50 protein-coding genes and 1 pseudogene (2 of these 51 only partly in view) are annotated in these 56,321 nt (G+C 59.6%); 22 read left to right on the forward strand and 29 right to left on the reverse strand.

Annotated features, from left to right (window positions below; translation table 11 throughout):
- On the forward strand, positions 1-551 hold the 3' portion of the coding sequence (locus A3AY_RS0129085; protein ID WP_018329192.1) for a ScyD/ScyE family protein. 454 nt of this gene lie to the left of the window's left edge; the window shows 551 of its 1,005 coding nt (coding positions 455-1,005); the start codon falls outside the window, past its left edge; it ends in the stop codon at positions 549-551.
- Positions 552-593: 42 nt separating this feature from the next.
- On the opposite strand, the gene A3AY_RS0129090 is transcribed toward A3AY_RS0129085, so the two are convergent.
- Positions 594-1,493 (reverse strand): FkbM family methyltransferase, encoded by a 900-nt coding sequence (locus A3AY_RS0129090; RefSeq protein WP_018329193.1) that lies wholly within the window; start codon positions 1,491-1,493, stop codon positions 594-596.
- 376 nt (positions 1,494-1,869) lie between these two features.
- On the opposite strand from A3AY_RS0129090, the gene A3AY_RS36465 reads away from it, so the two are divergent.
- The 3 genes from A3AY_RS36465 (at position 1,870) to scpB (ending at position 5,016) form a co-directional block, all read left to right on the forward strand.
- On the forward strand, positions 1,870-3,231 hold the full coding sequence (locus A3AY_RS36465) for an O-antigen ligase family protein (protein ID WP_018329194.1): 1,362 nt from the start codon (positions 1,870-1,872) through the stop codon (positions 3,229-3,231).
- Positions 3,232-3,406: 175 nt separating this feature from the next.
- On the forward strand, positions 3,407-4,318 hold the full coding sequence (locus A3AY_RS0129100; RefSeq protein WP_245275967.1) for a DUF1403 family protein: 912 nt from the start codon (positions 3,407-3,409) through the stop codon (positions 4,316-4,318).
- Positions 4,319-4,320: 2 nt separating this feature from the next.
- The gene (scpB, locus tag A3AY_RS0129105; protein ID WP_051108432.1) at positions 4,321-5,016 is read left to right on the forward strand and encodes an SMC-Scp complex subunit ScpB; all 696 of its coding nucleotides are present in this window, start codon (positions 4,321-4,323) and stop codon (positions 5,014-5,016) included.
- Positions 5,017-5,057: 41 nt separating this feature from the next.
- Here the strand turns inward: scpB and A3AY_RS0129110 are convergent, their stop codons facing one another.
- The 7 genes from A3AY_RS0129110 to A3AY_RS0129140 form a co-directional block, all read right to left on the reverse strand.
- The gene (locus tag A3AY_RS0129110; RefSeq protein WP_018329197.1) at positions 5,058-5,390 is read right to left on the reverse strand and encodes a hypothetical protein; all 333 of its coding nucleotides are present in this window, start codon (positions 5,388-5,390) and stop codon (positions 5,058-5,060) included.
- A gap of 84 nt (positions 5,391-5,474) precedes the next feature.
- Positions 5,475-6,575, reverse strand: a complete 1,101-nt coding sequence (locus A3AY_RS0129115; protein ID WP_018329198.1) for an ABC transporter substrate-binding protein — start codon at positions 6,573-6,575, stop codon at positions 5,475-5,477.
- 40 nt (positions 6,576-6,615) lie between these two features.
- On the reverse strand, positions 6,616-7,671 hold the full coding sequence (locus tag A3AY_RS0129120) for an ABC transporter permease (protein ID WP_018329199.1): 1,056 nt from the start codon (positions 7,669-7,671) through the stop codon (positions 6,616-6,618).
- Positions 7,672-7,692: 21 nt separating this feature from the next.
- On the reverse strand, positions 7,693-9,189 hold the full coding sequence (locus A3AY_RS0129125; RefSeq protein ID WP_018329200.1) for a sugar ABC transporter ATP-binding protein: 1,497 nt from the start codon (positions 9,187-9,189) through the stop codon (positions 7,693-7,695).
- A gap of 90 nt (positions 9,190-9,279) precedes the next feature.
- Positions 9,280-10,170 carry an NAD(P)-dependent oxidoreductase gene (locus tag A3AY_RS0129130; protein WP_018329201.1) on the reverse strand — a complete coding sequence of 297 codons (891 nt, stop codon included), beginning with the start codon at positions 10,168-10,170 and terminating at the stop codon, positions 9,280-9,282.
- Positions 10,167-10,703 (reverse strand): gluconokinase, encoded by a 537-nt coding sequence (locus A3AY_RS0129135; protein WP_026203953.1) that lies wholly within the window; start codon positions 10,701-10,703, stop codon positions 10,167-10,169. The genes A3AY_RS0129130 and A3AY_RS0129135 overlap by 4 nt, the downstream gene beginning before the upstream one ends.
- Complete coding sequence (locus A3AY_RS0129140) at positions 10,678-11,445, reverse strand: SDR family oxidoreductase (protein WP_018329203.1); 768 nt, start codon at positions 11,443-11,445, stop codon at positions 10,678-10,680. The genes A3AY_RS0129135 and A3AY_RS0129140 overlap by 26 nt, the downstream gene beginning before the upstream one ends.
- A gap of 126 nt (positions 11,446-11,571) precedes the next feature.
- Here A3AY_RS0129140 and A3AY_RS0129145 point away from each other — a divergent pair, with 126 nt between their 5' ends.
- Both A3AY_RS0129145 and A3AY_RS0129150 read left to right on the forward strand, forming a co-directional pair.
- On the forward strand, positions 11,572-12,513 hold the full coding sequence (locus A3AY_RS0129145; protein WP_018329204.1) for a 2-hydroxyacid dehydrogenase: 942 nt from the start codon (positions 11,572-11,574) through the stop codon (positions 12,511-12,513).
- Between the two features lie 17 nt (positions 12,514-12,530).
- The gene (locus A3AY_RS0129150; RefSeq protein WP_018329205.1) at positions 12,531-13,562 is read left to right on the forward strand and encodes an L-idonate 5-dehydrogenase; all 1,032 of its coding nucleotides are present in this window, start codon (positions 12,531-12,533) and stop codon (positions 13,560-13,562) included.
- A 21-nt stretch (positions 13,563-13,583) separates the two neighbouring features.
- Here A3AY_RS0129150 and A3AY_RS0129155 read toward each other — a convergent pair whose 3' ends face one another.
- A complete protein-coding gene (locus A3AY_RS0129155; RefSeq protein WP_040669375.1) occupies positions 13,584-14,618 on the reverse strand; it encodes a LacI family DNA-binding transcriptional regulator in 1,035 nt (344 codons plus the stop codon).
- A 126-nt stretch (positions 14,619-14,744) separates the two neighbouring features.
- On the opposite strand from A3AY_RS0129155, the gene A3AY_RS0129160 reads away from it, so the two are divergent.
- The 3 genes from A3AY_RS0129160 to A3AY_RS0129170 are packed head-to-tail and all read left to right on the forward strand — an operon-like array spanning position 14,745 to position 16,730.
- Positions 14,745-15,671, forward strand: coding sequence for an SMP-30/gluconolactonase/LRE family protein (locus tag A3AY_RS0129160; RefSeq protein WP_018329207.1), 927 nt, complete (start codon positions 14,745-14,747; stop codon positions 15,669-15,671).
- Between the two features lie 8 nt (positions 15,672-15,679).
- Positions 15,680-16,174 (forward strand): hypothetical protein, encoded by a 495-nt coding sequence (locus tag A3AY_RS40905; RefSeq protein ID WP_234913125.1) that lies wholly within the window; start codon positions 15,680-15,682, stop codon positions 16,172-16,174.
- On the forward strand, positions 16,164-16,730 hold the full coding sequence (locus A3AY_RS0129170) for a type II toxin-antitoxin system VapC family toxin (RefSeq protein WP_018329209.1): 567 nt from the start codon (positions 16,164-16,166) through the stop codon (positions 16,728-16,730). The genes A3AY_RS40905 and A3AY_RS0129170 overlap by 11 nt, the downstream gene beginning before the upstream one ends.
- A gap of 133 nt (positions 16,731-16,863) precedes the next feature.
- Here A3AY_RS0129170 and kduI read toward each other — a convergent pair whose 3' ends face one another.
- Positions 16,864-17,694, reverse strand: coding sequence for a 5-dehydro-4-deoxy-D-glucuronate isomerase (kduI, locus tag A3AY_RS36470; RefSeq protein ID WP_338053535.1), 831 nt, complete (start codon positions 17,692-17,694; stop codon positions 16,864-16,866).
- Positions 17,695-17,814: 120 nt separating this feature from the next.
- On the reverse strand, positions 17,815-19,098 hold the full coding sequence (locus A3AY_RS0129180) for an ABC transporter substrate-binding protein (protein ID WP_018329210.1): 1,284 nt from the start codon (positions 19,096-19,098) through the stop codon (positions 17,815-17,817).
- A gap of 152 nt (positions 19,099-19,250) precedes the next feature.
- Here A3AY_RS0129180 and A3AY_RS36475 point away from each other — a divergent pair, with 152 nt between their 5' ends.
- From A3AY_RS36475 to A3AY_RS0129210, 6 genes are all read left to right on the forward strand, one after another.
- Positions 19,251-21,839, forward strand: a complete 2,589-nt coding sequence (locus tag A3AY_RS36475) for a hypothetical protein (protein WP_018329211.1) — start codon at positions 19,251-19,253, stop codon at positions 21,837-21,839.
- Entirely contained in the window at positions 21,836-22,900 is a 1,065-nt protein-coding gene (gene bglB / locus A3AY_RS0129190) for a beta-galactosidase BglB (RefSeq protein ID WP_018329212.1), read from the forward strand. Before A3AY_RS36475 ends, bglB begins: the two co-directional genes overlap by 4 nt.
- A 63-nt stretch (positions 22,901-22,963) precedes the next feature.
- Positions 22,964-24,070, forward strand: coding sequence for an ABC transporter ATP-binding protein (locus A3AY_RS0129195; protein ID WP_018329213.1), 1,107 nt, complete (start codon positions 22,964-22,966; stop codon positions 24,068-24,070).
- Positions 24,071-24,141: 71 nt separating this feature from the next.
- Positions 24,142-25,086: a carbohydrate ABC transporter permease gene (locus A3AY_RS0129200; RefSeq protein WP_051108439.1), complete on the forward strand. Its 945-nt coding sequence runs from the start codon at positions 24,142-24,144 to the stop codon at positions 25,084-25,086.
- 1 nt (position 25,087) lies between these two features.
- Positions 25,088-26,131, forward strand: coding sequence for a carbohydrate ABC transporter permease (locus A3AY_RS0129205; protein WP_018329215.1), 1,044 nt, complete (start codon positions 25,088-25,090; stop codon positions 26,129-26,131).
- Positions 26,132-26,135: 4 nt separating this feature from the next.
- Entirely contained in the window at positions 26,136-27,170 is a 1,035-nt protein-coding gene (locus A3AY_RS0129210) for a LacI family DNA-binding transcriptional regulator (protein ID WP_018329216.1), read from the forward strand.
- 89 nt (positions 27,171-27,259) lie between these two features.
- Here A3AY_RS0129210 and A3AY_RS36480 read toward each other — a convergent pair.
- The 6 genes and pseudogenes from A3AY_RS36480 to A3AY_RS0129240 all read right to left on the reverse strand — a co-directional run bounded on the left by A3AY_RS36480 (position 27,260) and on the right by A3AY_RS0129240 (position 32,038).
- Positions 27,260-27,899: pseudogene (locus tag A3AY_RS36480) on the reverse strand (ThuA domain-containing protein).
- The gene (locus A3AY_RS36485; protein ID WP_051108433.1) at positions 27,896-28,522 is read right to left on the reverse strand and encodes a hypothetical protein; all 627 of its coding nucleotides are present in this window, start codon (positions 28,520-28,522) and stop codon (positions 27,896-27,898) included. The pseudogene A3AY_RS36480 and the gene A3AY_RS36485 overlap by 4 nt, the downstream one beginning before the upstream one ends.
- Positions 28,523-28,694: 172 nt before the next feature.
- Positions 28,695-29,603, reverse strand: a complete 909-nt coding sequence (locus A3AY_RS0129225) for an adenylate/guanylate cyclase domain-containing protein (protein ID WP_018329217.1) — start codon at positions 29,601-29,603, stop codon at positions 28,695-28,697.
- 181 nt (positions 29,604-29,784) lie between these two features.
- Positions 29,785-30,117, reverse strand: a complete 333-nt coding sequence (locus A3AY_RS36490; protein ID WP_018329218.1) for a hypothetical protein — start codon at positions 30,115-30,117, stop codon at positions 29,785-29,787.
- 710 nt (positions 30,118-30,827) lie between these two features.
- The gene (locus A3AY_RS0129235; RefSeq protein ID WP_018329219.1) at positions 30,828-31,187 is read right to left on the reverse strand and encodes an SPW repeat protein; all 360 of its coding nucleotides are present in this window, start codon (positions 31,185-31,187) and stop codon (positions 30,828-30,830) included.
- A 422-nt stretch (positions 31,188-31,609) separates the two neighbouring features.
- Positions 31,610-32,038, reverse strand: a complete 429-nt coding sequence (locus A3AY_RS0129240; RefSeq protein ID WP_018329220.1) for a Fur family transcriptional regulator — start codon at positions 32,036-32,038, stop codon at positions 31,610-31,612.
- Positions 32,039-32,161: 123 nt separating this feature from the next.
- Here A3AY_RS0129240 and A3AY_RS0129245 point away from each other — a divergent pair, with 123 nt between their 5' ends.
- From A3AY_RS0129245 to A3AY_RS0129260, 4 genes are read left to right on the forward strand one after another with little or no spacing between them, the layout of a single operon-like run.
- The gene (locus tag A3AY_RS0129245) at positions 32,162-33,067 is read left to right on the forward strand and encodes a metal ABC transporter substrate-binding protein (RefSeq protein ID WP_018329221.1); all 906 of its coding nucleotides are present in this window, start codon (positions 32,162-32,164) and stop codon (positions 33,065-33,067) included.
- Positions 33,064-33,999 carry a manganese/iron ABC transporter ATP-binding protein gene (locus A3AY_RS0129250; protein WP_018329222.1) on the forward strand — a complete coding sequence of 312 codons (936 nt, stop codon included), beginning with the start codon at positions 33,064-33,066 and terminating at the stop codon, positions 33,997-33,999. Before A3AY_RS0129245 ends, A3AY_RS0129250 begins: the two co-directional genes overlap by 4 nt.
- On the forward strand, positions 33,996-34,856 hold the full coding sequence (locus A3AY_RS0129255) for a metal ABC transporter permease (RefSeq protein WP_026203957.1): 861 nt from the start codon (positions 33,996-33,998) through the stop codon (positions 34,854-34,856). The genes A3AY_RS0129250 and A3AY_RS0129255 overlap by 4 nt, the downstream gene beginning before the upstream one ends.
- Positions 34,853-35,704 carry a metal ABC transporter permease gene (locus tag A3AY_RS0129260; RefSeq protein ID WP_018329224.1) on the forward strand — a complete coding sequence of 284 codons (852 nt, stop codon included), beginning with the start codon at positions 34,853-34,855 and terminating at the stop codon, positions 35,702-35,704. Before A3AY_RS0129255 ends, A3AY_RS0129260 begins: the two co-directional genes overlap by 4 nt.
- 321 nt (positions 35,705-36,025) lie before the next feature.
- Here the strand turns inward: A3AY_RS0129260 and A3AY_RS0129265 are convergent, their stop codons facing one another.
- The 4 genes from A3AY_RS0129265 to A3AY_RS0129280 all read right to left on the reverse strand — a co-directional run bounded on the left by A3AY_RS0129265 (position 36,026) and on the right by A3AY_RS0129280 (position 40,223).
- Positions 36,026-37,054, reverse strand: coding sequence for an ABC transporter ATP-binding protein (locus A3AY_RS0129265; protein WP_018329225.1), 1,029 nt, complete (start codon positions 37,052-37,054; stop codon positions 36,026-36,028).
- A 9-nt stretch (positions 37,055-37,063) separates the two neighbouring features.
- Positions 37,064-37,894 (reverse strand): carbohydrate ABC transporter permease, encoded by an 831-nt coding sequence (locus A3AY_RS0129270; RefSeq protein WP_018329226.1) that lies wholly within the window; start codon positions 37,892-37,894, stop codon positions 37,064-37,066.
- Entirely contained in the window at positions 37,894-38,877 is a 984-nt protein-coding gene (locus A3AY_RS0129275) for a carbohydrate ABC transporter permease (RefSeq protein WP_018329227.1), read from the reverse strand. The genes A3AY_RS0129270 and A3AY_RS0129275 overlap by 1 nt, the downstream gene beginning before the upstream one ends.
- Positions 38,878-38,966: 89 nt before the next feature.
- Positions 38,967-40,223, reverse strand: a complete 1,257-nt coding sequence (locus A3AY_RS0129280; RefSeq protein WP_026203958.1) for an ABC transporter substrate-binding protein — start codon at positions 40,221-40,223, stop codon at positions 38,967-38,969.
- 360 nt (positions 40,224-40,583) lie between these two features.
- On the opposite strand from A3AY_RS0129280, the gene A3AY_RS0129285 reads away from it, so the two are divergent.
- Positions 40,584-41,612, forward strand: a complete 1,029-nt coding sequence (locus tag A3AY_RS0129285) for a LacI family DNA-binding transcriptional regulator (protein ID WP_018329229.1) — start codon at positions 40,584-40,586, stop codon at positions 41,610-41,612.
- Between the two features lie 206 nt (positions 41,613-41,818).
- Here A3AY_RS0129285 and A3AY_RS0129290 read toward each other — a convergent pair whose 3' ends face one another.
- The 7 genes from A3AY_RS0129290 to A3AY_RS0129320 form a co-directional block, all read right to left on the reverse strand.
- Positions 41,819-43,135, reverse strand: a complete 1,317-nt coding sequence (locus A3AY_RS0129290; RefSeq protein WP_167332413.1) for an extracellular solute-binding protein — start codon at positions 43,133-43,135, stop codon at positions 41,819-41,821.
- Between the two features lie 101 nt (positions 43,136-43,236).
- The gene (locus tag A3AY_RS0129295) at positions 43,237-44,085 is read right to left on the reverse strand and encodes a carbohydrate ABC transporter permease (RefSeq protein ID WP_018329231.1); all 849 of its coding nucleotides are present in this window, start codon (positions 44,083-44,085) and stop codon (positions 43,237-43,239) included.
- Positions 44,082-45,017, reverse strand: coding sequence for a carbohydrate ABC transporter permease (locus A3AY_RS0129300; RefSeq protein WP_018329232.1), 936 nt, complete (start codon positions 45,015-45,017; stop codon positions 44,082-44,084). The genes A3AY_RS0129295 and A3AY_RS0129300 overlap by 4 nt, the downstream gene beginning before the upstream one ends.
- Before the next feature lies 1 nt (position 45,018).
- The gene (locus tag A3AY_RS0129305) at positions 45,019-46,110 is read right to left on the reverse strand and encodes an ABC transporter ATP-binding protein (RefSeq protein WP_018329233.1); all 1,092 of its coding nucleotides are present in this window, start codon (positions 46,108-46,110) and stop codon (positions 45,019-45,021) included.
- Positions 46,111-46,159: 49 nt separating this feature from the next.
- Positions 46,160-47,671 carry an arabinosylfuranosidase ArfA gene (gene arfA / locus A3AY_RS0129310; protein ID WP_018329234.1) on the reverse strand — a complete coding sequence of 504 codons (1,512 nt, stop codon included), beginning with the start codon at positions 47,669-47,671 and terminating at the stop codon, positions 46,160-46,162.
- Positions 47,672-47,856: 185 nt separating this feature from the next.
- A complete protein-coding gene (locus A3AY_RS0129315) occupies positions 47,857-48,783 on the reverse strand; it encodes an ArsR/SmtB family transcription factor (protein ID WP_018329235.1) in 927 nt (308 codons plus the stop codon).
- Positions 48,784-49,021: 238 nt separating this feature from the next.
- The gene (locus A3AY_RS0129320; RefSeq protein WP_112851375.1) at positions 49,022-50,824 is read right to left on the reverse strand and encodes an ABC transporter ATP-binding protein/permease; all 1,803 of its coding nucleotides are present in this window, start codon (positions 50,822-50,824) and stop codon (positions 49,022-49,024) included.
- A gap of 2,831 nt (positions 50,825-53,655) precedes the next feature.
- Between A3AY_RS0129320 and A3AY_RS0129330 the strand changes: the two genes are divergently transcribed.
- Entirely contained in the window at positions 53,656-54,384 is a 729-nt protein-coding gene (locus A3AY_RS0129330) for a Crp/Fnr family transcriptional regulator (protein WP_026203961.1), read from the forward strand.
- On the opposite strand, the gene A3AY_RS0129335 is transcribed toward A3AY_RS0129330, so the two are convergent.
- Positions 54,362-54,814, reverse strand: a complete 453-nt coding sequence (locus A3AY_RS0129335) for a hemerythrin domain-containing protein (protein WP_018329239.1) — start codon at positions 54,812-54,814, stop codon at positions 54,362-54,364. The genes A3AY_RS0129330 and A3AY_RS0129335 overlap by 23 nt on opposite strands.
- Positions 54,815-55,025: 211 nt before the next feature.
- On the opposite strand from A3AY_RS0129335, the gene ccoN reads away from it, so the two are divergent.
- Positions 55,026-56,321, forward strand: partial view of a cytochrome-c oxidase, cbb3-type subunit I gene (ccoN, locus tag A3AY_RS0129345; protein WP_018329241.1) — the 5' portion only. The gene runs 315 nt beyond the window's last position; only the first 1,296 of its 1,611 coding nucleotides appear in the window; its start codon is at positions 55,026-55,028; its stop codon lies beyond the right edge, outside the window.

Below are 56,321 nucleotides of genomic sequence, written 5' to 3' on the forward strand. Positions count from 1 at the left end.
TGATCGACTCGGCGCGAAACAGCGTGGAACGCCTGCAGGCGGATGGCCAGAAAGACACCATCCTCACATTCCGCCGCATGGTCGAGGCGGGGGCGCTGCGGCGCCTGTCGCCGACCGAATTCACCGAGGGCGAGAGCTATGTAGTCGACGCGGTGCCGACCGGTATCGGGCTTCGCGAGGGCCGCCTCTTTATAGCGTTGTTCGGTGGCTTTCCGTTCGTTGCCGGGACGGGAAAGATCGTTTCGATCCCCAAGGCGGGTGGGGTGCAAATGCCCAGGCTGGACGTCGAAGGCCTGAATGCACCGGTGAGCATCGCCGTCGAAGTTAACGGCGACATGCTTGTCCTCGAACACGGGACCTTCGATCAGAAGGACGGCTTCCGCAAGGGCAGCGGCCGGTTGCTCCAACTGGAGAAAATAACTGGCCGTCGAACAGTTATTCTCGACGGACTGACGCGACCGGTGTCCGTTCTCGTCTGGGACGAGCGGCGTCTCGTTGTTTCCGAACTGGGCGGGAATCTCCATTTTTTAACACGGGAGCCGGCTCCCTGACGCAGTCTCACCACGCGGCCAGCGAGGTGTCGTAGCATCAAGCTAAATCTTGCGAACCGGGATCGTCAGGCCTGGTCTCCTGTCCATCGCCGATCGGTGAACGGCAATGATGTTGCGAGCCGGCCAGGGGCGATGCTCCAGCACCGAATCCGCATCGAAAGCAGTGACCTCATAGAGGACAATCTCATTCGGATGATAATAGAAGAATCGGTAACCATATGTGGCAAGCTTGGCGTACCACGGCAGCGATCCCAACCCAAGCAGGAGGATCAATATGTCGGCTCCGCCTCCGGCCAGAAAAGCCGCGGCTCCCTCAATGACCTGCGGTTCGAATCCCGCGACATTGATCTTGAGGACGGAGACATGTTCCAATCCCCGCTCCTGAAAATCGGCGCTCAATGTGCGAACCGAGACGCGCTCTGTGCCGGTTTCACGAATGCCGCTCATCCAGGTGCTTGGGGTGGTTTCGAAATAGGCTTCCGATTCGGCGTTTGAGAAGGCGATCCTGTGGACCTCCACCCTGTCGCTGACATTGTTGCGGACGATATTCCTCGACAAGGCAGCCACATTTGCGGAACTCGGCTCGAAAGCGTGGACCTTGGCCGCGGGGAGCGTGGTGGCAAATAGGGTGAACTGGCCAATTGCTGCGCCGACATCGGCGACGATCCAATCCGGACGATGAACCTTGCGAAGAAACGCGAATTCCGGATCGATGAAATCCCCAAACGCCAGAAGCGCGCGCGGGACCTGGCTCGGAAAGGCGAATTCGAGAACTGGGCCGGAGCGCAACTCTATCTCGCTTCTGCGGGGTCGGCGAAGATATAGATAGCCTATCCGCACTGCGCCTCTCGCAGCGGCTCCCATGCCAACGACGCGTCGTCCCCACAGTATCTTGTCGCTGAAATTGCGCGCCTTGGCGAGAAGTGCCGGGACCGTGTTCATCCTGCAGGGCCATCCATCGAATGCAGTTGTTGGAAGGGTCGAAGGATAGCAACTGTCCCGACGCTGCAAACCCCGGGAGAAAGGCGTAGCGGTGCCCTGCCTCCAGGCAGTAAACCATACATCGTTCGGCTTAGTCCTTGCCCCTAACGCTGCCACAATCGCTCCAATGCGCTAAGGCCTGAGCAATTCGACCATATGGACGGCGCAGACACGGGCTGCTGAAGTGACCCTTGCCATTCGGGGAGCGTGGCGCGATGCGATGTTCAAGCAGGTTGGAGTGCGAGAGGTCATGAAAGCTGCGGCTAGATCGCATGTCACGTCACCACGCTCTACTGTTCGGCCTCTGGTGTCTCGTCGTCTAAAGGCGAGATCCCGTGTGACGGCTGAGCCGGCGACAACGCGAAAAGCGCTTCCCTGGCTTGTCGTTGCGTTTCTGATTGGCGTGTTCATTCCCTGGCTATGGACGATAGGACCCCTACTGCTCCTTCCTTACCGGGTGGCACTGCTTGCCGGGTTCCTGCCTTGCATGTTCCTGTGGCTTGCCGGAAGGGCGGGTAGAATCCGGGCGCCGGATATCCTGATCATTCTCTACAGCATCTGGTGTCCGATAAGCCTCTTTGTCGTGCACGACGCACAGGTCGCTTTGCAGTCAGGCGGCATAATCGTCGTGGAGACTGCGGGTGCCTATTTTTTAGGACGATGTTTCATCCGCGGGCCCGATCAGTTTTACGCCATGACGCGGCTGTTGTTCGTGCTCGTCGCGATCATGCTGCCTTTCGCGTTGGTGGAAACGATCACAAACGCCAATGTCTCGTTGGACGTCTTCTCAAGGTTTTTCCCGACGCATCCCGAAGCGATCAAGGACCCCCGATGGGGATTGCGGCGCGTCCAAGGTGTTTTCGAGCATCCGATCCTTTTCGGCGTGTCCTGCGGCGCAATCCTCGCGCTCGTCCATCTGGTGCTTGGTGGAGAAATATCGGCGGCGAAGCGGTGGTTCGCCACCCTGACCGTATTGCTCACGGCCAGCCTGTCCCTGTCTTCGGGGCCACTGACGGCGATTGTCGCCCAGGTGTCTCTCCTGTTCTGGAACTGGCTGCTCGCCAAGGATGCCAGGCGCTGGCAATATTTGTGGGTCATCTTGCTGTCCATGTACGCGTTCATAGAGCTGGCATCCAACCAGACCGTCTTTGAGTTTCTCCTGACCTATTTTTCCTTTGAGCCGGCTTCCGCCTATTATCGAGTCCTCATATGGGAATTTGGATCCCAATCCGCGTTGAACCATCCGATCTTCGGTGTGGGGTACGGTCGATGGGACCGGCCTGAGTGGATGCCGCCAAGCATCGATATGTATTGGCTGTATCACGCGATACTTTTTGGCATTCCGGCGGGGATCTTTATGATGGGCGGCTTCCTGACCATGGTTGCGTCCGTCGCGTTCACAAAGGAAACCGACGAGCGACGCCTGCGGTATCGGACGGCTTACCTGATCGTGATGACGGGGTATTTTCTCGTCGGCTGGACGGTTCACTTCTGGAACGCAACCTATGTTCTCTTTCTCTTCCTTCTCGGCAGCGGCAGTTGGCTGCTAGGGGATGTCGTGAACGCGAACCTGGGATCTGCGCGAACACGAGAAATCAACCGGTCGTCGCGCAGCCGCGGCAGCGCCAGAGACGAAGATTGCAATGGCGCTGATCCTGGCTTGACGGACGGCGCCGAGAGAAATCCGAAAAAGCGGTGACGTCCCTTTACCGCCGCGGCTGCATGAGTCTGGCAACGCGGATATAGCGACTACCGCTGGTCGCCTCACGCTGGAGGCTGTGCGGTTTTCGAACAATTCCGTGGCCTAAAGCGATCTCTTGAACTAGCCTTCGGGAATGTCGAAGTCCGATTCGCAAATTGTACGGCTGGATCGAATGCCTGTTGTGCCCGCATGGGCAGTTGCACGCGTTCCCGTAAGCAGCGACACAGAAGCCGCCTTCCTGGCGGGAGCGGCCTTGAATACGCTCGACAATCTGGTGCGGCTCCAACCGGATTGGGCTGGGGTCTGGCGTCAGCGCCTGGCACTGAAATGTGCCGTATCCGCGGTGCGGCTTACGGGCCGATCCGAGGATGAGGCGGCCTTGCGGGACGTCTGGGTTTTGCGTGGGGCCGGCGATGATCTGGGCCCTGCCGGCTCCATCTTTGCGGCCTATAAGCGGCTAGCGGCCCGGTCGGTGCCAATCGACATGAAGGTGCTGCGCGAACTCACCGATCTCTTCACGATCCGCTGGAGTGACGAGCTTGCCGCCATCCCGGCCATGACCGATGACCTCAATCAAGCCGGGCGGATGGCTCCCTTTGCCGCCGCCGCGATCGTGGCGGAGGTTTTGTCCGTTCGTCCCGATGCCGAGGCGCTCGCCTGGTGGCTGGCCGACTGGGTGCTGGCGCAAAGACTAAACTGGGATCGCCCGATCCCGCTCTTGATGGCGCACCGCGCTTCACCCGCGTTTCGTCTCGAGGCGGGGAGGGGGCGTGTGCGCCCGGCAGAGCCGGGATTTGAGCGGGCGGTGTGTCTTGCTCTGGCGCAGGCGTCGGCCGAGGCATGCCGGCTGGCGTCCGAGCTCGCCAGGCGTGCGGATCGGCTGGTGGCCGTTGCGCCGAAGCTGCGGGCCAAGGGTGCAGGCGAGGCAATCCGTATCCTGCTCGACGAGGATGCGGTTTCCGGTGCGTTGCGGACCGCAAGGCTGTCGCGCTGGGCCAGCCGTCGACTGTTTGAGCGCCTAATCGAATTCGATGCTGTGCGCGAATTGTCCGGGCGATCGACGTTCAGGATCTACGGTTTATAATCATGGCAAGGCAAGCAGATGCAGCCAGGGCCGGAAGGGCGGAACGATCGCGCAGAGGTTCAGACAATGTGCTCCTCGACACCGAGCTTGCCGACCTGCCGCCGGAGTTGCGCTGGCGCGAATGGATGCAGCGGGTCGAGGCGGTCATCTTCGCTTCGGCGATTCCGGTGCCGCGCGAAACGCTGGCGCGGGTCGTTGGCCGCAATTGCAGTGTCGATTTGCTGATCGATGACCTGCGCGAGGAACTGCGCGACCGGCCGTATGAGCTTGTATCCGTCGCCGGCGGCTGGCAGCATCGTACCAAACCCGCTCATGCCGGCGTAATCCGCGCATCCGGCGCGCCAACGCGGGCAACCGCCGATCTGAATACCAACGAGGCCGCCGTTTTGATGGCGATCGGCTATTTCCAGCCGGTGACGCGCGCAGAACTTTCGAAGATCTTCGGGAAAGAAATCAGCCGCGACCTGATCGGCAGCCTGCGTTCGCTCGAGCTGATCGCTTCGGGTCCACGCAGCCCCCAGCCCGGGGCCCCTTACACTTACGTGACGACGCCCGCATTCCTGTCAGCCTTCGGCTTCGACACCCTGCGTGATCTGCCCGACATTGAGATGCTGGAGGACGCGGGGCTGCTCGGCCGCGATAGAATGATGTCCGCGGATCTCGCAACGCCAATGCCTGAGGAAGGCGACGAGGAATAGACCGACGACCTCTGCCGGGAGGATTTGCGATAAGCGTCCTCCTACGAGGTGGGATATTCGTTCGCCGTGAAAACATGATGATGGACGCGCCCCTTGAACATCTCAAGCAATCCGCCGGTGACAGCGCGACTTTCGAAGCGCACATCCGACTGTAGTGCCCTGTTGCACGTCTCGATGTCGGGATAGCGGATGGCGAGCGCCATGGCGAAGGTTGGTGCCCCCTCGTCGCGGTCGGCGCCGTCCAGCACGCGCACTTCCTCGGCGCCCGGAAACCGGGTCCAGAGCGGGACAAGCTTTTCTTTCACGTAAGTGCGAAATTCGGCTTCCTTGCCTGGATGGATTTCCCCCTCGAAGAGGGCATAGCGAATGATCATGGGATTGCTTCCGGTTGGCGGGATGTCTGACGGTCGAAGAAAAAAATGGGCACCATTCGCGGTGCCCAGTTGCTGGGAGGGCTGTTACATCTTGCCCCAGAGTTTCCGGTATTCGTCGCGATAGCCATTGTCCGGGTCGAAGGTGTTCTTCGGCCCGCCGTCGAACTCGACATTGTCAGCGGTGACGACATGGAGCGGTGAGAGGTAGCCTGACCATTGCTCGCCTGCAAAGGCACGGTTCAGCTCGTCGACGAGCTGCCAGCCCTGCAGGTTCAGCGGTTCGGCGACCGTCACCTTCTGGAACTGGCCGGCGCGGATGCGCTGATAGGCCGATTCCGAACCATCCCCGGCTGCCACATTGATCGGGGCGTCCGTGCCGCCCTTGCCGGCTGCGGCAAGCGACGGCCCCATGAAATCGAAATAGAGATCGTTGATGGCGAGTGAATGCGTCCACTGGTCGCCGTATTTCTGCAACAGCGAGGTCGTCAGCTGCGGCATGCGCTGCGAGGTTTCGGCAATCGGGGTATCGACATATTCGAGCACCTTCCCGCCGAGCGCCTCGATTTCGGCCTTCATCTTGTCGGCCTTGGCGATCGCGATGGCATAGGTGCTGTCGGTGAAGATGATCACGCCGGGCTTGCCATTCGCGTCGACATAGGCATAGTCGGCCGCAGCCTTGGAGACTTCCATGGCATCGGTGCTGACGTTGGCGAAGAGACCGGTCTTTTCGTCCGGACCGATGACCGGACCCGCATGCCAGGCAACCAGCGGAATGCCCGCGGCCTTGGCCTGTTCCAGCGCCGGACCCTGCTCGACCGCATCGAACCCGTTGATGATGATGCCGGCTGGCTTCAGGGCCATCGCCTGGCCGAAGGCTGCCGTGCGGCCGCCGATCGAGCCCGCGCCGTCGAGCACCTTGACCTCCCAGCCGATCGCCTTGGCAGCTTCCTCGACGCCGGTGGTGACGCCGAGAATGCCGCCGTTCTTCAGGTCGCCGGCGAGAACGACGATCGTCTTGCCCTCCTGCGCCTTCGGGCTTGTCTTCGGGCCGTCCCAGGCCGTGACGCGGGTCGCGTATTTGTCGACGATCGCCTTGGCATCAGCCACCGCGTCGGCCAGAGCGGGCCACGCGGCCATCAGCGCGAGTGCCGTAATCGAGCCGTGAAGTAGTGTTCTGCGTTTCATGGTTCTTCCTCCCTTTGAAGATGGTGTTCCGTCAGGTGTTTTATGTTCTCGTTGGCAACGGGCCCGGTGCCGCAGCTTTACCGGCTGCACCGCGTTTGCGCTGGGCATAGCCGGCGATGCCGATGGCGACGAGCAGTGTGACGCCGTTGAAGAGGGGCTCGACGAAGAACGAGCCGCCTGTCTGCTGGATCCCCGAAATGCCGACGGCCAGAATGATGACCCCGGTCATCGTGCCCCAGACATTGACGCGGCCGGGTTTGATCGTGGTGGAGCCGAGAAAGGCACCGACGAGTGCCGGCAGCAGATATTCAAGCCCGACGCTCGCCTGGCCGATGCGCAGCTTGGAGGCAAGCAGCACACCGGCGAGCGCGGCGAGCGTTCCGGACGAGACGAAGGCGCCAATGACGAACCGGCGCACCGGGATGCCGTTCAACGCCGCCGCCTTGGGGTTCGCGCCGATGGCATAGACGTAGCGGCCGATTGGCAGATATTCGAGAATGATCCAGAGAGCGCCGGCGAGCAGCAGCACATAAAAGCCGGTGATCGGCAGGCCGAGGACCATCGTGCCATTGAGCGCGTAGAAGCCTTCCGGCAGGACCCCGACCACCTGCCGGCCACCCGTGTGCCAGAGCGCCAGCGCATAAAGGATTGTGCCGGTTCCGAGCGTCGCGATGAAACTGTCGATCCGCGCGACCTCAACCAGAAGACCGTTGAGGAAACCCGTGATGGCGCCGAGCGCAAGCACGATGGCCACAGCCACCGGCCAGGGCACTCCGAACATGGTCTGCAGGCTGATCGCCAGGATATGCCAGAGCACGATACCATAGCCAACCGTAAGGTCGATGCGGCCGGATGCCATCGGGATCATCGCCGCCAGCGACAGGAGTGCAATGATCGCCTTGTCGGAGACGATGGAGCGCAGGTTGAGAAGCGTCGGGAAGGTTGCCGGCAGGAGGATCGAAAACAGGACGATCAGCAGCACTGTCAGGATAACCAGACCATAGACGGGGATATAGCGAGCAATCTTCTGGCTCGCGGTCAGTCCGGCCAGTTCGCTGCGCGTCGGCTCAAGGGCCGTGGATTCGATCGATTGCATGGTTCTTGGCTCCCGTGGCTCTCAGGCGGCTTCCGATGCCGACGCGGCGGCTATGACGGCGGATGTGGTAAGGGCGTCGCCCTGCAGTTCCGCGACGATGCGGCCGCGTGAAAACACCAGTGCGCGATGGCAGATATGGGCAATTTCCTCGAAGTCGGTCGAAACCACGACGACGGCAAGGCCGGCCTCGAGCGCCCGGGCGATCAGCTTGTAGATCTCGGCCTTCGCGCCGATATCGACACCCGCTGTCGGGTCTTCCGCGACGAGCAACTTGCGGCCCGTTCGCAGCCAGCGGCCGACGACGACCTTTTGCTGGTTGCCGCCTGACAGCGCTTCGATCGGTAGGCTCTGGTCGTTCGGGCGAAGGCCAACCGTCTCGCCGATCTTGCGTGCCTGCTCGGCTTCGTTCCCCGGGGACAGGAACGAGAACAGACCGCGGCCGGATGCGCCCGGATTGAGGAAAGTGTTTTCCCGAAGCGACAGCGACATTGCCACCGATTCCTCCGTGCGGTCGCGCGCGATGAGCCCAATGCCGGATCTCATCGCCGCAACCGGGTTTGCCAGGTCCGGTTCCTCGCCGTTCAGGTGTATGGTGCCGCCGAAGGCTTCGCAGCCGAACAAGGCCCTGCCGATCAGTTCCTGGCCCGCGCCACGCAGGCCGACGAGCCCGAGCAGCTCATTCTGGCGGATGTCGAAGGAAATCGGCCCGGTTCCCGTGCAAACGAGATTGCGGGCAGCGAGCACCGTCTTGCCCGGCTTGCTGGGCGCCTTGACGAAGAGCTGGTTGGCCGGGCGACCGACGATCATCTCGATCAACTCGTCCGGCTTTGTTTCCGCAACCGGGCGCTGGCCGACCAGGCGACCGTCGCGCAAGACGGCGACGCGATCGGCGATACGGAAGATCTCGTCCAGGCGATGCGACACATAGATCATCGCGACACCGCGTTCCTTCAACGGGCGAATGGCATCGAAGAGCCGTTCCACCTCGTCGGCCGGCAGGCTGGCGGTCGGCTCGTCGAGCACCAGCACGTCGGCCTCGACAGCCAGGGCGCGGGCAATCGCGACCAGCGATTTTTCGGTACGGGTCAGGTCCTGCACCCGCGTACTCGGATCGAAATCGCAGCCGACGAGCTTCAGCGCCTCGCGCGCCCGCTTTTCCGTCCGGCGCCAGTCGATCAGTCGCGAGCGCAGGGAAAAGCCCTGTGCGAGGCCGACATTTTCGCCGACCGTCATCCATTCGACGAGACCGAGGTCCTGATGGATGAAGGCCACAGGCTGGCGCTCGTTCGGCTTGGGCGGGCGATGGCTGTAGGGCTCGCCGCGAAACAGGATCTGGCCGCCGTCTGGCTTGTAGATACCGGCCAGCGTCTTGATAAGGGTCGACTTGCCGGCGCCATTTTCTCCGAGAAGAGCAAGAATTTCACCCGGAATCAGGCTGATGGAGACATTTTCGAGCGCGCGGGTACCACCAAATATCTTGGTGATCCCCTGAAACTCGATGAGTTTGCGGCTGTCCATCCCTGCTCCTCCCAAAGCGTCGACTGAGACATATGTTATCGATAACATGCCCGGATAGTCAAGGACCGAAGTGGCCTTACACCGATTTTATCAGGCGAAGGCGCCGTCGAGCAGGCGCATCATTTCGGCGGAATCGCGCGCTCCAAGGCCGGCAGCGCAGAGCAGGCGATGGATTTCGACGACCTGGCCGGTCATCGGCAAAGGTGTCTTTGTCTTCAAGGCAAAGGCCTGCAGGGAATCCAGGTCCTTGAGCATATTGTCGATCCGGCCGGTGGGCGTGTAGTCGCGGGCGGCGAACTTGCCCATGAATTCCTGAAGGATGCTGCTGTCGGCGCGGCCGCCGGCGAGAGCCGCCGGAATGGAAGCGGCATCGACGCCGCCTGCCTCGGCTAGTTTCGTCGCTTCCGCCACCGCCTGGAAGATCACCGCGCAGAACAGCTGGTTGATGAGTTTTGTCGTCTGGCCGGCGCCGCTGCCACCCATCAGCGTGTAATTGCGGGCGAGATGCTGCATCACCATCCGGGCGCGCTCGAAATCGGCTTCCTCGCCGCCTGCCATGATCGTCAGCCGGCCACCAAGAGCGCCGGGTGCGCCGCCGGACAGGGGGCAATCGACCCATTTCATGCCGGTCTCGCTTGCCAGTCTTCCTGCCATTTCTGCCGTGTCGGCAGGGTCGATCGAAGACATGTCGATCAAGATCTTGGTTGCGTCCGCACCCGCGCTGATCCCTTCGGGACCGAACACCACGGCCCGCACGATATTGGCATGGTTGAGGCTGAGGATGACGAAATCGCTTCGCCGGGTGGCGTCAGCCACCGAGGCCGCCGCCGATGCTCCCTTGTCCGTCAGCGCCTTCACTTTCTCTTTGTCGAGATCAAAGACGGTAACGGACTGCCCGGTCTCGATCAGCCGCGCTGCGATCGCCGATCCCATGATCCCGGCGCCGATGACGGCGACCCTGCAGGCTTGCGTATCGGTCATGGTTCAACTCCGTTCAGGGCGGCAAGGCCCGCAAGCGCCTGTGTTGCAATGATGTCCGGCAAGGGAGCGATATCGACGGTCACGACACGATCCTCGCCTTCCGGGCTTTCCAGCGTCGCCAACTGGCTGTCAAGCAGCGAGGCCTTGAAAAAATGCCCCGGACGGTCGGTCATTCGCGCCAAAAGGATGTCCCTCGAGCCCTTGAGGTAGACGAACACGAGGGCGCTGCCCGCTGCCCGCCGGAGCCGATCGCGATAAATCCGCTTCAGCGCCGAGCAGGAAATGACGATACCCGTCTCCCGCGCGCCTTCGAGCCGACTGCCGATGATCTCGAGCCAGGGCCAGCGGTCTTCGTCGTCAAGCGGAATGCCGGCCGACATCTTGGCGATGTTTTCCGCCGGATGCAGGCTGTCGCCTTCAACGTAGGGCAGGCCGAGATGAGCCGCCAGCCGCTCGCCGATCGACGACTTGCCGCAGCCGCTGACGCCCATCACGATGATCGGGCCCCTAAAGGCAGGTGGTGATGCCGCCATCGACATAGAGCGTGTGTCCGTTCACGAAAGAGGAGGCCTTGCCGGCAAGAAAAACCGCCGATCCCACCAGTTCTTCGACATTGCCCCAGCGGCCGGCCGGGGTGCGTTTTTCCAGCCAGCCGGAAAATTCCGCGCTATCGACCAGTGCCTGGTTGAGCGGCGTCTTGAAATAGCCGGGAGCGATGGCGTTGATCTGCAGCCCGTGTTTCGCCCAGTCGGCGCACATGCCGCGCGTCAGGTTGCGCACCGCGCCCTTGGTCGCGGTATAGGGCGCGATGCCCGGACGCGCCATCTCGCTCTGCACCGAGGCGATGTTGATGATCTTGCCGTGACCGCGTGCGATCATGTGTCTGGCGACGGCCTGCCCGACATAGAAGACGCTGGATATATTGGTGGAGAGCAGCAGCTCCCACTTGTCGGCCGGAAAATCTTCGAGCGGCGTGCGGAACTGCATGCCGGCGTTGTTGACGAGAATGTCGATCGGGCCGATATCTGCCTCGATGGCCCCAACGCCTGTTGCAACGGACGCCTTGTCGGTCACGTCGAAGACGGCGGCATGGGCCGTATGGCCGCCCTGGCGCAGCGTTTCAACCGCGCTTTCGACCTTTTCAGCCGAGCGGCCGTTGATGATCACCGCGGCGCCATGGGCCGCCAGGCCTTCTGCAAGGGCGTAGCCGATGCCCTGGCTGGAGCCGGTGACGAGCGCCCGAAGTCCGCTCAGATCGAACAGTGGAAATCCCATGAATGAGCTGCCTCCCGGCATTCCGTATTGTTTCAACGACGCTGACTATTTACAGCGGCCGGTTTCTATTGACACATATGTTATCGATAACATATCAAGTCAAGCAGGAAAATTCAGGAGATAGCCATGTCGAAACCAGAGGTGCTGATGATCGGACCCTATCCGTCCTGGGATATGGAAGATCTCGAATCCTGCTACACCATCCATCGGCTTTGGGAGGCCGAGGATCGAGACGGGTTCCTGGCCCGGCATGGCGATGGCATCCGTGCCGTGGCGACCCGTGGCGAACTGGGCGCTTCGGCGGCGCTTCTGAAAAAACTGCCGAAGCTTGAAATCGTCAGCTGCTATGGCGTCGGCACGGACGCGATCGATCTTCGTTTTGCCCGCGAAAACGGTATCCGCGTCACCAATACGCCCGACGTTCTGACCGAGGACGTCGCCGACCTGGGCATGGCCCTGATGCTTGCTGTTGCGCGGCAGCTCGCCGAAGGCGATGCCCATGTTCGCGACGGACGCTGGGCCAAGGGCAACATGCACCTGACGACCCGGGTCTGTGGAAAGCGCATCGGCGTTGTCGGCATGGGAAGGATCGGGGCCGCCTTTGCCCGTCGCGCCGCCGCATTCGATTGCACCGTCTCCTATTTTGCGCGATCGCCGAAGCCGGACCTTCCCTATGCGTTCGTCGGGGACCTCGTCGAGCTTGCCCGGCAGTCGGATTTCCTGGTCGTCACCCTTGCCGGCGGCGAGGGCACACGCGGTATCGTCACTGGGGAGGTCATCGAGGCACTCGGCGCTGATGGCATTTTCGTCAACATTTCGCGTGGTACCACGGTGGACGAGGCCGCCTTGCTCGACGCGCTCGAGCAGGGTCGCATTCGCGGTGCAGGCCTTGATGTGTTCCTGAATGAACCCGCCATCGATCCGCGCTTTGCAGGCCTCAGGAATGCTGTTTTGCAACCGCATCACGGCAGCGGCACGGTGGAAACGCGCCAGGCCATGGGCAAGCTGGTCCGCGACAATCTGGCGGCGCATTTTTCCGGTCAGCCGCTGCTGACGCCGGTCGTGTGAAAAGCGGAGGAATAGCCATGAGATCCATCGTCATCCACGCAGCCAAGGACTTGCGCATCGAGGATACCGATCCGGGGGCGGCTGGTCCGGGCCAGGTCGAGATTGCCATCGAGGCCGGCGGCATTTGCGGTTCCGACCTGCACTATTACAATCACGGCGGCTTCGGTGCGATCCGGCTGCGCGAGCCGATGATCCTCGGCCACGAGGTCGCAGGCACGATCAAGGCTCTCGGCAGTGGCGTGACGGGTTTCACCATCGGCGAGCGGGTGGCCGTTTCGCCGAGCCGGCCATGCAATGCGTGCGATTACTGCCTGAAGGGACAGCAGAACCATTGCCTCAACATGCGCTTTTACGGCAGCGCCATGCCGATGCCGCATATTCAAGGCGCCTTTCGCCAGCGTCTGGTTGCCGAGAGCTGGCAGTGCCACAAAGTGGCCGACGACGTCTCGATCAACGAAGCTGCCTTTGCCGAGCCGTTCGCCGTAACGCTGCACGCCGTCAACCGGGCGGGCTCGCTGCTTGGCAAGCGCGTGCTGGTCACCGGCTGCGGCCCGATCGGTGCATTGTGCATTCTTGCCGCCCGCGCCCATGGCGCCGCGCAGATCGTCGCGACCGACGTGATGGACGCCGTGCTTGCGAAAGCAGCGGATATCGGCGCTGACCGCACGATCAATGTCGCGACCGACGGCGACAAGCTGGCGGCCTATTCGGCCAACAAGGGCTATTTCGACGTGATGTTCGAGGCGTCCGGCAACGAGCGCGCCGTCCGCTCCGGCCTCGAAGTGCTGAAACCGCGCGGGATCCTGATGCAACTCGGGCTCGGCGGCGACGTTTCCATTCCGCAAAACCTTGTGGTGGCCAAGGAAATCGACATGCGCGGCACCTTCCGGTTCCACGAGGAGTTTGCGCTTGCCGTCGATCTCATCAATCGTCGCCGCGTCGATGTAAAACCGCTTCTGACCGGTATCTTCGATCTCGACGATGCGGTTGCGGCATTCGAAACGGCCGGCGACCGCAGCCGCTCGATGAAGGTGCAGATCGCGTTCTAGCGGTCTGTTACCGACGCCTGCTTACGTGCTCTCGCGCTCGACAACGCGAAAGCCGGTGACGGTGATCGGTTCCGGTGGCTCTGCCGACACCGCCTGAATCGTCTGTGTCAGCTTCAGCGCCGCTTGTCGACCGATGCCGTAGCAATCGACGTTGACGGTCGTCATGCGGGGATGACAGCAGGCGGCGATTTCATAGTCGCCGAAACCGGCAATGGCGATGTCATCCGGGACTTTCAGGCCCCGGCGCTGACACTCCATCAGTGCGCCAAAGGCCGAAAGGTCCGAAACGCAAAGGGCCACTTGCGTATCCGGCCAGCGCTCCAGCATGTTGACGACCGCCTGCGCGCCCTGTTCCATGGAGATGGGCGGCACGCCGAAGGAGATCAACCGGTCGGAGGGAAGGCCTAGCCTTTCCAGGGCGCGAACGAACCCCGCCCGGCGCTGGCTGCCGCGCGTATCGCGCGCCGTCGTGCCGCCGATATAACCGAAGCGCTGATAGCCCTTGCCTGCCAGCGTTTTGACCAGGAGCTCCATCGCTTCGCCATTGGAAAAGCCCACGACCTTGTCGATCGGCTGAGCCGGCCTGTCCCAGGTCTCGATGACAGGGATGCCCGCCTGTTCCAGCATTCGCCGGCCCCTCGGGGTATGGGAGCCGCCGGTCAGAATGATGCCCTCGGGCCGCCGCTTCAGCATGGCTTCGATCAGCTCTTCCTCCCGGTCGACCGAATAGTTGGTATAACCCAGGAGTAGTTGCAGGCCGGTTCCTTCCAGCGCATCGGTGATGCCGCGCGCCGTGTCGGAAAAGTTCGAATTGTTGATCGAGGGGATGATCGCAGCGACAAAGCCGGTGCGTCGCGACGAAAGGCTGCCGGCCGATTGGTCGAGGACATAGCCGAGCTCGTTGATGGCCTGCGCGATTCGCTCGCGCGTTGCCTTGGAAACGTGGCTGCCTTTTTTCAGTGCCCGCGATACGGTCATTGCCGAAACGCCAGCCCGTCGCGCCACATCGCTCATGGTCGGCGGTTCCGCCATCTTGCCGTCGGGAATTTTCGTCATTGCTGCTTCCGCATGGACGATTGCGTCAAAAACCTGTTTATGCAGATACATGTTATCGCTATCATCCAAAAGAAACAACGGGCCAGAGGCAATTGCCAGACGGCGAAATATTGAAAGGGCGAAGACATGTTCGGGGAGATCGACGGAACGGGGTTTGAAGTTCTTGATCGGCGCTTTGCCGCGTGTTTCGTCGGCCATGCCCGCGTGGAACGGTTGTGGACAGGCGGGCGCTGGCTGGAGGGGCCGGCTTGGTTCGCGCCTGGCCGCTTTCTCGTCTGGTCGGACATTCCGAACAACCGCATGATGCGGTTTGACGAGACCAGCGGTTCCGTTTCCGTCTTCCGGCAGCCTTCGAACAATTCCAACGGCAACACCGTGGACAACCAGGGCCGCCTGGTAACCTGCGAGCACCTGACGCGGCGGGTGACGCGCACCGACTTCGACGGCACGGTGCAGGTAATTGCCGACCGCTTCCAAGGCAAGCGCTTCAACTCGCCCAATGATGTCGTCGTCAAATCCGACGGTTCGATCTGGTTTACCGATCCTTCCTACGGGATCATGCACGACTACGAAGGAGAATACGGAGAGGAAGAGATCGGCGGTTGCCACGTCTATCGCGTCGATCCACAGTCCGGCGACGTTGTGAAGGTCGCCGGCGATTTCGAAAAGCCCAACGGGCTTGCCTTCTCGCCGGACGAGCGGCTGCTCTACGTCGCCGACACGGGCGCCAGCCACCTGGAAAACGGGCCGCGCCATATCCGCCGGTTTTCGGTCTCGGAGGAAGGGACGCTGTCGGGTGGCGAGGTTTTCGCGACATGCACCAGCGGCCTCTTCGACGGCTTCCGGATCGATCGGACAGGGCGCATCTGGGCCAGCGCCCAAGACGGCGTTCACTGCTACGATCCGGACGGAACGTTGATCGGCAAGATCCGCATTCCCGAAATCGTCTCGAACCTGACCTTCGGTGGCGCCAGGCGCAACCACCTGTTCATCACGGCGACGAGCTCGCTCTACGCCGTCTATCTCACGGCGAATGGTTTCAAACTCGGCTGAGCTTTTGGATGAGTTCGCGGCCGGTAATGGCGCCTCGCTTTCTCATTCACCGTCTTGTAGTTGTGGCGCTCCTGAAGGCTCTCCTTGAAATTCTCCTTGCCGTGCTATGTTGGACAAATGGTGATATTGTTGGACATACAGGTGTGGCGGTGGTCAAAAAGCAGGGCGCTAGCAAAAAGGCTGCGGCAAAGGAGCCCAGTGGCCCGAGGGCGAAAGTCGATCGAAATGCAAGGACTGGCCAGTTCGTCCCTGTCAGCAGAGCACGCTTCGAGGCGGTGATGAAAGCTGCGGAGCACTCAGGTTTACTGGGCGAGAAAAGCAAGCGCATCGGCGGTCGTATCAGTCCCGAACTCATCGAACAGGCAAAGAAACATACGGGTATTGAGACGGACACGGATCTCATCGAATTCGCGTTGGCAAATGTAGCTCTCGATGACAGTTTCGGGGCAACCTTCCGGAAAACGCGGGGAACTGTCGATCCCGACTTGAAGCTTGGCTTCTAAGGTGCCGGTCTTTGATTTCGAGGCACGGTTTGACCCTCAAAAGACCCTCGCGCAGCGAGATGACGAAGAGCTTCCTTTCGTGGGCGACATTGCAGAGGCCGGCCAGGAACTCCTGCTTGACACGTGCGTCTATATCGATGGTTTGCAGGGGCGTGCCCGTGACATCGTCGCCGACCTGCTGGATATCAGACAGAGCAACCATTCGTCTGTGGCCGTTCAGGAGTTGATGCATACGGTTGGTGTTCTGGATCCCCAGCATCCCGGTACGAAGGTCGCGGTACGGCAGATCGGGATGACGATCCATGCCATGCAGCCGCATCGGACTTTTGCTCCCGATAGCGATGTGTTGGGGAGGGCGGCGCTCCTTTCGGGTATGCTTTGCCGTCTTCAAGGCTATCAGCGCGATGCCCGTCTTCGTGCGCTTCAGGATTGTGTGCTTTTTCTGCAGGCGATGAAGTTGGGTTTCACGGTGCTCACGGCCAACGTCAGTGATTTTGATTACCTGCTGCAACTCATTCCAAGCGGCCGGGCCTTATTTTACAGGTCAGACAATTAAAGCCGCCGCATTCCATTCTTCGTTCAGTGTAGTCTTTGAACCGCCCACGCTCCAGCCCCGGGCAAGTGCAATTGCCGTGGCCTGGCCAATTCCCGTACGGGGCCCGGTGACGAGCGCCACCTGTCCTGTCCGATCAAACATTGATCACGTCAGGTCCTGCGGCCGCACCATGTCCATGTCCTCGAAAACCTGGTTTTCGCCGGACATCGCCCAGGGTTCCGCAGCCTGAATGGATCGACCAGGGCGGCGAAATGACCGCTTCCTCATTACGCACGACGATGTGACGGGTTTCCTGCGGCTTTCCCATCATGTGGAAGACCACGGCTTCCGGCGCCATGTCGAAATAGACGTAGACCTCCATCCGCCGGTCATGCAGATGGGGCGGCATCGTGTTCCAGTTGCTGCCCGGCGCAAGCTTGGTCAGGCCCATCAAGAGCTGGCAGCTGGGCATGACCTTGGGGTGGAGATAGCGGTAGATCGTGCGCTCGTTGTTGGTTTCGCGCGCACCGAGCGTCACCGGCGAGGCCTCCTCGATCGTCACGTGCTTGTTGGGATAGTGCGTGTGTGCGGGCGCACAATTGCCGTAGAACTTGGCGGGATGCGCCGCATCGTCACTCGAAAAGACGATGTTGCGGGCGCCGGCGCCGATATAGAGACCTTCCTGCCGTGCGAGCCTGTAGGTCTCGCCGTCCACGTCGACCTTGCCCGGGCCCCCGATATTGATGATCCCCATTTCGCGGCGCTGAAGCAGGAAGTCGGTGCCGGTCACGTCAGAAACGTCGTTCGGCGCCTCCACCGTTCCTGAGACCGGACAGACGCCAAACACGATCACACGGTCGTAGTGCGTATAGGTCATGTTCATGGCGTCGGGGGCAAAAAGACCCGAGATGTGGAAATGGGCGCGCAGGCCTTCCGTATCGAGCGCCTTGGCATGCTCGGGATGAATCGTGTCGCGAATGTCCATGGGTCTGTTCTTGATGTTGTCATTCAGGCAGAGCGCCACGCATCCGCCCGGGTGCGTGGCGCTCTGCTGCGTGAAATCGGCGCCGCGGCCTGACAACGGCGCCGATCGCAGGCGCTCCCACTATTTGGCAGCAGCGGCAAATTTGGCGATTTCGACATTCGCCCCTTTGGCATCGGCGGCCAATTGAGCGTAGGTGTCCTCAAGCGACAGTTCGCCGACGATCAACTGGCTCATGCGCTGAACAATGGAACCGTAAACCGCGCTGGCGCCCTGTGTCTTTTCGATGGTGCGCGCTTCTTCCGGAACATTGCCGACATTGCGGGCGAAAGCTTCCATCGAGGATTTGGCGTTGGCGCTGTCGGTCTTGTATTGCGGATTGTCGATCTGGGCGCCTGTGAGGATCAGGAACTGCTCGGCGATATCGCGCTGGACTTTTTCCGAGCCGAGGAACTCGATCAGCTTCGCCGCGGCTTCGGGCGCCTTTGTGTGCTGGAAGGCGACGATGAACGTCGCACCCGGCATCGGCACGCAACCGGCATCACCGCAGGGCGGGTCGATCGCCGTCCAGTCAAAGGAATCGCCGATCTTCGTGACGAACGGGTTGATCATCCAGTTTCCGGCGAGATAGGTCACGACGTTCCCGCTGGCGAACTCGTCGCCCATGTTCTTGTAACGCGTTCCGCCGGCAGCTCCCCACATTTCCTTGGGAAACGCCCCGGACTGGGTCCATTTGTAGAGATCGGCGATATAGCGCTTGGCGCCTTCATCGGGGAATATGAGCTGCCCGTCCTTCAGGAAGTGGGCGCCATAGGAAAAAGCCGGCCCGGCGAAGCGGTGGCCGGAGCGGTCCATCGTGAAGGGAATCTCGACGCCGGTGGCCTTGGCGACCTTTACGGATGCATCGACGATTTCCGTGAGCGTCGCGCCCTTTTTCGGCAGCGGCACGCCGGCCTGCTCGAACAGGGTCACATTGACGAAGGGCTGGTTGAGCGTCTGCGAAGCAACGTAGCCGCCGATCTTGTCAGGTGCGCTGCCCGGCGTGCGGATGAGATCCAGCGACTTTCCGTGAAGCTTCGCAAAACCATCCGGATCCTTCATGTAGGGCCGCAGGTCGGCCGTGTAGCGAAGGAGATCATTGGCGGTGATCTTGGCCACGTCCGGCCCCTTGCCGACAGACAACTGAAGCGGCAGCTGTTCCATCATCTGCGCATAGCCGGCGGTGACGAAATCGACGGTGATGTCCTTGTTCTCCGCCTCGAATTGATCGACCAGCTTCTCCATCATGGCGACATAATTCGGATCGTCGTCGGTGAAGGCGAAGGTGATCGTCTCGGCGAATGCCGGCAGCGCGGCCGTACCAAGGGCGAGCGCGAGAGCGGTAATTTTCAGGGTTTTCAAGGTCATGCGTTCCTCCCGTTATCGATACTTTCCAACCGCAATGAAATAATTTTCATAGAAACGATAACTAATTTTCATTGCCTAGGCCGGATTTAATGGCTATTTCTGCATATAAGTCAACAAAAATGAAATGTGCGGTGAGGAGATTTCGAGGAGTAATGAAAAACATTTCATTATCTTTTGGTGGGGCGAAGCAGGGTGGCCTCAGATCCGGCGCCACGCTTTGGCCCCTCTTGCCGGGGCAAGCGATAAACCGCTGGCATGTCAGCGAGGCCGAGGTTGAATACTTTCCGGGAACGGCCCGCCCGATGCCGGATGCAATCGACTACCGCTTCATCAATGGATGGGTTGCAACCGGCGACCTGCCGTGTCGCGAGGCGCTGCGGGCGCGGCTGCTGACGCGCGACATCAGGCTGCCGCCGAAGGTTGATTTTTCGAATCTCTATCTCGGTGGCGAGGACCCCCGCGTCGACTTTTCCACCTTCTGCTTTCGCCCGCTTCTTATCCGCCGCTGGATGCGCTGCATCATCACGGCGGACAGGGCGCAGACGGTGCGCCTCGCTGCTGAAACCTGCGGCGGGATGCATGTCTGGCTCGATGAAACGAAGGTTCTGGCGCACGAACCCTATGATCGCAACATCGGCCATTCCGCCGCGTTTTCCGCCGATCTTCCGAACGGCGAAAGCGTTCTGACCGTATTCCTGGAAGATCTGCACGAGCGCGACACGAGTTGTTTCTTCAAGCTGACGCTGCTTGAAGGTAACGGTGTTGCCGCCGGTATTCTGGCTGAGATCGACAGTCACTCGATGCGCGAGGTGGAGGCGACGCTGAACGGCCTGCGCACCGACCGTCTGTTCTATGACAAGGGCACGGTACAGGTGATTGCCGACTATCTGCCCGATCGCCCGGTGGAGATCGAGCTTGGACCCGACTGGCATCCGTCCGAAACGGTGACGATGAATGTGCTGCCGGACGGAGCGGGCAAGTCGGCGCAACCGATTCGATTTACGATCTCGAAGGATAGTCCGGCGGCAGAGCTGTTCGATATTGCTGGCCTCAGGGCCGGATGCATCTCGTTGACCTTTGTCGTTCGGGTCGGCGGCGTGCGGATCGAGCGCGGCCTCGGCACCTCCATCCTGCCGCCGCCGCTCTCGCTCAACCAGAGCCATATTGCCGACCGCAAGCGGGTGGCCCTGGATGTCATGTCCGCCGGTGGCAAGAACGAGCCGTCGCGCGCCCTCGTGCTGATGGCGCTCGGCAAAGAACCCGAACAGGCCTTGCGGCTGATCGAGAGCGCGTTGCCGTCGGTCATCGAGCGCCATGATTGCGCCGATTTCTGGCTGCTGCCGCTCTTGTGGATTTACCGCAAGCACGCGGGGACGCAACTGCCGGACGACCTTTGGGAGAGGCTGCGCGGTGTCATCCTCAATTTCCGCTATTGGCTGGATGAACCCGGCAACGACGTGATGTGGTATTGGAGCGAGAACCATGTCCTCTGCTTCCATATCGCCCAATATCTGGCTGGCGACCTGTTCCTGGAAGAGATCTTTCCGAACAGCGGCAAAACCGGCCTGGAGCATCGGACGCAGGCTGAGAAGCGGCTGCACCGCTGGTTCGATGCAATCGACGAGCATGGCCTGGCGGAATGGAACTCTGCCGCCTATTACCCGATCGACTTCCTCGGCCTGTTCACGCTGTTCGAAAACACCGATGATGCGCGTCTGAAGGACCGAACGCGTGCTCTGTTGGACCAGATCTTCGTCATGACGGCGCTGCATACGCTGGAAAGCGTACCATCGGGGTCGCAGGGCCGGATCTACGAGAAGGAGCTGTTTGCCGGGGCGGCAACCGAGCTTGCCTCCGTGGCGGCGATCGCTTTCGGCGGCAATTGGTACGCCGGCCATGATCGCGCGGCCGCTCTTCTCGCCCTGTCGGACTATGAGCCGCCGCTGCTTGCCACCAGCTTTGCGTTTCCGCCCAAGGGCAAGCGGCTGGCTGCCCGCTATACCCAAGGGCTGAATATGAACGCCAAGCTCTCACTCTGGAAATGCGCGGATGCTCAACTGTCCAGTGTTGCGGAGTACAAGACCGGAGAGCTCGGCCACCAGCAACACATGGCCGATATCCAGCTTTCCGGCCACATGCTGGCGCGTTTCTGGGTCAATCACCCGGGCGACCTCAAGGTCTGGGGCGGCAGCCGCCCGTCCTATTGGGCCGGCAACGGTATCAATCCGCGCGTGGCCCAGTACGACAACGTGGCGTTGGTGCTTTTTGACCTGACGCGCCATCCCCACCCCATTCGTTTTACGCATGTGTTCGTGCCGGTTGAGCTTTGCGACGAAGTCGTCGTCGAGACGAACTGGATTTTTGCACGCGTCGCGGACGGCTATGTCGGCATCTACGGATCCACGGCGCTTGTGGCTCTCCAGCAAGGGCTGTTTGCCGGCATGGAATGGCGCATGCATGCGGAGAAGGCGGCCTGGCTGATGGTGGCCGGCAGCGCGGACGTGCACGGCGACTTCTCGGCATTCCGGGACAGCTGCCTTGCCCATGCGCCGCGCTTCGACGCGGTAGCGATGAGCCTGACGCTCGATCATCCCGACGGCACGCTGATGCTCCCGTTCGAGGGAGAATTGCGGCGTGCCGGAGCACCCATGCCTTTCGAACCGCTTTCTATCGTGCCGCAGGTCGGCGTCGATAGCGGTTCGCTTCATCCCTGGACTGTCATGAAGGAGCTTTCCGTATGATCCCGGCGGCGGACATCACATCAGCCATTTCGCAGATTTCCCGTGGCTTTCGCCGGTTGAAGGGTATCGGCGACGCTGCCAATGCCGACACAGGCGAAATTGTCTTCGACGAGTGGGACTGGGAGGTCGGCGTCGGGCTCTACGGCTATTTTCGCGACGCCGAGGAGCGCGACGATCAGGCCGCTTTCGGCAGGCTGATCCGCTGGTACGAAAACCAGCTCGCCCGCGGCCTGCCGCGCCGTCAGGTGAACTCCACGTCCCCCATGCTGGTGTTTTCTCTGCTGGCGGAGAAGTTCGAGCGGGAAGACTGGAAGGTGATCGTCAGGGACTGGGCGCAGTGGATCTTTGACGAGATGCCACGCACCGAGGAGGGTGGCTACCAGCACCTCGTCAAGGAGCGCGACAACGAGGGCCAGCTCTGGGACGATACTTTGTTCATGGCGGTGCTGTTCATGACGACGGCGGGCCGGCTCTGTGAGCGGCCCGACTGGATCGAGGATGCCCACTACCAGTTCCTCTGCCATATCCGGTTTCTGGGTGATCCGGCGAGCGGTCTCTTTTTCCACGGATGGACCTTTCTCGGCCGGCACAACTATGCGCGCGCGTTGTGGGCCAGGGGCAATGCCTGGATCACCATCGCTATCCCCGAACTTTTCCGCCTCGCCCCGCCGGAAGGCGCCATCGCCCGCTATTTGAAGGAAGTCTACCGGACGCAGGTGGCGACGCTTCAGGACCTCCAGAACGACGAGGGCATGTTCCACACGCTGCTCGACGACACCAGCAGTCCCGTCGAGGCTTCCGCCACGGCAGGTATCGGTTACGGTATTCTTGCAGGTATTCGGGAGGGTCTGATCGACGAGAGCTTCAGGGTGCCCGCAGAGCGATCGCTGAACGCCATCCTCTCCCGAATCGACGAGACCGGCCTTTTGATGGATGTTTCCGACGGGACGCCGATGGGCGAGGACCTCGATTTCTATCGTCGGATCAAAAATCTGCCGACACCTTACGGCCAGGCGCTGGGCGGGTTGTTCCTGATGGAATCGAGACGGCACGCGCGCTGACGCAGAGGACGCGCCTTCGCCCGCAAGCGGCGCGTCCGGCAGGGAACTTGGGAGGAAGAGCAAATGACCGCAATATCCATGAGGGATCTCCGCAAATCCTACGGGACGCTGGAAGTCATCCACGGTATCGATATCGACGTGGACTCCGGCGAATTCGTCGCTCTTGTCGGGCCGTCGGGTTGTGGCAAGTCAACGCTGCTTCGAATGATCTCCGGGCTCGAGCCCATATCGGCCGGGCAGATGAGCTTCGATGATCAGCGCGTGAACGACCTCTCGCCGGCGGAGCGCCAGATTGCCATGGTGTTCCAGTCCTATGCCCTCTATCCGCATATGAGCGTGCGCAAGAACCTGTCCTTCGGGCTCGAAAACCTGCGTATGGACAGGGCGGAGATCAATCGCCGCGTCGAGGCGGCCGCACGCATGCTGGCGATCGACGGCTATCTCGACAGACGGCCGAAGGCGCTTTCCGGCGGCCAGCGTCAGCGTGTCGCGATCGGCCGGGCGATCGTGCGCCAGCCGCGCGTCTTCCTGTTCGACGAGCCGCTTTCCAATCTTGACGCGAAGCTCAGGGTCCAGACCCGCTCGGAAATCACCAAGCTGCACAAGCAATTGAAGACGACGATGATCTACGTCACCCACGACCAGGTCGAGGCCATGACCATGGCGCAGAAGATCGTCGTCCTCAACAAGGGCAAGGTCGAGCAGATCGGCCGCCCGCTCGACCTGTTCGAACGGCCCGCCAACCTGTTTGTCGCCGGCTTCATAGGCTCGCCGCGGATGAACATCTATCCGGGTAAGGTCGTCTCGGCCGACGGCACTGGCGTCAGCGTGGAGAGCGCTCACCTCGGCCGCTTCACCGTGCCGCACGCCATCGCCGGCATTGAGGCGGAGGGCGACATCGTCATCGGCTTGCGGCCGTCGCATCTGAAGCTCGGAGCCGCCGAACCGGGAGCAGGCGGCGGAACGATGACCGTGGAACAGGTCGAGAGCATGGGGCACGAAACCTTCGTCTACGGGCGGACCAGCCAGAGCGAAGACCTGACGATCGTCCATGTGCCGGGACATTTCGAGGCGGAGATGGGGGCAAGCCTCGCCTTCACCTTCGATCCTGCCTTCGCCCACCTGTTTTCGGCAGCGAGCGGCCGGTCGCTGAAGGAGGCACGGACATGAGCGCGCCCGCCAGTATAGCGCCTCGCGCCGTTGCGCGCAGCGAACGTGTTGGCGAAGGTCTTGATGCGGTGATGCGGGTCGTTGAGACGCCGATGGCCGCGCTGCAGCGCCTCATCGGCGTCGCGCGCATGCCGTATGTCTTCATCCTGCCGAACATGGTGCTCTTTACGATCTTCGTCTTCGTGCCGGTCGGCCTTGCCATCGCCTATGCCTTTACCGGCGGGACCGATCTCTTGATCTGGGATCGGCCCTATGTCGGGCTTGAGAATTTCAAGGCGCTGCTCGATTGCGGCAACTATCTGGAGCCGGCCACCTGCCGCTACAACCTCTTCTGGACCGCCGTTCACAATACCTGGTGGTATACCCTGCTCAATACGCTCGGCACGTTGTTCTTTGCCCTGATGACGGCGCTTGTGCTCAATCGGTTGACGTGGGGACGTGGTTTTTTCCGTGCAGTCTTCTTCTATCCTGTGCTTCTGTCCCCCGTCGTCGTCGGTCTGGTCTGGCAATGGTTCCTGGCGCGCGAGGGCCTGCTTAACGGCTTTTTGACCGAGTGGCTCGATACGCGGATCATCTTCCTGCTTGAAGTCGGCTGGTCACGTGCGTGGGTCGTCTATGTCTCCATCTGGTTCCACATGGGCTTCTACATGCTGATCATCCTTGCCGGTCTGCAGGCGATCCCACGTGATATCTATGAAGCTGCGCAGATCGATGGAACTTCGCAGTGGCGGCAATTCTGGCGCCTCACCTTGCCGCTGTTGATGCCCAACCTCCTCGTCGTCACGGTGTTGCTTCTCATCCGCTCCGTACAGGTTTTCGATGAAGCCTGGGTGCTGACCAACGGCGGCGGACCCGGCACGGCGAACACCTTCATCGTCCAGTTCATCTATCAGACGGCCTTTTCGCCGGAACTGCGCCTCTATGGCCTGGCCTCGGCTGCTTCCGTCCTGATGGGCATCGGGCTGCTTGTCCTCACTCTGTCGCAGCTCTGGCTCGCCAAGAAAGCGGAGGTCTGACATGATTGCCTTTCTCACCCGCACCCGGCAAAAGGGCCGGATGGATCTGACCGATTGGCTCGCCTGGGGCTGGGCCATTCTCGGCACGCTTGTCGTTGCCATTCCGGTCGGGTGGGCCGTCATTTCCTCCCTGAAAACGGAGGCCGAGATCAATTCCTTTCCGCCGGCGCTCGTTCCGCGCGCAGCGCAGACGATCACCATCGAGGGCCAGTCAAAGCCCTTGTCGGTCTGGATACGAAAGGCGCCCGACGGCAGTGAGCAGACGGTGGCGCTGGTCCGCCGCATCGGTCTGGCCGCGACCGTGCTGGATCCGGCCAAGCCGCAGGAAACCTTCCGCGTTCCGGTCTCGGAGCTCAGCCAGCTCAAGGAGTTCCATCTGCAATGGTCGAACTATACCGAGCCGCTGAAGCAGTTCAATTTCCTCCGCTACCTCTGGAACACGGTGTTCGTCACGGTGGTTGCCACGGCTTTGACGCTGTTCTTGAATTCGCTGACCGCCTTTGCGTTGTCGAAATACCGCTTCGCCGGCCGCAACGCCGTGTTCGCGCTCATTCTGTCGACCATGATGATCCCGCTTTCGGTGATCATGGTGCCCGCGTTCATGGTGATCGTCGGGCTCAATCTCGCGGACAATCTGTGGGGTGTGATCCTGTCGACCGTTTCGACGCCGACCGGCGTCTTCCTGCTGCGTCAATATATGTTGACCATCCCCGACGATCTGATCGAGGCTGCTCGGGTGGATGCAGCCTCCGAATTCCGCATTTACTGGCGCATCGTGCTGCCACTCTGCGCCCCGGCGCTGGCGGTTCTTGCCATCTTCTCGGTGATCTGGCGTTGGAACGATTTCCTCTGGCCACTGATCGTTCTATCCAGCCCCGACAACTACACGCTGCAGATCGGGCTTAACTCCCTGCAGGGCCAGTTCAACGTGCAATGGCACTACATTCTGGCAATGACGGTCGTTACCTTGCTGCCGGTAACCGTGGTATTCCTCTTCCTGCAGAAATATATCACCGAAGGTGTGGCCAGCAGTGGAGTGAAATGACCTCGTGAGCATCAAGAAGATAGCGGAACAGAGCGGCGTCTCCGTCAGCACGGTCAGCCATGTGCTGAACGGCACCGCGAAGATTTCCGAAGGCGTGCGCGAGCGCGTGATGACAATTGCGCGCGAAAGCGGGTATCTCGATTCGCGCATCCGCCGGGCCATGCAGCCGACGCTGAAATCCGTCATGCTCGTGGCTTCGGCCGACATGCTGCCGCAGAACGACACGAACTATGTTTCGTGGACTATCCTGGAAAGCCTCAGAAAGGAATGTGCGGCGCGCGGCGTCCAGATCAAGCCGTTGGTGACGGAGGGAAAGCGGCTTAGTCCTGGACCGGTATTGAGCCGGATCCGGGAGATGCAGTCGGACGGAATTATCGTCTATTTCGACGAAAATCCGGAGTTGCTCGAAGCCGTTTCCCGGCTCGATCGACCGGCATTGCTTTTGGCCGGACAGGACCCGACGATGCGGGTGGGATCCGTCGGCATCGGTAATCGCTATGGTGCGCGCCTGGGGGTGCAGCATCTGCTCGATCTCGGACACCGCAATATCGCGCTGGTCGGCTGGCCGGGGCGATATACCATCCGCCAGCGCCAGGACGGTTACAGCGAGGCGATCCGCGACCATGAGGCGATCGGCGCGCGCGGATCCATCATCATGATCGACAGTTTCGAACCGGAGGAGGCGGCCCACAGCATGCGGCGCTGGCTGGAGCAGAATGGCGGCCTTGGCGATCTCACCGCCATGTTCTGCCTTGCCGACAACATCGCCATTGGTGTAATCCAGGCCCTGAAAGAGAAGGGTTACCGGGTTCCGCAGGATGTCTCGGTGCTTGGTTTCGACGATATTCTTCGCGGCCAGATGATGGACCCACCGCTTTCCACGGTTCATGCTCCACTCGCACAAATCGGCCGCATGGCGCTCGATGAAATGGAATACTGCCTGCGGACCCTCGGCGAGCAACTGCCGGCACGCCGCGTAGAACTTGGCTGCACCATCGTCGAGCGGGGATCATGCGCACCGATCGCCACAGTTCGGTAAGCCAGCGACAGTGCCGACGACTTTGACGCCCTGAGGTCTGTTCGGCTGCGGGCAGGCCGAGCTCTACCGGTTGATGACGCCAGAAGCGTTCAGCGCGGCGTGCGTGCAGCCCAAAGAGCCCCACGTTCGAAAATCCTCCGCATCTGCGGCACTTCGAATTCTCCGGCCGTGTGTCCGAGCGCGCTGTAAAAGACCCGGCCCGCGCCATACCGGCGCTTCCAGACGACCGGCATGACGACGCCTTTGATGAAGTCGAGATGCTCGCCGGTAAAGGTCGTCGTTGCCAACACTTCGTTTTCGGGATCGACATGCATGTAATATTGCTCGGACCGGTAGAGGAAGCTGCCGATACCTTCGACGATGGGATCCAGCGGCTTGGCGATGTCGATCCGGTAGTCGATGATATTGCCAGGGTGCGCGACCCATTGTCCGCCCGTCATGAACTGGTAATCCGGTTCATTTCGGAAACTGTCGCACATGGTGCCATGAAAGCCAGCGAACCCTGTGCCGTTTCGGGTTATCGAGCTCCGGCTTTTCGATCGTCGACATCGTCACAACCGGTACGATGAGGTTGAAGTCGCCGATGGCGAGATTGGCGAGCGCCGAGGTGCCTTGTTCGATCTGAACGTCGAAACCGTTGTCCGACAGGATGTCCCTGACGACATTCGCGCTTCGCTCTGGAGTGTGGCCTTGCCAGCCGCCCCAGAAGATCAGGGCCTTCTTGTTCATGATGCACTCCTATTCAAGAATGCCAACGGCAGGTTCGTGCGCATGGGCTCAGGGCGCGCGCAGCTACATGTCAGCGCTCGCGGAATCCAGGATCGATTCCATGATCGCAACGACGTGCAGCTTGTCGTCCTGATCGGCGCGATGTGCCTGTTCGAAACAATGGCTTCCGCCAAGTCGGCCAGGCCGAGAATGCGGTAATTGACGTCGCCATAGGGATGGATCTGCTGTGCGACAGACCGGTCTTCCTTGCGATGGGCCGTCTTCACTTCGTCTGCGAACTTGTTGGGGGCGGGCAAGATCATCGAGCCGATGGTGCAACAGAGCTCGACGTGATTGTGATCATGTTTCCCGATGTCAAAGCTGGTCGTGAGCGGTTTGGCCGCCCCGCTTGCGAACTCCAGCACCGCGGAGACGTGTGTCGCCACCTCAACCTCGATCCTCTGATCCTCCCTTGGGCCGGAGCCGATCGTGCGGGAAACACATGGAGATTTCGTTTGCCCGGCAACGGATTTCACCGGTGCGAGAAGGTTGACGAGCCACCCCTTGTGGTAGACGTCGGGATTGGGATGAGAGCGCGTGGCCTTCGAGACATTGCCGCAGCCGATGATGCCAATTTTCCGCACTGCTTTTTTCCTCGTCTGGATCAAATCGAAACACCATGGATGCCGGTCTCCAGCCCTGCATGTTCTTCGGCGCAAGTTGGATAGCAGAGGCGCCGAGAGTGTGGAGTTCGACAGCATAGCGGCGCGATCGCCCGTTCTGCGACGCTAAAACTGCGTCTGCATGGCAATTGTATCAACGACGTGTCAGCCATCGAACACTACCGACAACAGCCATCGCGAGAAGGGGCCAGACCGCCCAGAATGTTCCCTGCCACGACAAGACATTGATCGCGATAATGCCGAGCACAACAACAGAAAAGCCGGCAAGGCGCTTGTCGATGCGGTTCTGGGCCCGGACCCAGATCATCGCTGCCAGGAAGGCAAAGGCAAGAAGCGGCCAGGGAGCCCAGAAGACGCCGTCCCAGGTCAGCAAGTTGATGGCAACCACAGCCACCGCGGCCACGGCGAGTAGAGCAGGTATCCTGCGTGCTCTCACGCCGGGTGGCTGTCGGGGTTTCGTCTGGGCGGCCGCCGGATGCTGTATTATTGCTGCAGCGGTGGGCGATGCCGCAGCTGTATCATCGCCGATGCGCACGGCATAACTCGGCACAGCATCTTCGATATTTTTCACCGCTAATGGCCCAAGGAACTCGAACCCGACAGCCACCTTGTTGCGGACCTGGTCGTAGACGGTATTCGAGATTACAATCCCGCCGGCCGCGGCCGACGCCTGTAGTCGCGCGGCGACGTTGACTCCATCCCCATAGATATCATCTCCGTCGACAATCACATCTCCAAGGTTGATGCCGATCCGAAACAACATGCGCCCGTCCGCCGGTCGCGCAGCGTTCATGCCGGCCAGCTCGTTTTGAACGTCCACGGCCGCTCGCACTGCCTCGACGACGCTCGGAAACTCGGCGATCAACCCGTCACCCCAGGTATTGATAACCCGTCCGCCGTGAGAGCCGATCAGACGCGACATCGCGTCGCGATACCGCTTCAACATCGCCAATGTGCCTTCCTCGTCCGCGCCCATCAAGCGCGAATAATCCTGCACGTCAGCAGAAAAGATGGTCGTCAGCTTACGTCGCGTTTCGCTCATGGTTCTCGCAGCGCTCCCTGCTCCGATCAGTGAACCTAACCCCATCTCATTCCAATGCATATTCGAGATTGCACCGTATGTGAAATGGATGAACGCTGAATACCAGGTGCCATAGCGGTGCAAGCGGACGATCAGTTGCGCGTCAGAGGCAGCTTACCAAGCCGGCTAGTGTCCCGTCTTTTTAGCGGTGTTGGGACGTCTCGCGGATGCTCCCTCCCTCAACGGGACGGTTTCCCGTTTCCTCGAGCCAGCGGACAATCGCATCGAAGCCATGCCGCGCGACCTGTTTTGCGAAGCGCAGGCTTTCGCCGTTGAGATCGCAGGCCATCGCAATTTGCTTCCAGTCGAGCTTGCCGGCGTTCTGCGGCGGCTTTTCTCGGCGCGTGACGAAGCCAAGCATGTAGCTTCGGAGATTTTCGTGGTCGTGGCTCGACAGCGTGCAGGCGAGACGCAGATCGCAAAAGGACGAAATTTTCTGACGAAATACGGAAGGCGAGGCGGGGAGGCGGGGCATGTCATTCACATTCGACTAGCGCGCTGAGCGCAAGATACCAGGGCACGGCCAGCTAATGGAATTCCCTTAATGAAAGGTTGCCTTCGGTGTAAACGCGTTGATTTCTTTTCACCGGTCCGATCTCAAACCTTTCATCGGGAGTTTCAGGATTTGATCACAGGCCACACGTCCTTGTACGCCTGTCAGGGCCTTCGAGTTGAGGCACGAGAAAAACAGGATGTGTTGTCATTCTCACGTCTTTTGCAGCGTGGGTTATGTGTATGCAGAAATCATGTAAAAAATTGGGGGTTGGGAATGGGTCAATAACGCTTCGGGTCACCGAAAATACATGAGTAGATTAAAGTAAGTTATTGAATAGGCAGGCGAAGATTCCAATAATGTCTTGTCGAAGCTGCGGGACTTCCAGTTGTAAGTCCGCGGAATAGCCGATAGGCCCGAAGAGAACCGGGGCGACGAAAGAACGGCATTGAGTTCGTCTGCCTCGTCGTCGGGAGTGTTGTGCAGCAGCGACCTGATAATCTTGCGCGATCTGCTACTGAAGTTAATGATGTTGGGTGCAAGCTGTTAGCGCTAAACCATTGATTTTTGCGGAATACACAGGCCCGCCTACGCAAGCGGAAGAAGCAATGTTCGGATGTATGTCTTCACTCGCAGTCCACCGCCCGCCGCGCGAGTGCGGCGGGCCTTTGCAGTCATGTCCCGGTTCGGGCTCAGGCGTGAGCGTGGGGATGATGATGATCCCAGACTGCCCAGAGCGATACGACGGCAACGAGCAACCCAAGCACCACATTCGTCCACATCACGTTCATGTTGGCCGCAAAACCGAGTAGCCAAGGGGACGCGGCCAGCCAGAGACCGAGTACCAGATTGACCCATTCTTCCCATTCGGCGAATGCCGAAATGGCCGCGACCGCCAGCCCGCCGAGCAGGAGCCCGACGATCCATGCGTTCCAGCTTGGCGTGGCTTCGGCCGCAAAGCCAATGACCCAAGGCGAGATGAAGACGCATGCCGCCAAGACCAGATTGACCCAGTCCTGCACTTTCCTTCCTTCCATCAATGCGTTTGCCATGTCAGACCTCCCAGCCTGAAGTTTAGATAAAGTATTATATCGCGTGAACGGCACGCTTAACAATAAAAATATTTTCCAGGGGGAGGGGCCTCAAGAGATGATGCGATCGGATCCTCGCGATCGCGCAGACACGAGTTGTCTTGAGCAACTCTTTCGAACGACAATTTTTAACACGGCAAAGATTTACGCTGGATCCGGCCTATGAAGCGTTCATCGCTGGCGAAAAGGTTGTTCCATGACATTTGCTCGGCAGTCGTTCATCTGTAGGAGCAAAAGTTTGACTGTCTCACATCACGGCTTTCCGACTTGGGTATGAGGCTGTCGCCTATCTCCTCGTCCCATTACCGGCACTATAGGAAAATGGCGCGGCGCTGGCAGCCGCATTGTTCGGCGTCTTTGCAGAGCATCAAGGGCGTTACTCGTCAGTGCTTGCGCTTGCGGCAATAGAGTTCCAGCCGGTGACGCACGAGGTCGTAGCCGAGTTCTGCCGCGATCTCAGCCTGCAACTGTTCGATCTTGTCGGAGCGGAATTCAATGACAGCACCGGTATCGATATCGATCAGATGATCGTGGTGTGGGGCGTCGGCGGTTTCGAAGCGAGCCGTGGCGCTTTCGAATGCATGGCGTTGCACGACGCCTTGCTGTTCAAGCGCAGACAGCGTCCTGTAGACGGTCGAAAGCGAGACGGTTGCATCGATTTCTTTTGCCCGACGGTGCAGTTCGCTGGCATCCGGGTGGTCTTCGGCAACGGCGAGAATCTTCAGAATTGCGGCCCGCTGACGCGTTACGCGTACGCCGCCGTCGCGCAGGACACCCTCAAGTTCCTCGACCCGATTCTTGTTCTGTTTCATGGTCTCAACACTAGCCAAGGGTAGCGGGTTTGAAAATAGCTAGTTGCAAATGGTTCGCATTTGCATTGACTTATGCAGGCCATCCGCCTAGTTCTTGTCACAGACAACATCAGGGAGTATGGAATGATCGATCCGACGAGACGCGCGATACTGGCAGCGGCAACAGCACTGGCAGCTTTCGCGCTCGCTCCCGGCGCTGTCTGGGCGCAGGAGAAATTCAAGGCCGTCACCACCTTCACGGTGATTGCAGACATGGCAAAGAACGTTGCGGGTGACGCTGCAATCGTCGAGTCGATCACCAAGCCCGGTGCGGAAATCCACAATTACCAGCCGACGCCGCGCGATATCCTGAAAGCACATGATGCCAAGCTGATCTTCTGGAACGGCCTCAACCTGGAACTCTGGTTCGAGAAGTTCTTCCAGAACTTTGACGATATCCCTGGTGCTGTCGTGTCCGAGGGCGTCGAGCCGATGGGGATCGCCGAAGGACCCTATAGCGGCAAGCCAAACCCGCATGCCTGGATGTCGCCTTCGGCCGCGCTGATCTATGTCGACAATATTCGGGACGCCTTTGTGAAATACGATCCGGCCAATGCCGAGACCTACAAGGCCAACGCCGAAGCCTACAAGAAGAAGATCCAAGCGACGATCGAGCCCATCCGGGCTGAGATTGCCAAGATACCCGAGGCAAAGCGCTGGCTGGTCTCGAGCGAAGGGGCCTTCAGCTACCTGACGCGCGACTTCGGCCTGAAGGAACTTTATCTCTGGCCGATCAACGCCGACCAGCAAGGCACGCCGCAACAGGTCCGCAAAGTGATTGATGCGGTTCGCGCCAACAATATCCCCGTCGTCTTTTCTGAAAGCACGATTTCCCCGGACCCTGCCCAACAGGTCGCGCGCGAAACGGGGGCAAAATATGGCGGCGTGCTGTATGTTGATTCGCTTAGCGAAGCGGACGGTCCGGTTCCGACCTACGTCGACCTGTTGCGGGTGACGTCCGAAACCATCGCGAAAGGCCTGTCGCAATGAACCTTCAGATGAAAACCCGGCCCAGCGAAACGCCGGCGTCGGGTGAGGCGGGTAGCGGCATCCGTGCCTCAGGTGTCACTGTCACCTATCGCAACGGCCATCGCGCATTGCGTGATGCCTCGTTCGAAATCCCGACCGGAACCATCACGGCACTGGTTGGCGTCAATGGCAGCGGTAAATCGACCCTGTTCAAGGCGATCATGGGGTTTGCCCGGCTGGCGCGTGGAGAGATCTCCGTTCTCGGCCTTTCGGTGCCGGAAGCACTGAAGAAAAACCTCGTCGCCTATGTACCCCAGGCCGAAGAAGTCGACTGGAACTTCCCGGTCCTTGTCGAGGACGTGGTGATGATGGGCCGCTACGGCCACATGAACATGCTGCGGATCCCAAAGAGGGCCGATCACGACGCCGTCGAGGCCGCGCTTGCCCGCGTCGGCATGAGCGACTTTCGCAAACGCCAGATCGGCGAGCTTTCAGGGGGCCAGAAGAAACGCGTCTTCCTCGCCCGTGCTCTGGCGCAGGATGGTCGCGTCATCTTGCTTGATGAGCCCTTCACCGGTGTCGATGTGAAGACCGAGGACGCGATTATTCGCCTTTTGATCGGTTTGCGCGACGAAGGCAGGGTCATGCTGGTCTCCACCCATAACCTCGGCAGCGTGCCGGAATTCTGTGATCGCACCGTGCTTCTGAAGAATACTGTGCTTGCTTTCGGCCCTACCGATACCACCTTCACGCGCGAGAACCTTGAGCTCGCCTTCGGTGGCGTCCTTCGTCATTTCGTCTTGGGTGGCGAAAACCTGCACGACGACGCCGATCCGCGCCAGCTTTCCGTCATCACCGACGACGAAAGGCCGCTGGTCATGTACGGAGCAAAGGATCAAATGGTATCGCAACCGGCGAAGCCCGAGAGTGACCCGGGGGCCGACGGCAAATGATGGCTTCGCTTTGGGAACCCTTCACCTACGGCTATATGGTAAATGCCATGTGGGTGAGTGCACTGGTTGGCGCGGTCTGCGCCTTTCTTTCGTCCTATCTGATGCTGAAGGGCTGGTCACTGATCGGCGACGCGCTCTCGCACGCCATCGTTCCCGGCGTTGCCGGCGCTTACATGCTGGGTTTGCCCTTTTCGCTCGGCGCCTTCTTCTCCGGCGGACTCGCAGCGGGCGCCATGCTCTTTCTCAACCAGCGTACCCGGCTGAAGGAAGACACCATCATCGGGCTGATTTTCACCTCCTTCTTCGGTCTCGGGCTGTTCATGGTGTCGCTGTCGCCGACCTCGGTGAATATCCAGACGATCGTGCTTGGCAATATTCTCGCCATTACGCCTGCCGACACGCTGCAGCTCGCGCTCATAGGCATCCTCTCACTTGCTATCCTCACCGCCAAATGGAAGGACCTCATGGTCACCTTCTTCGACGAGAGCCACGCGCGCTCGATCGGAATTCCGACGTCCTTTTTGAAGGTGCTGTTCTTCACCCTGCTTTCGGCCTGCACTGTCGCGGCGCTCCAGACTGTCGGCGCGTTCCTCGTCATCGCCATGGTGGTAACCCCCGGTGCAACCGCCTATCTGCTCACCGACCGCTTTCCCAAGCTGATCATGATCAGCGTGGCGATCGGTGCACTGACAAGCTTCTTCGGCGCGTATTTCAGCTATTTCCTCGACGGCGCCACCGGCGGAATCATTATCGTGCTGCAAACGCTGATCTTCCTTCTAGCCTTCCTCTTTGCCCCGAAGCATGGCCTGCTTGCCGCTCGCAGGCGCAGTGCCGAAGCGCTGGAGGTCGCTCGATGATCTCGCTCGACACGCTTCTTGCAGTCTTCGAATTCGAGTTCATGCGCAACGCGCTTCTGATTTCCGTGCTCGTGGCGATCCCGACGGCGATGCTCTCATGCTTCCTCGTCCTGAAGGGTTGGTCGTTGATGGGGGACGCGATCTCGCACGCGGTCTTTCCCGGTATCGTCATCTCCTACATCGTCGGACTGCCGCTCGCGGTCGGGGCCTTTGCAGCCGGCATGTCCTGCGCGCTCCTGACCGGCTACCTCAAGGAAAACAGTCGCATCAAACAGGATACGGTGATGGGCGTGGTCTTCTCCGGCATGTTCGGCTTCGGACTGGTGCTCTACACCAAGATCCAGAGCGACGTGCACCTCGACCATATCCTCTTCGGGGACATGCTCGGTATTGGCTGGGCCGATCTCATCGAGACCGGCATGATTGCGCTCGTCGCCGCCGGCATCCTTGGCGTCAAATGGCGTGATTTCCTGCTGCATGCCTTCGATCCCGCGCAGGCCAAGGCAGTCGGCCTGCCTGTGAACTGGCTGCATTACGGGTTGCTTGCCCTCCTGTCGCTGACGATCGTCGGAGCGCTGAAGGCCGTCGGCCTGATCCTCGCCATCGCCATGCTGATCGCGCCGGGCGCCATCGCCTTCCTCATCACCCGCACGATGGGCGCCATGCTCGTCGTCGCCGTCCTGGTTGCGATCGCGGCGTCCTTTTTTGGCGTCTACCTTTCTTTCTTCATCGATAGCGCGCCGGCCCCGACCATCGTGTTGTTGATGACCGCGATGTTCGTCGTCGCCTTCGTCTGGTCCTCCTGGCGAACGTCACGCATCGAGGCACAAAGAACGATCGTCGAGTGACCTCCTCTTCGTGATGGTCCCTGCCGGGGCTTGCAGAGGTGGACGGCCTCCAATCCCGGCATCGCTGTGCCACAGTGTGTCTGTCAAAGGTCACTGGAGGGAATGCCGCCGTAAGGGAAATTGCCACAGTTGAGCGCTTGGCAATCATGCGGGCGGTACAGCTATCTTCGCTGAAAGCTTCGGTATGGCGATGTCGAAGGCGTCCGAAATTGAAGGCGCAACGACGACCGTGCCAGTAGTCGTCGTTGCGCGGGCAATTAGGCTCCGGACCTCGCAACACCCATTGGGCACTGCTTGCGGGGATGAGGGCTCGTTAACCCACTAAGCGGCACCACGTATTTTTGCCGGGGCTATTGCCCGGCCCGCCATGTCGAAACGATGCACGCAACCTTCCATCGGCGTGATCTGCAGTCTTTGGCCGGGTTGATGTCCCGAGACGCCGTTTTCCCGGACGATCAGTGGTTCTGCCGACCCAACATCAAGATAGACATAGCTGTCGGAGCCGAGAATTTCGGAATGGACGACCGTGCCGGCCCAGTGCCCCTCATGCGGCGTGATCGCGATATGCTCGGCGCGGATGCCGATCGTGTGGGCGTCATAGGGTCGCGAGAAATCACCCGAGAGAAAGTTCATTTTCGGTGAGCCGATGAAGCCGGCGACGAAAAGCGAATTCGGGTTCTCGTAGAGCTCCAAGGGCGTGCCGATCTGCTCGACCAGGCCGTCCCGCAGCACGCAGATGCGATCTGCAAGCGTCATGGCCTCCACCTGATCGTGGGTAACGTAGATCATCGTCGTCTTGTGCATGCTGCGGTGAAGCTTGGCGATCTCCAGGCGCGTCGCGACGCGCAATGCTGCATCGAGGTTCGACAGAGGCTCGTCGAAGAGGAAGACTTTCGGATCGCGCACGATCGCCCGACCGATCGCCACGCGCTGGCGCTGCCCGCCTGAAAGTTGCCGCGGCAGACGTTGCAGATAAGGCGTGAGCTGCAGCATTGCGGCGGCAGCTTCCACCCGCTCCTTCCATTGTGCCTTGTCCCGCCCGGCCAGTTGCATGCCGAAGGCCATGTTCTCGAAAACCGTCATGTGCGGATAAAGCGCATAGGACTGGAACACCATGGCAATGCCGCGTTTGGGAGGTGTAAGCTGATTGACGACCCGCCCATCGAATGAAAGCGTGCCCGAGGTGATTTCCTCCAGCCCTGCGATGAGCCGAAGCAGGGTGGACTTGCCGCAGCCGGAAGGCCCAACGAACACCATGAATTCCCCCGCCCGGATGTCCATGCTGACACCCTTGATGACCTCGTAGGCGCCGAAGGACTTGCGGATATCCCGCAGTTGAATCTCTGCCATTTTATTCTCCTATCCTTTGACGCCGCCGGCAGTGAGACCGGATATGATCCGTCGCTGAAAGAGCAGCACGAGGATCACGAGGGGGACTGTGACGATTACGGAAGCCGCCATGATGCTGCCCCAGGGAATTTCGAACTGACTGCCGCCCGAAAGCATGGCGATGGCAACGGGGACCGTGCGCTGGATGTCGGATGACGTGAATGTCAGGGCGAACAGGAACTCGTTCCAGGCGGCGATGAAGGCGAGCAGTCCGGTGGTAACGAGCGCCGGCCACATCAGCGGCATGAAGACCCGCGTGATGATCACCCAAGGGCGTGCGCCATCGACTATGGCCGCTTCCTCGATTTCGATCGGCAGATCCCGCATAAAGGTGGTCAGCACCCAGACCGTGAACGGCAAGGTGAAGATCATGTAGGAAAAAATCAGCGCAAACGGTGTGTTGAAGATGCCGATCCAGCGGATAAGCTCGAACAACCCGGCGAGCACCGCGATGTGCGGAAACATCGAAACCGCAAGGATGGTCAAAAGCAGCAGGCCGCGGCCGCGAAAGCTTACCCGGGCCAAGGCATACGATGCGGTGACAGCAAGCAGCAGAGATGCAGCCACCACCAGTCCGGCGACCAGCAACGAATTGCCGAGATTTCGAAGGAAGCTGCCACCGGACAGGACCCCGGTGTAGTTTGCAAGTGAAAGCGAGGTTGGCCAGTAGTCCACGCGAAACAAGGCGGTACCGGATTTGAAGCTCGTCAGGATCGCGTAGTAGAACGGAAACACCGAAATGACGATGATGGCGGCGACGAGGACGTAGAACGCCGTACGTTTTGCGAGGGTGGCAACCATCAGCGCTCTCCTTCCAGATTAACCCGGCCGAACCACATGTAGAGAACCGTGATCGTCGCGATGATCAGGAACAGCATGGTTGAGGCTGCCGCTCCATAGGCGAATTTGTCGAATTCGAAGAGATTTTCTCGGGCAAGCACCGACATGGTCCGCGTCTGTGCATTGTTCGGCGTCAGCACGTAGATGAGATCGAAGATGCGCAGTGAGTCCAGCATGCGAAAGATGATGGCAACCATGAGAGCCGGACGGATGAGCGGCAGCGTCAACCGCCAGAAGACCCGCACAGGATGAATACCGTCGATGCGTGCGGCCTCGTAGATATCGCCGGGGACCATCTGCAGACCGGCGAGGATGAGCAGCGCCATGAACGGTGTGGTCTTCCAGACGTCGACGACCAGCACCGCGATCATCGCCGTGTCCGGACTTGCCGTCCAGGCAATCTTCTGGCTGATCAGGCCGAGCCCCAGGAGGATGTCGTTCAGAATGCCGAACTGGTCATTCAGCATCCAGGCCCACATCTTGGCCGATACGATCGTGGGAATGGCCCACGGGATAAGGATAGCAGCGCGCACAAGACCGCGGCCGGGGAATTGCGCATTCAGCACCAGCGCCACGATCAGCCCGAGCGCGGTTTCGACGCTGACGGAGATCAGTGTGAATTTTAGCGTATTCCACACGGCACCCCACCAGGCCGGATCGGCGAGGAGACCGCTAAATATGGTACGCCCGCTTTTCAGCGTTACCCAGGACAGATAGTTCTTGAGACCTACAAACTCCGCGCCGGACAAGTTGGTCAGCGACGCATTGGTGAAACTGAAGTAGATGGTCCTGGTCAGTGGCCAGCCCGCGACAACGGCAAGCATGAACAGTGTGGGCGCCAGGAATATCCAGGCTGAACGGACGCGCTGCATCCGCAGATCGGAACCGATCGCGCCGCGCGCCGCTGGGACAGTCGAAGCGGATTCTAGAGAAAGCTCGGTCATGACGATTGCTCACTGGTTGTCATCCGGCGAGGACCGGAAGCATCGAACATGCGGATGGCAGCCGGCGGCGGCCATCCGGCTGAATGCGGTTACCAGGCGTCGCCTTTGAGCTCCGTCAATTCGACTTCGAGCAGTTCGAAATTCTCAGCGGCTGAACCGTTTCCGGAAAGCGTGTTGTGTACCGCGCCCCAGAATTTCGAAGAGACTTCATTGTACTTGACCTTGGCCACTGCCGACGGACGCGGCACGGCATTTTGGAAGATCGGCTTCCAGCTTGCCATGAACGGCTGGCTGGCGGCGATATCCGCATCGTCATAGAGAGCCGGCAGAGTAGGTAGGTTGGAAAGCTCAACCGCGCGTTTCTTCTGCACCTCGCTCGATGCAAGGAACTTCACCAGTTCGATCGCAGCTTCCTGCTCATCCGAATATTTCGAGACGGCTGCGTTCCAGCCGCCAAGAGAGGACGACGGCTGGTCGCCCGCGGCCGCGACGGGAAGCGGCATAACGTCGAACTTGCCTTTGATCGCGCTGTCATCGCCGTTGCCGAGCGCATAGGCATAGGGCCAGTTGCGCATGAAGGCGGCCTTGCCGGTTTGCCAAACGCCGCGCGTTTCCTCTTCCTGGTAGGCGAGCACGCCTTCCGGCGCGATGGTGCCGATCCAACCCCTCGCACGGTCGATGGCCGCCGCCGCTTTTTCGTTGTTGACGGAAATCGTTCCGTCCGGCTCAACGATCTGTCCGCCGCCCGACGATTTGATCCATTCGAGCGCATTGCAGGTCAGGCCCTCGTAGGCATTGGCCTGGAATACGAAGCCCCAGAAGTCCGACTGTCCGGCGGCGCGTTCCTTTTCCTGGAGTTCTTTTGCGGTGGCCTCCAGCTCGTCCCATGTCTTGGGCGGCTGCTTGCCGTATTTTTCGAGAAGGTCCTTGCGATAGTAAATGGCGGGGGCGTCGGTGAACATCGGCAAAGCAACAAGCTTCCCGTTGACAGTCTGCGATTGGATGACTGAGGGGAAAAACTCAGCCGTCACATCCTTGGTCGCTTCCGTCAGATCGACAAACTGATCTGCAAGCTGAGGCGCCCAGATGACGTCGGTCTGGTAGACATCGACATCCGTATTTCCCGCCGCAAGCCACAGCCGGTACTGCCCGAACTGTTCGCTGCTCGAGGCGGGCATCGTCACGAGATTGACCTTGTTGCCCGTTTTCGCCTCGAACTCGCCAAGGCGCGCGCGGAGGAATTCGGCGGCCTTGCCGGTCGCGTTTGCCGCGATCGAGAGTTCGGCGGCAGAAGCGCCACCGCCCACGATCGCGCCCAGAATTGCAACAGTCGCAAGTAGCTTCATTGTCATCGGCTCCTCCCAGGCCTCCAAACGCCCGCTGAACAGATCAGCAAAATCGAAAGCGCTTTGGTTGAGGAAAAACTGTCAGAAACGGGAAATTGAGTCAAGCCCACAACACATGACTGCGCTAAATGCTGATGTGCTCTCAGGAGAAAAGATGTATAATCAATGCAGTAGCCTCGATATGACTGCGCCCCGTGTTGGTTTCGGGTGCGACGCGAAGGCTTGCTTTGAGATGCAATTTTGAAAACGATTTAATTTAAACTGGGCCGGACGCCGCGATCTTCCCTGCGATATGGATTGCTGGCAGTACGGTCGTGGAGCTATAGCTAATAATCAGCATGCAAAACAGCGTCGGACCATATGAAACTCAAAGAATTTGCCAAGCATCTCGATCTCTCCCCGACCACGGTAAGTCGAGCCCTGAGCGGATATCCGGAAGTTCGTGAAAGCACCCGCAAGCGTGTTGCCGACGCGGCGATACGCCTGGGGTACCGGCCGAACATCAACGCCGTGCGCCTGGTAACAGGACGCGTGGGTGCCATCGGCATACTGATGGAGAGGGGTCGCGAAGTTAATTTCGCGGAATTCCTGAGCGGAATGGGCGAGCGCCTGGACGGAGAGGATATCGATATACTCGTCAGCCCGATAGCCGAACACGACGCAAAGGAGGAAATGCAACTCTTTAGCCGACTGGTGGAAAGCAGGCGCGTCGACGCCTTTATCGTCAATGCGCCGAGACCCAATGACGAGCGCATCGCATTGCTTCACAAACTCGGAATGCCGTTTCTGGTTCACGGCCGGTCGGAGACCGATGTCCCCTATGCGTGGCTTGACATCGACAACGAAGGCGCGGTCAAGCGAGCCACCGCGTATCTGCTCGATCTCGGACACACCCGGATCGCCATGATAAATGGCCGCCCCGGTGTCACGTTTTCCCTGCATCGCGATAAGGGGTATCGTGACGCTCTTGTCGAGCGAGGCCTGCAGTTCGATCCGCGTCTGGTCGCTCACGGGAGTTTCACCGACGAGATTGGCTTTCGGTTCGCGCGGTCCTTCCTTGAACAATCGCCACGTCCGACAGCCCTCGTTGCAGGCTCGATGATGACGGCGCTCGGCGTCTATAGCGCTGCCCGATCGCTTGGCCTCGTCGTCGGCAAGGATATTTCGGTCATCGCCCATGACGACGTCTTCCCCTACCTCAACGCCGACAACATGGCTCCGTCGCTATCCACGACACGGTCATCGATGCGCGCCGCCGGCAAGCGGTCGGCGGAACTGGTCCTGCAACTGCTTTCAGGCAAGCCGGCGACGGAGATTCAAGAACTCTGGCCGGTTGAATTGATCCTTCGGGAATCGACGGGTCCCGTCAGCAGAGGGGAGGGGCGTTAGCCCGTTTTTCGCGACTTTAAATGACGCCATGCGGCCAGTTGCTTTCCGGCGCGTCGACGCCGGTCTCCCGCCTGAGCGGCGGCCACGCTCTGCTCCAATCTTTATGGCAATGCTTATTGAAAACTCCTGGGAAGGAGAGCGCCCGTGCAAACGGGCACGGGCGCTCGAATGCGCGGCGGCTCCGAAGTGCCGCCGCGTCAGGGAGCCTAGAGATTGGCAAGCAGCTCGTTGATACGGGTTTCGGCATCGGCAAGGGCTGCGTCCGTGTCCTTTTGACCGGAGGTTGCAGCAGCCAGTTCCTCGCCGATAATCTCCTGGATGGCGAACTGGCGCTCCACTTCTGGCGGCAGCGATCGACCAAGTTCTGCGACGGCGGAAATCGTGTCGCGGTGCGGCAGCGCCTTGAACTGGTCCGAGGTAATTATCGACTTGACCGCAGGCAGGTGGCCGGTGCGCGACCAATCGAAGTCGTTATCAGTGAAGAACTTCAGAAACTTGCCGATAGCAGCGGTCTGCTCAGCCGTACGATCTTCCTTGGCCGAAACCGCCCAGGTGTGGCCGTCGGCATATTGCGCATGCGCGCCATCGAAAAGCTGCGGATAGGGGTAGACGGCATAGCCGCCCTTATTGAGCGCTGTGCCATTGGTTTCGGACTGTGCGTTGTAATCACCGACGACCCAGGTGCCGTTCAGCTGCACACCACCCTCGCCCGCGAGGAAGGCATTGATCGCGCCCCCGTAATCGAGACCCTTGGTGGTGTAATCCTTGGCGAAGATCGTCTTGTACATCTCGACGACCTTCTTGGCTTCCGGCGTATTGAGCTTCACGTGCTTCGGATCGGCGAAGAAGTCCGAACCCTGCTGGAAAAGATAGGTATAGAGGTTGCGCGTAAAGAGCGCGGTCTCGTTGGCAAGGTTCTGGACGAAATAGGGCTTGCCGGTTTTTTGCTTGAACTGTTCCGCCTGGGCCAGGAGTTCATCGACAGATTTGGGCAGGATCGGCGTGCCGTCGGCATTCACGAGATCGGCCTGTTTGAACAGGTCCATGTTGATGTGGTAAAGCATGGTCCAGCTGTCGATCGGCAGGCCATAGATCTTGCCGTCCTTGGTAGCGCCATTGCGCGCGGCATCCGTAAATGCATCCGGGGTCACGCCCACCGACTTCAGCACGTCGTCGAGCGGCAGGAGCAGTCCCTTGGATTGGTAGTCCGACAGCACCGATTCATGGATGGTGACGATATCAGGCGCGTCGCCCGACGCGAACTGGGCGGTCAACTGATCATAACCAGGCCACTCCACCGTGGTGACGGACACATGCACATCGGGATTGTCGGCATTGAACTTGTTGATCAGAGAGGTCATGATTCCGCATTCGCCAACGGCCTTCGAGACATCGGTGTTGGTGCCGAAATCGGCGTCACAAGCACCGAAAAAGCGCTGCACGGTCAGTTCCGTCGCTGCAAAACCTGGGCTTGCGAGCATCATTACGCTCGCAGAGACTGCAGCAAGCAGTATTGTTTTCATTCTCATATCAGTTCCTCCTACTGAGTTTCCGCCAGTCCACCCCGGATCGGCGTCATTCTTCGTTGCTGCGGTCACTCCTCTCGACCGACAGGCATCTTTCGCTATCGCACCGCAGCGCCAGAGACGGCTGTGACGATGTATTTCTGGAAAAAGAGGTAGATGATCAGGATCGGCGCGCCGGCGAACACAGCCTGCGCCATCAGGAAGCCGATGCCCTCCGACTGGGCGAAATTTGTCTGTGTTGAAGCCATGCCGACCGTCAGCGTGAACATGTCCTTCTTGGTCGCCGATATCAGCGGCCAGAAGTAATCGTTCCATGCGCCGAGGAAGGTGAAGATGCCAAGGGTTGCCTGGGCCGGCACGGTGAGCGGCAGTAGCACCTTCCAGAAAATCTTGAAGCGGCCGGCATTGTCCAGCATGGCGGCTTCGTCCAGCTCCTTCGGGATGGCCCTGAAATACTGGGTCATCAGGAAGACGCCGAACGAAGCCGACAGGCCGGGGAGAATGAGGCCGTGATAGGTGTTGTGGAACTTCAGCATGCTGAAGATCTGATGGCGGGCGACCAGAACGGCCTGCTCCGGAACCGCCAGGCCGAAGAGCACGATGACGAAAAGGATGTTGCGACCAGGGAAGTTCAGCCGCGCAAAACCGTAGCCGGCGAGCGAAGACAGGATCAATGTAGCGAGCGTCAGCCCGCCTGAGACGACAATGCTGTTGAGCACCCAGCGGAACACCGACGATGTGCCGATGGTATTGATGTAGTTCTTCAACGTATACGGCGCATGGAACACCGAATTCGGATTGGCCATCAGTTCGGCGTTTTCCTTGAGCGACAGGCCGATCACCCAAAGCACTGGCGCGATCATGATGATCGACAGCAGGATGACGAGGGCAAGCAGCACGCGGTCCCCGAATGCCCGTCCCTTGATGGAAGTGGCTGGAGCGCTCATGCCTGATCTCCCTTGTTGCGCGTCACGAGGTATTGGGCCATGGCCGCAATGAGGATGAGGACGAAGAGCATTTCCGAGGCTGCGGCACCCATGCCGAGGTCCCAGCGACGGAACGCAGTGTCATAGATGTAGAGCACGATCGGCTTGGTGAGATTGTTCGGGCCACCGCGCGTCATCAGCCAGGCCTGGCCGAACAGTTGAAATTGCAGAACGATCTGGATGATGATCACCAGGATGAACGTGCGTTTGATCGAGGGCAGGGTTATCGAACGCAGCGTTTGCCAGCGGTTGGCGTTGTCGAGCGCCGCAGCCTCGTAGATATCCTGCGGGATCTGCTGCAGGGCCGAGAGAAACAGCATCATCGGCAGGCCGATGCACCACCAGATCGTGGCGATGGCAATGCCGATCATTGCCAGGCTTGGATCGGAGATGAACGCCGGTGCGGTTGCGCCGAACCATCCGTAGATCGTCGACAGCAGGCCGACATTCGGAATGTAGACGATCCGCCAGATCAGCGTGACGATGGTAACCGACAATACCGAGGAGGAAAAAAACAGGGTCCGCAGCACGGCGGCGGTGCGGGTGCGGCGGTTGAGGCAAAGCGCCAGAAAAAGGCCGATCAGCGCCAGCGTCGGCACCGTCAACAGCACGAAGTAGAAGGTGTTCCATACCGACTGCAGGAAGACCTTGTCATGAAAGAGCCTGACATAGTTGTCGAGGCCGACAAACCTGCCGGTCGAGAAGGTGTCGGCCTTGTGGACGCTCAGCCACATGCCCCAGAAAAGCGGGAAGATGAGCAGCGTCGTGAAGAAGAACAGAAACGGTGCGACGAAAACGAAGTTTCGCCATTGCGGCGCGTAGATATTGGCGCTTGGGACCCTGACGCCGACGGCCGGCGCTGCGGTCTCTCGGATCGTCAGCTGGTCAGCCATATCAGGCCCTCCTCGCATGCCAGGCGCGCCCGGTTTCATTGAAGAGATGCGATTTCCGGCCATCGAAGGCGAGCCCGACGGTGTCGCCAACGGCAACGCGGCTGTTGCCGGCGTCGGAGGCGACGATGATCTGGCCATCGCTGAGGCGGGTATAGACGAGCGTGCGTTCGCCAAGACGCTCAAGCACATCGACCTTGCCGTCGACATTGCCCTGGCCGGTTGGCGCGATGCGCACATCTTCCGCGCGGACGCCAAATGTGTGGGCGCCGTCGACGACCTGGTTGGAAGCGATATCGGTGGGGATCACAGTGCTGTCGGCAAACGTCACGGTAATGACGTCGCCGGACCTATCGATCGCCACATCGACGAAATTCATCGCTGGCGCGCCGACGAACCCTGCAACAAACTTGGTCGCTGGACGCTCATAGATTTCCATCGGCGAACCGATCTGCTCGATCCTGCGATTGTTCATGACGACGATACGGTCGGCGAGGGTCATCGCCTCCACCTGATCGTGGGTGACGAAGATCATCGTCGATTGCAGGCGCTGGTGAAGCTGGGCGAGTTCTATGCGCGTGCGGGTGCGCAGTGCAGCATCGAGATTGGAGAGCGGCTCGTCGAACAGAAAGGCCTTCGGCTCCTTGACGATGGCGCGACCGATGGCGACGCGTTGGCGCTGGCCGCCGGAGAGCTGTCCGGGCTTGCGCTCGAGCAGGTGCGGCATTTCGAGAATACGGGCCGCCTCGGCAATGCGCGCATCGATCACATCGCGCGCGACGCCGATATTGTCGAGGCCAAAGGCCATGTTGTCGCGCACCGTCATGTGCGGGTAGAGCGCATAGGACTGGAACACCATCGCGATGCCGCGCTTGCCGGGCGGCAGGTGGTCGATGCGCTCACCGTTGATGGCGATTTCGCCACCATCAACAGTCTCAAGTCCGGCAATCATGCGCAGAAGGGTCGATTTCCCACAACCCGATGGCCCAAGGAACACGATGAATTCACGCGCCTTGATGGAGAGCGACAGGTCATCCAGCACCGTCATGGCACCGAACTGCTTGCTCACATTCCTGATTTCAATATTTGCGGTCACGTCGACGCTCCTCCTCAGCGCTTACACCGTCTCGATGTTTCGCCTGAAATCAGAGCTTCAGGCGGATCATCTGATAGGAATAGGCCGGCAGCGACAGGCTAAGCTTGCCGTCGGTCATCTTGGTGCCCGCACCCTTTTTGGGAGCGACTTTGAAGGGATTTTCGGACGAATTGACGGCTTTGAGATCCGCATGCGTCATCACCTGATGGTCGATGATGTCCGCCGCACCGAAGCCGGTCAGGTCAATGACCGTTTCAATTGCGTCATTCGGATGCCGGTTGATGGCAAAGAAGGTCACGTGGCTGGTTTGCGTGTCATGCACGCCGGTGACGTCGACATAGGCAACGTCGCCGGCAACGGTAGAGTTGTAGGTCGGGCTTTCGACCTTGAGGTCCAGCGCATTGCCGCGGCCGTAGATCGAGGCATAGAAATAGGGGTAGAAGATTGTCTGGCGCCATGCCGGGCCGTTCGGAACGGTCATGATCGGGGCGATGACATTGACCAACTGCGCGAGGCAGGCGATCTTCACGACATCGGCACGACGGATGAAGGTGTTGAGGATCAGGCCCACCTGCAGCACGTCCTCGAAATTGTAGATGTCTTCAAGCAGCGGCGGAGCGAAGGGCCAGCCGTCGTTGCCTCCAAGGATCTTCTTGTCCTGCTCCTTGGAATGGTACCAGACGTTCCATTCGTCAAACGAGATATAGACACGCTTGTTGGAGCGCTTCTTGGCCTTGATGTAGTCTATGACGCCTGCTACCGAGACGATATAAGCGTCGAGCTTCTCGCTCATGGCGAGATAGTTCGGCGTGTCGTTGGTTTCGTTGTCGAAATACATGTGCAGCGAGATATAATCGACCTCGTTGTAGGTATGGTCGAGAACAGTCGCTTCCCATTCGGGATAGGTCGGCATCTTGGCGTTGGACGAACCGCACACGACGAGCTCGAGCGACTTGTCGAAGGCGCGCATGGCTTTGGCGGTCTCATGGGCGAGGCGCCCATATTCATCGGCGGTCTTATGGCCGATCTGCCAGGGGCCGTCCATCTCGTTGCCGAGACACCAGAGCTTGACGTTGTAGGGTTCCTTGCGGCCGTTGGCGATGCGCTTGTCGCTCCACTCGCTGCCGCCGGGATGATTGGTGTATTCAAGGAAGTTGCGGGCTTCGTCGAGGCCGCGCGAGCCGAGGTTGACGGCAAGCATCATCTCGGTGTTGGCCGACGCGCACCAGTCGGCAAATTCGTGCAGGCCGACTTCGTTGCTTTCCGAAGTGTGCCAAGCAAGATCGAGGCGTACCGGACGCTCTTCCTTCGGGCCGACGCCGTCTTCCCAGTTGTAGGCCGAGACGAAGTTGCCGCCGGGATAGCGGACGATCGGAACGTTGAGTTCCTTGACCAGGTCGATGACGTCCTGGCGCATACCGTTGGCGTCCGCCGTCGGGTGACCGGGCTCGTAGATGCCGGTGTAAACTGCGCGTCCCAGATGCTCGATAAAGGATCCATAGAGCCGCGGGTCGATTTCCGACACGATATAGCTCGGGTGTGCCGTAACGGCAGCCTTCATTGTAAACCTCCCATTCATATCAACTTTTATGATTTAAATCATCTTGGCTGATATTAAATGGCAGGAATCGCGACGCGGTCAAGCCGTTCTGCCGAAAAAGTATTATAAATTAGGCTAAAAAGCCTGCACTGTTCATCTAGGCCGCTGTGTTTACTGACTTATTTTCAATATCAAAAAATCGGATATCAGGTTGTCTTCAACCGCAGCACGATGTCCTGATCATAGTTGCCAAAACCCTTGCCGAAAATATTGATGCCGCCAGGATGGGCCGCGTTCTCGTGAACGCCGATGCGCAGCCGCACGGAATGGTGGTTGGCGAGGTCGAGTTCTGCGATCGTCACATCAGATATCCTGACGCCATCGACATAGGTGCCGTCCTTCGCAATGCGCCAGTTCTTCAGCTTGCCGTATTGCGAGCCCTTGAGTTTCCACCAGGCAGGGGTAAAGACGCCGCGCTTGTCGCCGAAATCACCCGGTGACATCCAGACGCCGACATCCTTGCCGTTGATTGAAAGGGTGATGTCGGACGGCCAGTCGGCGCTGGTGCCGGGCACCTCGGAACTCAGTTCCATGACGACCTCGATTTCCTGGATCTCCAAGTTGGAAAGCTTGGCATTGTTGGGAAACTGATATTCGACGAAGCCACGGGTAAACCACAGTAAACCGGCCTTCATCCTGTCAGGGTCTAGAAAGGCGTTGGGCACATCGAGGAGACCGATAATGCCCTCGGGAGAACAGAGGCCGCATGGCGCAGTTACCTCAAAACCAGTGTAGAGGCCGATTGGCATGGACACCTCGATCGTGTCCTTGCGCATCTCGCGATACTCGCTCTTGAAGACGACCAGCACCTCCTCGGCGGCGGGGTAGCAGATCTTCTGGCTGCCCTTCCTGGCCTTCTGGTTTTCAGTGCGGATCAATCCGCAATCTTCCAGCACCTGGACGTTGGTGGAGACCGTTGATTGCGGTAACGCCAGGATACTGGCGATGTCGTTGACATTCATCGGGCCTTTTTCATGCAGTAGCTTGAGCATCTGGACGCGGACGGACGAGGCGAGCCCCTTGAGAACTGCTAGTCCTTCTTCAGGCTCGATGACGAGGAAGTTTCTGCTCATGGCGACCTAAATTAGGCAAATATGCATAATTCATATCAGAAAATTTGATATGCACAATCGCAACATGAACGGATTTTATTTTTGAGGACTTTCTTCAACACGGTCGAATTGCGACCTGAAGTTCGGAGAAGGGTGGCGTCGATCTCCTTTTGAGACGTGACCCGCTGGCATCCGATGCATCACCCAGCGCCCGATTGTTGACCACCGCCGGCTTAGTCAAATTTTCGCTCGGGCTCCATCACCCCATCTGAGGGTCATGTGCGCGCAGGCTCTTCGGCTGGAGTAGCCGCAGCGACCGGCCCGCCGGATCGCTTTGGAGCTGCAGCACGCGTGTGAAGTAGCGATTGCCCGGTTCAGTCCGGCCGATATTGACGACCGCCGCATTGCCAAGCTGCTGTTCCAGGAAGGTCAGGACCGTATGATATGCACCGGTTTCCAGCGTGTCGAGCGCCTCGTCTATGATGACCCAGCGCGGTTTGTGCAGGCCTAGCCGGGCAATGGCAAGAAGCCGCAGTTCCGTCTCGTTGAGTTTCAGTTTCGTGCGCATGTCCTGGTCAAGGCGGTGGCTCAACTTGTCGAGACCAACCCTGGAGAGAACCGCCGACAGCTCTGTCTTGGGGAAACTGCCCGAATGTCTCGGATAGGAGAGAACCTCGTCCAATGTGCCTGGCGGGAAATAGGGCGTCCGGGGCACGAAGGCTATGTCATCTCCTTCCGGAAGCGAGATACGTCCGTCTCCCCAAGGCCACAAGCCGGCGATGGAACGGAAAAACGGCGCCTTTTCCACGTCCGGGGCGCCGGTGACGAGAACACGATCGCCCGGACGGATTTCCACGTGCGGCTCCTTCAGCTTGATGCATCCGGACGGCAATGCGATTTCGAGGTCGTCGATCGTCAACCGGTTGTCTGCTTTGGTAAATTCGATGCGTTTGTCGCTCTCATGACGCTCGTCGGTCATCAATATCGCGGAACGGAAAGCGGCGACCCTAAGCAAGGTCGCCCGCCAGTCGGCGATGGTGTCGATATTGTCGACGAACCACCGCAGCGATACATGCACCTGGTTGAAGGCGCCGACTGCCATCATCAGGCCACCGAAGCTGAGATCGCCAGCGAAATAGACCGGAGCGGCGATGACGATCGGCGCGATGACGGTAACCCAGCCATAGCCGGATGTAACCCATGTGAGGCGGGTCAGCGCAAGCATGAGGTTGTGGCTGATTTCCAGAACCGATGAAAGGTCGCGCTGGAGCCGGCGCTTTTCATTTGATTCACCTGCCGAAAGCGAGACCGCCTCTATATGTTCGTTGACGCGCATCAGGGAGAAGCGCAGGACGGCTTCCCTGGCATAATGCTCGCCATTGAGCCTGACCAGCGGTCGTCCGACGAACCAGCTCAAAGTCGCCGCCGTGCCGGCATAGAGAAAGGCAGCCCAGACCATGTAGCCTGGAATATTGATGTCGTAATCGGCGATATGAAAGATGAAGCCGGCCGAAAGCGACCAGAGCACACCGACGAAGCTGGCGAGGAGAACGCCCGACTGAAACAGGCCAATGGAAAGGCCTGCGGTCAGGTCTGCAAGATGACGGGCATCCTCGTGTATCCGCTGGTCGGGATTGATGCCGATGGCGCCGGCATTGGCGAGACGGAACGCGCGCGCCGGCTTCATCCACTCGTTGATCAGATCAAGCGTGAGGCCTTCTCTCAGTTTGATCCTGATCCACTGGTTGAGCCAGGTTTGCAAGACGTTGAGGATCAGGAGCCCACCGGCGATCTCGGCAAAGACGATCAGTTGCAGCAGGAATGCCGAGAGATCGCGCCGCTCCAGAGTGTCGTAGAACGGCTTGTACCACCTGTTGAGAAGAATTTGACCGAACGCCGTCGCCACGATGAGGACACCTATCCCGATGGCGAGCCATGCAATCACGTTGCGCACGGGGGAGGCGATGAATGCACGTTGCATCATTCGCAATTGATCGCGAAACGGCTGCTCGTCTGCGGCTTTGGCCCCTCCAGTGATCTTGGCGTTTTTTTGTCGTGGCATCAGCGAGGTCTCCAGCATGGTCTTGCGTCTAAGGTACGGCGTCGCCCGAACGCTTATCCTAAGCGTATCAGAAAAAGATGGGGCGAAACTGGCCATTGGATCCCTATTTGGGCCACCCGCTCCATCAGGAAAATGGCTCGACCTGGTTATGGATCCCGCTGATGGGGCGCTTTTGTGGAATGAGCGTTAATTCTTACAGTTGGCGCGCCAGTCCGGCGCCTCAATAGAGGGTCTGTCGAACGTCGCAGGCATGCCCATGTTTGGCTGCCGCAGGCTTCGCATCAGGTCGCCCATCCCGGGATGATCATTGTCCGGCCCGCGAGAGCTGCGCGATTCTAGTCGCTTAGGTTGTGAAGAAAAAAAATAAAAAAAAGTTTCGGGGCTTTCGTGAGTGGGGTGGAAGACGCCAGTTTTGAATTTGTTTTCCAAAATAATTTCAGCAGAGTAGTCACACTCTAAGTTGCGCTTTTGTATGACTGTTTAAATATTTCAAAAATTCTATTTTTTTTGAATCATCGAAAATTGTCAAAAGATTTCATAGTAGCAAGGTCTAATTCAATTTATTGCGGCGATAGTAGGGCGCCGATTTCTGGCTTTTATGGCCCTGTTCCTACTGCATTGCACAACGTTGGAAGTTGCAATAGGTCTCCGTTTTATAGGTTCGGCTTACCAAAAAAGAGGTAGTCGGCTTAGCAGTAAGACCATCTTGAAACGGGGTTTAAGGGCTGAGGAGAAAGGCTATAGCAACAGTGGCAGATTTTCCCGATGCAACCAACACGGGCGTTACGTCCGGCGCGACGCTGACCAAGTATAACGGCACGCTTCACATCACTGAAGACAACGCCGTCATCAGCAACATGGACATTACCGGCGACATCGTCATCGACGCCAAGAACGTCACGCTGAGCAATATCAAGCTGACGTCCAGCGGCGCATGGACGGCGATCCGGGTCATGGACGATGCGAGCGGCTTCACGCTGCAGAACAGTGAAATCGACGGCAAGGGCCTCAGCCAGAACGGCATCTACGGTCACGGTACGTTTATTGGCAACGACATCTACGGCGTCGAAAACGGCATCACCGTGGCCGGTCCGTCGGATATTCGCGACAACTACATCCANAACTTCCTTGGCACCGCCGAAGCCCATTACGACGGCATCGAGGTCAATGGCGGTCACGACATCGACATCGTCCACAACACCGTCGTCGTCGATCACGGCCAGACCTCGGCGGTGATGCTCGACAACTGGGCTGGTGGCTTGTCGAACATCACGGTTGAAAACAATCGCCTGGCGGGCGGTGGATACACCGTCTATCTGGATGACACTTTTGGTGGCGGCGCCGTCGATGATGGCTCGATCCAAATCATCAACAACCAGGTCGGCGATGGTCAATGGGGGGATTTCTCGCTCTATGGCAACAATCCGGTAATGTACGGAAATACCGACCTGAACACCTTGCCGGCGGACACCACGCCGACGGACCCCGCACCCGTTGACACGACGACAGCGGACGCGGCTCCTGCCGACACGACGACAACGGACGCGGCGCCTGCCGGCACTACGACAACGGACACGACGGCAACGGACGCGGCCCCTGCCGACACCACGCCGACGGACACGACAACCGCCGACACGACGGCAACGGATGCTGCGCCTGCAGATACCACCGCAACGGACATCACCTCGCCTACGGCACCGACCCACACGGCTCAAACCGACACGCCGCCGGGTACTTCGTCCACCGGCACCGCGGTGGAAAGCCCCACTACCGACAGCGAGGCCGACACGGGACTTGATGGTCCACTTGAGGGCACGTCTGGTGATACGGACAGCGTTGCCAATGCTGCAAACAACGGCGACGCCAAGGGCACCGTCCACAATTGGATCAAGCAAACGTTCGGTTCGAATTTTGCCGACAAGTTCCATGCCAATACGCACACCCATTCGTCACTCGCGCTCGGCGCGGATGATCTGATGGGCGGCTCGGACGCCGATACCTTCGTCTTCAAGACGGCGGGTGAGAGCACATCTGCCCTGACGGGCCCAGATTCGATCTTCGACTTCTCGGGCACCGGCGGTGACAGGATCGATGTTGCGGACATCGATGCCAATTCGGCAGCGTCCGGCGATCAAGCTTTCACCTACCTCGGTACTGCTGCCTTCACTGGCAAGGCCGGCGAGCTGCGTGACGCCAAGCAGGCCTCTGACACCTATGTTTACGGTGACACCAATGGTGACAGGAATGCCGATTGCGCCGTTCATCTTGATGATGCAGTGTCGCTGTCGAAGGGCGATTTCGTCCTGTGACCTGATGAGGCCGCTCGCTGCGGCTCAAACCTGCATTTGCTATCCGCCACTGCCAAAGGCGACCATCGGTCGCCTTTGGCTGTCTTCGCCTTGCCTTTGACGATGCGCCCGACGCTCTTTGATTTCCATTCGCAGGTATTTCAGGAAGGACGCCACAACATCATAGCGCCGGGTGTGTGCTTGGTCGTGCATCCGCAAAACCAGCCTAACTGATGACAATATGGTATGTGAATACCAGGGCTGACGGTTTGACCAAGTTTTATCCCCCTCAGCCATGAGTCGAATTGACTGAGCCCAACGCCTGAATGAAAGTACGGTGCGGTCGGATAGCTGGTGTATCGGGGCACATTTTCATGTGCAATGTCCGGTGGGGACACTGTCATCGCGTCGCTCTCCTGTTTTCCGTGATTTCGGTGAACGGAGGAGCAGGCTCTGTTTCGATCAAACTGCAGCGACACTTTGGCCGATTGTATTTCGCTTTCGTTGCGCGCAAATCCCAATCAGGGTTCACATGGTGATTTGATGATCGAACGGCTTGATATACACAGCGCAGGCATTCCAGTCCTCTGCCGGGCCTGTGAGGCAAGGCACCGGGGCGTTTGCGGTGCGCTTGACCCGGACCAACTGGTAGCTCTTGCCAAAACCTCGTCCAAGCATCGTGTGACGAGCGGTGCGGAATTGATCGGCGACATGGAAGCGGTGGATGGTTTCTCCAACATCCTTTCCGGCGTCGTCAAGCTGACGAAAACGCTTTCGGATGGACGTGAACAGATTGTCGGCCTGCAATTCGCCCCCGATTTTCTTGGCCGTCCCTTCAGAGAGGAAAGCGCGCTGACAGCCCAGGCCGCGACCGACGTTTCGCTTTGCTCGTTCCCGCGCGCCACGATAGAGGGCATGCTGAAGAGGTCGCCCGGTCTCGAACACCGCTTGCTCGAGCAGACGTTGCGGGAACTGGATGAGGCGCGCGACTGGATGGTGACGCTCGGCCGCAAGACCGCCGGCGAAAAAGTCGCGAGCTTCCTGATGTTGATCGCTACCTATATCGATCCGGAGTTCGACCCGCGCTCAGGTTCGGCCGTCTTTGATTTGCCCCTGACCCGCGCTGAGATAGCGGATTTCCTCGGTCTGACCATTGAAACTGTCAGCCGGCAGTTGACGAAGCTCAAAGCGGACAAGGTCATCGAGATCGAGAACAATCGGCGCATAACCGTCGAAAATATCGAACGCCTCAGATTTCGTGCGGGGCTTTAGCAAACGCCGCCCGAACGATCGGCGCTATATGTTCGCTCTCGAAAGCAATATGCCGGCGCGTGCCTTCGAAAAAGCCGCGCAGCATGAAACCGAACATTTCGGCATTCGCAACTTCACCCTCGCGCCCGATCTTGAACAGAATCTCGGTCAGCTCATCTGCAAAGCACTCATCCTCGACATGCTCGATCCGCAAGCGCTGCGTGGTTCCAGCGGCCTTGGTGGCGTCAGGCAAGGCATCGTATGCAGGGAAAATGATCGTTTCTTCCAGATGGTGAGCATGGTGGAGGAGCGGCAGGAGCGCGCTGGCGACCGTCAAGCAAGTAAGCCTTTCGACCCGTTCCGGCAGCGAATCGGCGATGTCCTCCAGCGTGCTGCACAAAGTGAGCTTGCGCTCGTGCATCAAGAGCATCTCCTGGAGGGGCCCGAACATTGCCCGATCGTTTCCAAGCGGCTGGAAAGGTGCGCGGTATTGCCGCCATCCAGGACTGTATCGCCCGCCTCTCATCGACATTTTGCCTCTCCCGCTTTGATGCCTGAGAAGCATTGGCCGACATCCGCGGCACCAACCTTGACATAGATCAAAGCATTTTCCTCTCCGATGCGAGACATGTGACCCCAGACATGCTTTTGGGGAAAATTCAATGAAGCACGGTTCCGCCATCATCGGGCTGGGCGTCGCCACATTCCTGGTGCTGCTCGCTGCCGGATTTACATATGACGCGGCCTTTGCCAGTCACATGTGGGTTCTGTTTTTCGTATTGCTGATATCGGTGGTCGTGCTTTTGCGCCGCACGACCTTCGAACCGGCGCCTGTCATCAACCGGTCCGCCTACATGGATGAGCCGATTCGCTATGGCGTCATCGCCACCATGTTTTGGGCCGTCGTTGGTCTGCTGGTCGGCGTCGTTGTTGCGTTGCAACTCGCCTATCCAGAACTCAACATCGAACCATGGTTCAATTTCGGCCGGATGCGGCCGCTGCACACTTCGGGGGTGATTTTCGCCTTCTGCGGCAACGCACTGCTGGCGACCTCTTTCTATGTGGTGCAGCGGACGTCCAGGGCCCGCCTGTTCGGCGGCGATCTCGTCTGGTTCGTTTTCTGGGGCTACCAACTGTTCATCGTTATGGCAGCGACCGGCTATCTGCTCGGGATAACGGAGGCCCGTGAATATGCGGAGCCGGAGTGGTATGTCGACCTTTGGCTTACCATTGTCTGGGTTGCCTATCTGGTGGTCTTTCTCGGCACCATTCTGAAGCGTGAGGAGCCACACATCTATGTGGCGAACTGGTTCTACCTTTCCTTCATCGTCACTGTCGCAATGCTGCACGTCGTCAACAACCTGTCGATGCCGGTGTCTCTACTCGGCACCAAGAGCTACTCGGCCTTCTCGGGCGTACAGGATGCGTTGACGCAGTGGTGGTATGGTCACAACGCGGTCGGCTTCTTCCTGACGGCTGGCTTCCTCGGTATGATGTATTATTTCGTGCCCAAGCAGGCCAACCGCCCCGTCTATTCCTATCGCCTGTCCATCATCCATTTCTGGGCATTGATTTTCCTCTATATCTGGGCGGGGCCGCACCATCTGCATTTTACCGCGCTTCCGGACTGGGCACAGACGCTCGGCATGGTGTTCTCGATCATGTTGTGGATGCCGTCCTGGGGCGGAATGATCAACGGTCTGATGACGCTATCGGGCGCCTGGGACAAGCTGCGAACCGACCCGATCATCCGTATGATGGTCGCAGCCATCGCCTTCTACGGCATGTCGACCTTCGAAGGGCCGATGATGTCGATCAAAACAGTCAACTCCCTGTCTCACTACACAGACTGGACCATCGGCCACGTCCATTCCGGCGCGCTCGGCTGGAACGGCCTGATCGCCTTTGCGGCACTTTACTACATGGTGCCGAAGCTGTGGAACCGCGAAAGGCTTTAT

Source organism: Rhizobium giardinii bv. giardinii H152, assembly GCF_000379605.1.
Taxonomy (GTDB): domain Bacteria; phylum Pseudomonadota; class Alphaproteobacteria; order Rhizobiales; family Rhizobiaceae; genus Pararhizobium; species Pararhizobium giardinii.

What these genes read in the sequence shown, in the direction of transcription:
- A3AY_RS0129335 (WP_018329239.1), bottom strand. Translation starts at nt 54,814, where the DNA reads ATGTTCGGGCCCCTCCAGGAGATGCTCTTGATGCACGAGCGCAAGCTC.
- A3AY_RS0129160 (WP_018329207.1), top strand. Translation starts at nt 14,745, where the DNA reads ATGTTCGGGGAGATCGACGGAACGGGGTTTGAAGTTCTTGATCGGCGC.
- A3AY_RS0129120 (WP_018329199.1), bottom strand. Translation starts at nt 7,671, where the DNA reads ATGCAATCGATCGAATCCACGGCCCTTGAGCCGACGCGCAGCGAACTG.
- A3AY_RS0129285 (WP_018329229.1), top strand. Translation starts at nt 40,584, where the DNA reads ATGAAACTCAAAGAATTTGCCAAGCATCTCGATCTCTCCCCGACCACG.
- A3AY_RS0129265 (WP_018329225.1), bottom strand. Translation starts at nt 37,054, where the DNA reads ATGGCAGAGATTCAACTGCGGGATATCCGCAAGTCCTTCGGCGCCTAC.
- A3AY_RS0129330 (WP_026203961.1), top strand. Translation starts at nt 53,656, where the DNA reads ATGATCGAACGGCTTGATATACACAGCGCAGGCATTCCAGTCCTCTGC.
- A3AY_RS0129245 (WP_018329221.1), top strand. Translation starts at nt 32,162, where the DNA reads ATGATCGATCCGACGAGACGCGCGATACTGGCAGCGGCAACAGCACTG.
- scpB (WP_051108432.1), top strand. Translation starts at nt 4,321, where the DNA reads ATGGCAAGGCAAGCAGATGCAGCCAGGGCCGGAAGGGCGGAACGATCG.
- A3AY_RS0129200 (WP_051108439.1), top strand. Translation starts at nt 24,142, where the DNA reads ATGCGGGTCGTTGAGACGCCGATGGCCGCGCTGCAGCGCCTCATCGGC.
- A3AY_RS0129100 (WP_245275967.1), top strand. Translation starts at nt 3,407, where the DNA reads ATGCCTGTTGTGCCCGCATGGGCAGTTGCACGCGTTCCCGTAAGCAGC.
- A3AY_RS0129115 (WP_018329198.1), bottom strand. Translation starts at nt 6,575, where the DNA reads ATGAAACGCAGAACACTACTTCACGGCTCGATTACGGCACTCGCGCTG.
- A3AY_RS0129180 (WP_018329210.1), bottom strand. Translation starts at nt 19,098, where the DNA reads ATGACCTTGAAAACCCTGAAAATTACCGCTCTCGCGCTCGCCCTTGGT.
- A3AY_RS0129315 (WP_018329235.1), bottom strand. Translation starts at nt 48,783, where the DNA reads ATGAGCAGAAACTTCCTCGTCATCGAGCCTGAAGAAGGACTAGCAGTT.
- A3AY_RS0129290 (WP_167332413.1), bottom strand. Translation starts at nt 43,135, where the DNA reads ATGAAAACAATACTGCTTGCTGCAGTCTCTGCGAGCGTAATGATGCTC.
- A3AY_RS0129090 (WP_018329193.1), bottom strand. Translation starts at nt 1,493, where the DNA reads ATGAACACGGTCCCGGCACTTCTCGCCAAGGCGCGCAATTTCAGCGAC.
- A3AY_RS0129275 (WP_018329227.1), bottom strand. Translation starts at nt 38,877, where the DNA reads ATGACCGAGCTTTCTCTAGAATCCGCTTCGACTGTCCCAGCGGCGCGC.
- A3AY_RS0129125 (WP_018329200.1), bottom strand. Translation starts at nt 9,189, where the DNA reads ATGGACAGCCGCAAACTCATCGAGTTTCAGGGGATCACCAAGATATTT.
- A3AY_RS0129145 (WP_018329204.1), top strand. Translation starts at nt 11,572, where the DNA reads ATGTCGAAACCAGAGGTGCTGATGATCGGACCCTATCCGTCCTGGGAT.
- A3AY_RS40905 (WP_234913125.1), top strand. Translation starts at nt 15,680, where the DNA reads ATGAGTTCGCGGCCGGTAATGGCGCCTCGCTTTCTCATTCACCGTCTT.
- A3AY_RS0129235 (WP_018329219.1), bottom strand. Translation starts at nt 31,187, where the DNA reads ATGGCAAACGCATTGATGGAAGGAAGGAAAGTGCAGGACTGGGTCAAT.
- A3AY_RS0129225 (WP_018329217.1), bottom strand. Translation starts at nt 29,603, where the DNA reads ATGAGCGAAACGCGACGTAAGCTGACGACCATCTTTTCTGCTGACGTG.
- kduI (WP_338053535.1), bottom strand. Translation starts at nt 17,694, where the DNA reads ATGGACATTCGCGACACGATTCATCCCGAGCATGCCAAGGCGCTCGAT.
- A3AY_RS0129135 (WP_026203953.1), bottom strand. Translation starts at nt 10,703, where the DNA reads ATGGCGGCATCACCACCTGCCTTTAGGGGCCCGATCATCGTGATGGGC.
- arfA (WP_018329234.1), bottom strand. Translation starts at nt 47,671, where the DNA reads ATGAAGGCTGCCGTTACGGCACACCCGAGCTATATCGTGTCGGAAATC.
- A3AY_RS0129155 (WP_040669375.1), bottom strand. Translation starts at nt 14,618, where the DNA reads ATGACGAAAATTCCCGACGGCAAGATGGCGGAACCGCCGACCATGAGC.
- A3AY_RS36490 (WP_018329218.1), bottom strand. Translation starts at nt 30,117, where the DNA reads ATGCCCCGCCTCCCCGCCTCGCCTTCCGTATTTCGTCAGAAAATTTCG.
- A3AY_RS0129205 (WP_018329215.1), top strand. Translation starts at nt 25,088, where the DNA reads ATGATTGCCTTTCTCACCCGCACCCGGCAAAAGGGCCGGATGGATCTG.
- A3AY_RS0129320 (WP_112851375.1), bottom strand. Translation starts at nt 50,824, where the DNA reads ATGCCACGACAAAAAAACGCCAAGATCACTGGAGGGGCCAAAGCCGCA.
- A3AY_RS0129280 (WP_026203958.1), bottom strand. Translation starts at nt 40,223, where the DNA reads ATGAAGCTACTTGCGACTGTTGCAATTCTGGGCGCGATCGTGGGCGGT.
- A3AY_RS36475 (WP_018329211.1), top strand. Translation starts at nt 19,251, where the DNA reads ATGAAAAACATTTCATTATCTTTTGGTGGGGCGAAGCAGGGTGGCCTC.
- A3AY_RS0129255 (WP_026203957.1), top strand. Translation starts at nt 33,996, where the DNA reads ATGATGGCTTCGCTTTGGGAACCCTTCACCTACGGCTATATGGTAAAT.
- A3AY_RS0129270 (WP_018329226.1), bottom strand. Translation starts at nt 37,894, where the DNA reads ATGGTTGCCACCCTCGCAAAACGTACGGCGTTCTACGTCCTCGTCGCC.
- A3AY_RS0129140 (WP_018329203.1), bottom strand. Translation starts at nt 11,445, where the DNA reads ATGGGATTTCCACTGTTCGATCTGAGCGGACTTCGGGCGCTCGTCACC.
- bglB (WP_018329212.1), top strand. Translation starts at nt 21,836, where the DNA reads ATGATCCCGGCGGCGGACATCACATCAGCCATTTCGCAGATTTCCCGT.
- A3AY_RS0129250 (WP_018329222.1), top strand. Translation starts at nt 33,064, where the DNA reads ATGAACCTTCAGATGAAAACCCGGCCCAGCGAAACGCCGGCGTCGGGT.
- A3AY_RS0129150 (WP_018329205.1), top strand. Translation starts at nt 12,531, where the DNA reads ATGAGATCCATCGTCATCCACGCAGCCAAGGACTTGCGCATCGAGGAT.
- A3AY_RS0129240 (WP_018329220.1), bottom strand. Translation starts at nt 32,038, where the DNA reads ATGAAACAGAACAAGAATCGGGTCGAGGAACTTGAGGGTGTCCTGCGC.
- A3AY_RS0129260 (WP_018329224.1), top strand. Translation starts at nt 34,853, where the DNA reads ATGATCTCGCTCGACACGCTTCTTGCAGTCTTCGAATTCGAGTTCATG.
- A3AY_RS0129300 (WP_018329232.1), bottom strand. Translation starts at nt 45,017, where the DNA reads ATGGCTGACCAGCTGACGATCCGAGAGACCGCAGCGCCGGCCGTCGGC.
- A3AY_RS0129110 (WP_018329197.1), bottom strand. Translation starts at nt 5,390, where the DNA reads ATGATCATTCGCTATGCCCTCTTCGAGGGGGAAATCCATCCAGGCAAG.
- A3AY_RS0129130 (WP_018329201.1), bottom strand. Translation starts at nt 10,170, where the DNA reads ATGACCGATACGCAAGCCTGCAGGGTCGCCGTCATCGGCGCCGGGATC.
- A3AY_RS0129195 (WP_018329213.1), top strand. Translation starts at nt 22,964, where the DNA reads ATGACCGCAATATCCATGAGGGATCTCCGCAAATCCTACGGGACGCTG.
- A3AY_RS0129295 (WP_018329231.1), bottom strand. Translation starts at nt 44,085, where the DNA reads ATGAGCGCTCCAGCCACTTCCATCAAGGGACGGGCATTCGGGGACCGC.